The following is a 55,361-nucleotide window of genomic DNA, read 5'->3' on the forward strand; positions in this document are numbered from 1 at the left end:
TGGCGCGCCGTGTCCGACCTGCTCGCCTCCGATCCCTTCGCCCCCGAATTCGTCATCGAGGCCACCGACGCCGCCCATTATGCGCGCTTCGGCGACGGCTCGGCGGGGCGGCGGGCGACCGACGGCGCCGCGATGACCGCGCGCATCCGCCACGGCGGCGGCCGGCGCGGCAACATCGGGATCAACGCGATCGCGCATGTCGTCACCGACGACGGCGGCGCAATCGCGGGCGTTCGCAATCCCTTGGCGGGTATCGGCGGCCGCGACCGCGAACCCGCCGCCGCGATCCGCGTCGCCGCTCCGCAGCACTTTCGCAAACAACGCCGCGCCGTCACCCCCGCCGACTATGTCGCCGCCGCCGAGACGCACGCGCAAGTGCAGCGCGCCTATGGCGAACGGCGCTGGACCGGCAGCTGGAACACGATCTTCCTCGCGATCGACCGCCGCGGCGGCGGAGCGGTCGACGAGGCGTTCGAAGGCGCGCTGCGCGATCATCTCGCCAGCTATCGCCTCGCCGGGCACGACCTCGAAATCGTGCCGCCGCGCTTTGTGCCGCTCGATATCCGCCTGTTCGTCTGCGTCTGCTCGGACCATTATGCCGGCGACGTCGAGCGCGACCTGCTCGACATTTTTTCGGCACGGCTGATGCGCGACGGCCGGCCCGGCTTCTTCCATCCCGACAATTTCAGCTTCGGCGATAATATCCTGCTCTCGCCGATCATCGCGCGCGCGATGGGGGTGGCGGGGGTGCAATGGATCGGCACCCGCGACGGGGCAGGGGCGGTCAAGGGCCGCTTCGGGCGGCTCGACCAGCCGCTGATCGACCATGCCGACGACGGCGAAATCCCGATCGCGCCCAATGAAGTGGCGCGGCTCGACAATGATCCGACCTTTCCCGATTTCGGGCGCATCGCCTTTGTGATGGCGGGAGGCCGCTGATGACGCACAAGCCCCCCGCCAATATCTGCGGCGCGACCGATCGCGACGAAAAGCGCCCCGACAACCGCCCAGGGCTGGCCTCGATCGCCTATCGCATCGGCACCTATCCCGAATTCATCGATCGCATGTTGTGGCAATTGCCGCGACAGACCGTGATCGACCCCGACAGCAAGGCCGCGCTCCAGCCGCTGGCGGATTTGCGCACGCGCGATCCGGCCGACCCGACGTTCGCGCTGTTCGACGGTTTCGCGGCGACGCTTGACGTGCTCAGTTTCTACAGCGAGCGCGTCGCCAACGAAGCCTATGTCGGCACCGCGACGCAGCGCCGCTCGCTTGTCGAAATGGCGCGGATGATCGGCTACGAACCCGCGCCGGGCGTCGCGGCGTCGGTCGCCTTGTCCTTCACCGTCGAGGCGTCGGACGATCCTTATCGCGCCGTCGATATCCCCGTCGGGGTGCAGGCGATGTCGGTTCCGACGCGCAAGGGCGAATTGCCGCAGGTCTTCGAAACCGTCGCCCCGATCACCGCGCGCGCCGAATGGAATGCGATGCCGGCGCGCACGCTCTACCAGCAGCCGCTGGCGCTGTTCCACGATAGCGGCAATCCCGCTCATGCCGACAACGGCAATATCTTCCTCTTCGACCTCGACAATAGTTTCAAGCTGCCGGTGCCGGGCGAGCCGCTGGAACCCGGGCAGGTGGCACCGCGCCTGTTCAGCGACGTTGCGGAGCTGGCGCCCTATCATCCGATCGATGGCGACACCGACCTCGCCGGCGAACTCGCCGAACGGATCGCCGCCCATGCGCTGAATCCCGAGGTCGAGCCGGTGCTGCGCGCGCTGCCGGTCGACGAGATATATTTGCGCGGCACCGGGCTGGGGCTGCGGCCCGGACAGCGGATCGTCGTCGTCGGGGTCATCGTCGCCGCCGACGACACGCGGCAGGTCGCGGCCTCGACGCTGCGCGTGGTCAGCGCGGCCGACGATCGCGACTTTGGCGTCACCCGGCTCATCGCGACGCGCGGCGGCGAAACGCCCGACGCGGTGAAACGATCGCCCGCGCGCCGTTCGCCGCGCTTCAAACGGCTGGCGATGCCGACCGTGCGGCTCGCGTTCACCAGCGACACGGTGAAGACTGTCGTGCGCCAGGCGGTGTGGACCGGTCCCGCGCTCACCGCGCTGGTCAAGAGCCAGTCCTGGTCGCGCGTCAAGTTGATGCATCTCGTTCGCCGCCAGAAACAGGTCGACGCGCCGCAAACCTCCGAAGCGCGGCCGGGCCTCTATGTGCTGCGCGACGATTGCAGCTTCTTCGGTTCCGCTGCGCCCAAATATGCGTCGCTCCCCACTGGCCATGGCCATGGCGCCAGCTGGGATTCGGGCGACGTGGCGATCTGGACCGACAGCCAGGGCAACCTGCTGACCGGCGCGCATGTTTTCCTCGAGCGCGAGGTGAAGGAGATCGTCCCCGACGGCTGGGCGGCGATCGAGACGCCCGAGGGCGAGGCGATGGTGTTCCGCGTCGCGGCGGTGGCCACCCAATCGCGCGCCGACTTCGCGCTCACCGGCAAGAGCAGCGGGGTCAGCTTCCGCCAGCCCGACGGCAGTGCGCTTACGATCCCCGCGGCGGGCGACGCGTCGCCGCTCAACGATTTCCTGTTCCGCACCGCGCATCTCTTCGGCGCCAGCGCGCCGCTCGACCTCGCTGGCACCCCGATCCGCGACGACGTCGCCGCCGGGGCCGACGCGATCGACCTTGACGCTCTTTATCTGGACCTCGTCGACGGCCAGACGATCTCGATCGCCGGCGACCGCAGCGACGCCGACGGCCTCGCGGAAAGCGAGACGCTGACGGTCAGCGACGTCGTCCATATCGGCGGCTTCACCCGCCTTCTGCTCAAGAGCGGCCCCGAATACAGCTATCGCCGCCCGACCGTCACCGTGAACGCCAACATGGCCGCCGCGACCCACGGCGAGACCTATGAAGAGCAATTGGGCTCGGGCGATGCCGCGCAGATCTTCCAGCGCTTCAAGCTCACCAAGGCGCCGCTCACCTATGTCAGCGCCGAGACCCCGACGGGGCGCGCCTCGTCGCTCGCCATCCGCGTCGACGGGCTGCTCTGGCACGAGCTGCCGACGCTCTACGACGCCGGCCCCGAGGACCGCGTCTATGCGGTGCGCGGCGAGGATGACGGCAATACATGGGTCCAGTTCGGCGACGGCCTGCGCGGTAGCCGCCTGCCGACCGGCCAGCTCAACATCATCGCCACCTATCGCGCCGGCATCGGCCTCGCGGGCGAGGTCGCCGACGAGGCGATCATCCAGTTGAAGACCCGCCCGCTCGGCATCCGCTCGGTGGTCAACCCCAGCCGCGCGAGCGGCAGCGCCGCGCCCGAAAGCCTCGCCGACATCCGCCAGGGGGCTCCGCGTGACGTGAAGACGCTGGGGCGCATCGTTTCGCTGATCGATTATCGCGATTTCGCCGCGAACTTCGCCGGGGTCGGCAAGGCTTTGGCGGCGCAGCTCTGGTCGGGCAGCCGCCAGCTTGTCCTGCTGAGCATTACTGGCACCAGCGACGTCATTCTCGACGACGACGCGCCGGTCATCGCCAACCTCCAGGCCGCCGCCGACGCCGCGCGCGACCGGTCGCACCGGCTCGTCGTCATGCCCGCCGCGCGGCGCTTCTTCCAGCTGGCGGCGCGATTGTTCCACCACCCCGACCATCGCGCCGAGGATGTCGATCTCGCGGCGAGGGCGCTGCTGCTCGACACCTTCGGCTTCGCGCGCCGCAATATCGGACAGGTCGTCAGCGCCGCCGAAGTCATCGCGGCGCTGCAGGCGGTGCCCGGCGTCGTTGGGGTCGATCTCGACCAACTCGCGCTGATCGTCGATGGCGGTGCGCCGGTTGGCGCGGCGAGCCTCGCGACCGTGCTGCCGGCACAGGGCGCGCGGCTGCTGCCCGCGACCGAAAACGCGGATTTCGCTGCCGCCGAACTCGTTACCCTGCTCGAAGCCGGCATCACGCTGACCGTGGAGGCCGCCCGTGCATAATCGTCCGCCCGTGCCGCTGATCGAATATCTGCCACAGCATCTGCGCAACCGCGACGCGGGGGAGGGCCGGGCGCTCGAAGCGCTGATGGGGCTGCTCGCCGGCGAGCTCGCGGTGGTCGAGCGCGACCTGGACCAGCTCTACGACAATTGGTTCATCGAAAGCTGCGAACCCTGGGTCATTCCCTATCTCGGCGCGCTGATCGGCGCGCGGCCGATGCGCAGCTTCGGCGCCGGCGAGGTGGGCCTGCGCAGCTATATCGCCAACACGCTCGGCTATCGCCAGGCGAAGGGCACCGCCGCCGCGCTCGAACAGATCGCGCGCGACGTCACCGGCTGGCCGGTCGTCGCGGTCGAATTTTTCCAGAAGCTGATCTGGAGCCAGCACGTCAACCATGTCCGCCCCGGCGCGCTCGGCACCGCGTCGATCCGCGATGCCGAAGCGGCGCGGCTGAGCGAAAGCGCGTTCGGCACCACGTGCCACAGCGCCGCCGCCGGCCTCGCGGACAGCCTGTCGGGGCGCCATGCGATCCCGCACGTCGGGCTGTTCATCTGGCGGCTCGACGCCTTCCCGCTCGGCTTCCTCTCGAACGCGGCGGCGGGCTATGTCGGCGGGCTGATGCCGCGCGCTTCCGCGATCGGTCCCGGTTTCCGCCATTTCGACCCGCTCGGCGCCGACCGCGCTTTGTTCAACCGGCCCAAGGCCGACCGCTCGATCGCCGGGCGCGTCGATATGCGCATGGTCCCCGCGCCGCTCGACCGGCGGCTGCTCCACCGCGACCTCAATCGGCTCCGCGACGGCGGACAGAGCGGCTGGTTCGACGAGGCGCCGGTGCTGCGCATCCGGCTCGGCGGCGCCGAGGTGCCGCCCGAGCGGCTGCACAGCTGCAACCTCGAAACGCGTGACGATGGCGGCGGCAACCCGACCTGGCGGCGGCCCGAACAGGCGGGGCATGTCCTGTTCGACCCCGAACTCGGCCGCCTCGCGCTCCACGCCAGCGATCAGGGCAAAAGCGTCGAGACGAGCTGCGCCTTCGCCGCGCCGTTCCCGATCGGCGGCGGTCCCTACGACCGCAGCGCCAGCGTCGCCACCTGGCGTGAGGAACTCTTCGTCGAAGGCGCTACAGCGCCGTGGGTAATCGGCGTCTCGGCGCGCGCCGAAGACCAGACCGATAACCCGTTGCAGGGCGGAGTGGTGGTCGCGTCGCTCGCCGAAGCGATCACTCGCTGGAATGCGGCGTCCGGCGCGGGCACGCGCGGGCTGATCCTGATGCTCGACAATGCGAGCTATGCCGAGGATCTGAGCGATGCCGCGCATATCCTGAAGATTCCAGCGGGCGCGCGGCTGGCGATCGCGGCGATGGCCTGGCCGACCGTCGAACGGGCCGGGGGGGTGATCGAACGTGACCTCACGGCGCTCGCGCCGATGTATCGCCGCCCGCATATCCGCGGCGACCTGCGCGTGCGCGGCATCGCGCCGGGGGCGGGGCAGGAGGCCGGACGGCTCATTCTCGACGGTCTGCTGGTCGAGGGCGAGGTGGCGATCATGGCGGGCGCGCTCGGCTCGCTCGATCTGTGCCACTGCACCATCGGCGCCTCGGCGGCGGGCCTGACCAAGGGCCTGCGCATCATCTCTCAAAATGGCGAGCTGGCGGTCGCGGTTGACCACAGCATCATCGGCCCGCTCGCGCTCGGCCCGGCGGGCGGCGGACTTCGCATCGCCGACTCGATCATCGGAGAGGATCGTGACCTGCAGGCCGATCCCGACCTGCTCGCGCTTGTCATCGATGCACCCGCCGCGGACGCCGACATCGCACGCAGCACGATCTTCGGGCGGACCATAGTCCGCTCGATCGAGGCCGAGAACGGCCTGTTCCTCGGCACCGCGCGCGCCGCGCAGCGCCAGCGCGGCTGCGTGCGCTTCTGCTACGCGCCGCTCACCTCACGCGTCCCGCGTCGCTACCGCTGTCAGCCCGACATGGCGATCGCCGATGCCGAACAGGGCGCCCCGGCGCCCTTGTCCGAAGCCGAGAAGCGGCGCCTCGCGCGCAGCGTGACGCCGATCTTCACGGCCAGCGCTTATCCCGCCAGCGCTTTCGGACAGCTCGCGCTCGCCTGTCCCGATGCGGTCGCGGCCGGCGCCTTCGGCGGCGCCGAAATGGGCGCCGGTTTCGGCGCCGGCGTGCCGTTCCGGCGCGCCAATCTTGATGACATGCTCGACGAATATCTGCCGTTCGGACTGGTGGCGGCACCCCTGTTCCAGACCTGAGGACAAAGACGATGACTGGCGATTTCACCCGCGACACCTTCCGCCCCGCCAAGGGGTACAGCAGCGTGCGGATGCAGCAGGGGCGACTGTTCACCGACGCCGACTGGAATGAAGAGGGCGACATCCACCGCGCCGCGCTGCGCACCACCGGGCGCTCGGTGATCGGCGCCAGCGGTTTTCCCGAGGACGCGCCCGGCTTCGCTATCCTCGCCGGGGCGGGCGCGCAAACCCTGCTGATCGGTGGCGGACAGGCCTATGTCGACGGCATCGGCCTGTCGCACGCCGCGCCGGTTCGGCTGGCGCTGACGCGGCAGTCGGGGGCGGCCGCGGCGACGCGCTGGCGGATCGATGGCGGCGCGCGGGTGGCGGTCGGCGACTATCTGGTGCTCGCGGGCAGCACGCTCGCGCAGGCGGTGCGCGTCGCGACCCTGCTCGACGATGTCGACGGCCTCCAGACCTTCAACGCCGCGGCGGCGCTGTCGGCGGCGAACGGCATCGCCGCCGACCTGTATCGCAGCGCCGAAAGCCAGCCCTTCTGGCCCGTCAATGCGCTGCCTCAGGCGCAGGGCGACTATCTCGCCTATCTCGACGTCTGGGAACGGCCGGTCACCGCCGCCGACGATCCGCTGATCCGCGAAAGCGCCTTCGGCGGCCCCGATACCGCGATCCGCGACCAGATCGTCTGGCAGGTCAAATTCGCGAGCTTCGCCGATCTGATGGCGGCGAATGCGGCGACCGCGCCGATCAGTTGCACCAGCTTCGCCCCCGGCTGGTCGCCCTTCGGCCCCGCGGCGGCGGGGCGGATGGCGGCGCGCGCCCGCGCCGCGGCGGCGGTAGCCGATCCGTGCGCGCTCCCCGCGACCGGCGGGTATCGCAGCCTCGAAAACCATCTTTACCGCATCGAGGTTCACAATGGCGGCGCGGCGGGCGGGCGCTGGAAATGGTCGCGCGACAATGGCACGCGCGAGGCGCGCTATGCCGAAATCGACAATGGCGCGCTGATCCTCGACAGCCTCGGCCCCGACGAGCCGAGCGCTCTTAAGCGCGACGATTGGGTCGAGATCGTCGACGAGGCCCGGCTGCTCAGCGGCCAGCCGGGTTTCTTCGCGCGCCTTTCGGATATCAACGGCACCCGCGCCAGCCTGGGCGAAATACGCCACCCCGACACCCTCGTCACGCTCACCGACGGATCGGGCGCCCCCGACCTTGGCGGACTGCCGGGGCGCGGTATCGTCCGGCGCTGGGAGGGCGGCCTGCCGGTCGACATCGTGCCCGGCGGCTGGGTCGCGGTTGAGCAGGGGATCGAAGTCTTCTTCGCCGCCGGACGGCTCGCGACCGGAGACCATTGGCAGATCCCGGCGCGCTCGCTCGCCGCGACGATCGAATGGCCGACCGACGAGGCGACGGGGGCGGAGGCGCTGCTGCCGCCCAGGGGGATCGTCCACCATCATGCCGCGCTCGCGCTGGTCAACCGCACGGCGAACGGCACATGGTCGGTCGGCAGCGATTGCCGCAACATCTTCCCGCCGCTCACCGCGCTGCGCAGCTTCCTCTACCTCGGCGGCGACGGGCAGGAGGCGATGCCGAACCCGCTCGCGCCGGCGACGCGCCTGCCGCTCGCCGCACCGCTGCGCGTCGGGGTGATCCGGGGCAAGACGCCGTTGCCGGGGCTCGACGTCGAGTTCGAGATCACCGACGGCGATGGCCGCCTTGGCCCCGAGGCTGACAATCTGAAGGTCCGTAAAGCCACCACCGGTCCCGACGGGGTCGCGATGATCGACTGGTCGCTCGACGCCGCAATGCCGAACCAGCGCGTCATCGCGCGCCTGCTCGACGCCGCGGGTAATCCGACCCATCTGCCGATCCACTTCGACGCCAGTCTCAGCACCGCCGCGGCGACCTCGTTCGACCCCGTCAACACCCCGGCGCTGGCGGGCGAGAATACGGTGCAGAAGGCGATCGAGAAGCTCGCGACGCTGACGCAGGTCGGCTGCTCGACCTATGTCATCACCGAAGGCAGCGACTGGGTCGCGATACTGAACTCGATCAAGGATGAAGAGGACGCCGCCATCTGTTTCCAGCGCGGCACCTATGAAACCGACGCGCGGGTCGAACTGACGGGGAAGGGGCATCTCACCATCCATGGCGCCGGTGCGGGGACGCGGATCGTCGCGCGGCGCGCCGAATGCGCGCTCCATTTCGAAGGGTGCAAGAGCGTGATGCTGCGCGACCTCGATGTCGCGGCGCCCGACGGATCGGGCGCGATCGGCAAGATCCAGTTCCGCCAGGGTGTGGTGACGATCCTTGATACACCGACGGTCGAGGTGTCGGGGCTGGGGCTGCGTTGCGGCGGCGGGGCGGAGACCGAGCGCACCGGCCTCGCGATCCGCGGATCGGACGAAAAGCCGCTCGATTCGGTGCATGTGACCAACAACCGGCTCGCGATCGGGCTGGCGCAGGACGGCATTCTCGTCACCAATGCGGTCAGCACCGTCATCGCCGACAACGAGCTGGCGGTGGTCGCCGGCAAGGCGGGGCTGACACCCGGGCAGCAGCTCGAAAATGCGCGTTGGCGCAAGCATGTGATCAACCTGCTCGTCGCTAATGCCGCCGAGGTCGAGGCCGAGGGCCGCGGGGACAAGCGCTTTTTTCGCGTCGGGACGCTCGTCGCGGAATTCGAATCGCCGATGCCGCAGGCCGAATGGGAAGCGCTCTATACCGCCGAGCCGCCGCGCTCCGATGAAAGCCGGACGATCGCCGGGGTCCAGTCCTATATCAAGCGGCTCAGCGATGTCGTCATCGCCGACGCCGACCGGGCACCGACCTTTCGCCGTGCAATCCGCACGCTCGGGACACGCATCGGCGACACGCGCATGGCGGCCCTCGACAACGAGGTGAAGCGTTCGCTGGTGCTGATCGGCGAGCCAGCGGCGCGCACTGAACGCGCGCGCGGCGAGGCGGCGAGCGGGGGCAAGGTGACGGTGCAGGTCGGGTCGGTTGCGGTCAGCTTCGATTCGCCGATCAGCCAGGCCGACTGGAACAAGGCGCTGGATTTGCGGCCCCCGCCCGAAAATGTCGATACTGGCAGGGCGTTGATCCGCTATCTTCAGCGTCTCGCTTCGCTGATGGCGTCCAATGACCGCTTCCGCGAAACGCTGCCGACCGCGGTCGCATGGTTCGGCCGCTTCACCAGCGATATGCCCAGCTATGCGCGGCAGGCGATCACCTGCGGCGGCACGACGCTCACCACCGCGACGATTCGCGGCAACAAGGTTTTCGGTTTCCTGCGGGGTGTCCATGTCGGGGTCAGCCGGAACGATCCGAAGATGATCCGAGCCGGCACGGTCTCGATCGCCGACAATCACCTGTCGCTGCGCAAGCCGGGGGACGACGTCTATGTGTCGATGGGATTGTTCGTCGGCAATGTCGATACGCTGCGGATCCAGCGCAACACGCTCGATTGGGCGGGGCGTGGCGCCAGGACGCCAATCCAGCACGGCATCCGGGTGTGGGGCGACATCGGCACCTATCTCAAGATCGCCGACAATCGCATTTCGGTCGGCCGGATCGGCATCGCGGTGCAGCCGATTCTCGAATTCGAAAGTACCAGCCATTTCCTGTGGGTCGCGTCGGACAATCTGGTCGAGAATGTGTCCTCGAACAATGTGATCCGGGCGCCGGAGTTTCTGTTGCGCCGCGACAATCGGCCCTGAAATTCTCGCCGGATTTCACGAATTTTCTTGAAATTTCGGCGAGAATCGGCCATGTTACACTTGGCCTTGATTGATAAATCGGCAGTGTGATTTGGTGCCGTTAAGGGTTCGAGTCCCTTTTGGGGTCATGGGGCGAGTCCACAGGGGCTCGCCCTTACTCGTTGGGCCTCTTTCGCTCGCTATTCTGCCTTCTCGACCGACGGGGCGAGTCCGCGCGCGATCTTCGCCCAGGGATTGAGGTCGGGTTCGCCGATCTTGGACAGGTGATTCCGGTCGCGGTGGAGGAAGGGTTCGTCGCGACCCTTTACCAGCAGGGTCGTGTCGATGACATAGCTCCATGTTCCATCATCATGGAACTCCACGGAAATCTCATAGGATTCGGTGGTGAAGGCCAGGTCGAGGAAAGTCGTCGAGCAAATGCCATATTCGGTTTGCCCGCGGGTCGCCTTGAGGACCAGCTTCGTCGCATCGGGCGCCGCATGCCCCGCCGCGATCGCGATCTGCCCGCGCGGGATCGCCAGCGTCTGCAGGATCAGCCCGGTCGCCGGTTCGTACAGCCAGTAACCGACCTGGTCGTGAAAGCTGATATCCTCCTCGCGCGTGTTGACGTGGAGGTGATAGCGCAGGCCATAGAAAAGCTGCGGGCCGTTCGCCTGCGGGTCGATCGGCTGCATCTCGATCCGCTCATAATAGTCCCGTGTTTCAGGGCCATCCGCCTTGGGATTGATATCGACCCCGCGCTGGCCTTCCCAGATCCCGGCGAGCCGCGCGAGCGGCCCCAGATTGGCAAGCGTCTCGGGATCGACATCCTCGGGTTCGGTAAAGATGTCGTCGGGAATTTCCATGATTTCAGCGCCCCCTGCAGCCTGTTGTTCAGATATCTTCGACCAGCCGACCATAGAGATGTGGGCGACGATCGCGAAAGAACCCCATCCCCGCCCGATGCTTCGCCGCGCGGTCGAGGTCGATCGTCTCGATCAATACGCCGGTTTCACCAGCGCCAAATTCCTGCTTCAGATCGCCCCATTCGTCGCTGATGAAGCTGTGACCATAGAAGTTTGCCCCACCTTCGGTCCCGATGCGGTTCGCGGCGATCACCGGCATGCAGTTCGACACCGCATGGCCCTGCATCGCACGGCGCCACATGCGGCTGGTGTCGAGGTCGGCGTCATACGGCTCGCTGCCGATCGCGGTCGGATAGAACAGCAGTTCCGCGCCCATCAACGCCATCGCGCGCGCGCATTCGGGATACCATTGGTCCCAGCACACCCCGACGCCGATCCGCGCGCCGAACACGTCCCACACCTTGAACCCCGTGTTGCCGGGGCGGAAATAATATTTCTCTTCATAGCCCGGGCCGTCGGGGATGTGGCTCTTGCGATAGGTGCCCATGATCGCCCCATCGGGACCGATCATCGCGAGGGTGTTGTAATAATGATGACCGTCGCGCTCGAAAAAGCTCGTCGGGATCGCGACCTTCAGCTTCGCCGCGAGCGCCTGCATCGCCACGACGCTCGGATGCTCTGCGGTCGGGTGCGCGGAGGCGAACAGCGCCTCATCCTCGACCTGACAGAAATAAGGGCCTTCGAAGAGTTCGGGCGGCAAGATTACCTGCGCGCCCTTCGCGGCCGCTTCCTCAACGAGTGCGGTCACGGCGTCGATATTCGGCGCGACGGGGCCGGGCAGGGGCAACTGGAGGGCGGCGACGGTAAGGGAGCGGGTCATGGGGCAGGCGGCTCGCTATGGAATTGGAAACGGTGGTGCCGACATTGTCCAGTTAATAGACTGTATAACGACTGGCTGCGGCTTTCCATTGTCGTCCAAGTTAGACCGGAAACCGGCCTGCTGCATAAACCAGTCGCAAGTGGCCTTGTCGAGGTCGGACCGACCGGCAGATTGAATGATCTTGCAGGATTTTGGCGCTCCGTTCGAATCAATGGCGATTTCAACCTTGGAAACTCCCTCAGTGCCCGCATTGAGTGCCCCAGAGGGATATCGAAGCTCCGGATAATATCCAAGGATAGCCCCCGCAGGCGGAGAATAGTCAAGCCGCCACTGCAAGGTATCCGAGTAGACATATTCTTTGACGTTCGGATCGACGACCCATCGGGCGCGTTTCATCGCCTGCTTGCAGGTTTCCTTGTCCAACGAGGGATGGCCCGAAGAAGACGTGATTTTGCAGTTCTTGGGCTGCCCTTTTTTGTCCCCGCGTACCTCGAAGGATGAATCTCCTTCGACGCGATCGCGCAACGGCTCGAGTGGGTATGAGACGTAAAACGGCTCTTGCGATTTGTCGGACTGCCGCCGGACGGCATACACCGGCGACAACGCCAGTCCGCCGTTAAATAACAGCGGAATCGCAAGTAATGTGCTGATCATTGCGGCACCTGCTGGCTCGAGCAGTGGAAGCTGCCGCCGCCGGCGATGATGCCAAGCGCGGGCACCCCGACCGCGCGGCGATCGGGGAAGAGCGCGGCGAGCGCGTCGACCGCCGCCGCGTCGTTCGCGACGCCATAGGTCGGCACGACGACGACGCTGTTGCCGATGTAGAAGTTCATATAGCTCGCCGCCGCGATCTCGCCGTCCAATTCGACCCGGCCCGGCGAGGGGAGGTCGACGATCTCGATCCCGCCGAACGCCGCGGCGCGGGCGCGGGCGTCGGCGTAGATCGCCGCATTGGGGTCGTCATCGCCCGCCGCGACGGGCAGTGCCAGCCGCCCTTCGCCGACGAAACGCGCCAGATTATCGACATGCCCGTCGGTATGGTCGCCGATCAGCCCATCGCCGAGCCACAGCAGCCGCTCGATCCCGAGCGACTGGTGCAGCCGCACCGATATGTCTTCGCGGGTCAGCGACGGGTTGCGGTTGCTGTTGAGCAGGCATTCTTCGGTGGTGACGCACAGGCCCGCGCCGTCGACGTCGATGCCGCCGCCTTCGAGCACCCAGTCGAGGTGCTGCGTCGGCAGGTCCGCGTGCGCGGCCAGGATCGCACCGATCTCCCGGTCGCCGGGCATCACGAACTTGTTGCCCCACCAGTTGAAGTCGAAATTGCGTGCCTCGCGCCCCGTGCCGGTGCCGACGATTATGGGGCCTGTGTCGCGCAGCCAGATATCGCCGAAGGGTACGACGAACAACTGCACGCCCTCATCGACGAGCGCCTCGGCGATATCGGCATTGTCATGGTCGCGGACGAGAAGATGCACTTTTTCGCCGCGCCCGCCGTCATGGACGGCGTTGGCGAAAGCGGCGACATCACGCCGCGCCGCCTCGATCTGCCCCGCCCATTCCTCGGCCATATGGGGAAAGCCGATCCAGACGGCGTCGTGGGGCGCCCACTCGGCGGGCATGCGCAATGTCATCGCGTGAAGGTCCTCTGCCTCGATGCCGGCGGCATCGACCGTGTCATCCAGAACGCAGCAATCCAGAACGGCCTCTGCCATTCTGGATTGCCGGAACTTGAAGCCCCCCGCAACCGCGGAGGAGCGGTTGTCGTCGTTACTTGCCGGCGCGCGACTTGTCGCGGGCGGCGCGGAATTCGTCGCCCTCGACCCAGTTCGGCCAGGCGTCGGTCATCGCCAGCATCCGCCCTGCGGCATAATAGAGGCGCAGGTCCGACATCATGCCGTCCCAGTTGGTGATCGCCTCATATTCGTCGCCCGGCGCGTGATAGCGGTTCTTTTCATAGTCTTCGGAGGCCTTCTTGCCCGCCTCGACCCCGCCGACGACCAGGTCGTCGCCGCTGCCGAAGTTGAACATCGGGACGCCGAGCTTGGCGAAGCTGAAATGGTCCGACCGGTAATAGAAACCCTTTTCGGGGGTCGGTTCGGCCTTGATCACGCGGTTGCTCATTTTGGCGAGCTTTTCGACATAGGCGTCGAGTTCGGACTTGCCGCCGCCGACGACGACGATGTCCTTCGTCGGGCCGACCGCGTTGAGCGCGTCCATATTCACCCCGCCGACGGTCTGGGCGAGCGGGAAGATCGGGTTTTCGGCGTAGAATTTCGAGCCGAGCAGGCCCGATTCCTCGGCCGTGACCGCGAGGAACACGATGCTCCGGTCGGGCGCGCCGGCGGTCTTGAACGCCTGCGCCAGCGTCACCAGGCCGGCGATGCCGCTCGCATTGTCGACGGCGCCGTTGCAGATGTCGTCGCCCGCGACCGGGGTGCAGCGGCCCAGATGATCCCAATGGCCGGTGTAGAGCACATATTCGTCGGGACGTTTGGCGCCCGGCAGCACGCCGATGACGTTGCGCGACATCTTCTTGGCGATCTGGTTGTCGAAGGAGAAGTTCGCCTTCACGCCGGTCAGCGCGACGGACTTGAAGCCCTTGACCTTCGCCGCGTCGCGCAGCTTGTCGAAATCCAGGCCGGCGCTCGCAAAGAGTTCCTTGGCCTTGGCAAGCTGGATCCAGCCGTTGGCGACGGTCTGGCTGGCGCCGCCGTCCTTGCTCTCGGCGAGATATTGGGTGCCGGTGTTGCTCGATTCGACGACGTTCCAGCCATAGGCGGCGGGTTCGGTGTCGTGGACGATCAGCACCGCCGCGGCGCCCTGCCGTGCGGCTTCCTCATATTTATAGGACCAGCGGCCATAATAGGTCATCGCGCGGCCGTTGAATTCGCCCTTGGCTTCCTTGGTCTGCCAGTCGGGATCGTTGACGAGGACGACGACGGTCTTGCCCTTCACATCAAGCCCGGCATAGTCGTTCCAGCCCTTTTCGGGGGCGTTGATGCCGTAACCGACGAAGACGACATCGCTGTCCTTGATCGCGGTCTTGGGCGTCACGCGATAGCTGAACGCGACATAGTCCTTCGCATATTGCGCGGTCACCGGGGTCTTGCCGCCGGTGAAGGACAGCGGCGTCGCGTTCTGCGCGGTGATCTCGACCAGCGGCACGTCCTGCGTCCATTGGCCGTTGTTGCCGGGCTTCAGGCCCGCTTCCTCATATTTCTTGATGATATAGGCGACGGTCTTTTCCTCGCCCGGCGTCCCCGGCGCGCGACCTTCATAGGCGTCGGACGACAATTCCTTGGTCACGTCCTGAAGCGTCTTCAGCGACAGTTCGGGGATCTGGACGTCGGGGATGGCGGTGGCGGCGGTATCGGTTGCCGTCTTGTCGCCGCCGCCGCATGCGGCAAGCGACAGAAGGGCCGCGAAGGCCGCGGCGGATCGGGGGGAACGCAGCATGGAATGTCCTTGAATGGTTTCGTTTGCGACGACCGGGCTTGTGCCAGCCGGGGCAGGGGGATGCAAGGGCGGGGGGCTGCGAACCGTGCGTTGACATCGGATTGGCTGGCTTTCGGACAGCGTGTTTTGGATGCCAGATGGCGGTTATTCGACGAATGATTTGGATTGGTCGCTAAGAGAACGTCCGCTTCCACAGTCCGCATCGGGAAAGCGGACACCAATTTAGAAATCCAAGATCGCGGCTTCCGAGCATATGGGCGAGAATGTTTGCTCTTCTAGGCGAGCGGCGATGACAACGCGCCAACCTCAGCCGTTCGCCCCGGACGGAACTGACCGTTCTTGGTTTATTGCTCGGACAGACCTGTCCTTGAGCACCGTGCTAGTACATTCTTCCTACAAAACACAAAGCGGAAAATCGGTGTGCAAAGCCGTAGATTGGCGGTTTCACTGTCCAGTATCAACTCGAGCCGCAAGCGGACCGAGGCTAGTGATTCCATCGAGAACATCGGCTGGCGGATGGGATTCTGTCCACCAGAAATCGGCTATCTGACGGCGGTAACGCGCTTCAGTGACAAATGACACTGCGCTCAGATTAATTCAGGAGTTTCCCAATGACCGAACTGCTGCTGATTGTCGGATGTATCGCCATCCGGGAACTGATGCGCTCTCTGCCCGCCATCATCTGGTCTGTGCGATGCAAGCCCGACAGCACTCACTACAAGATGCCAGATCCCGGTATGCCGCGCCGACGGGCCTGAGCAAGGTATGGACGATGGGGATCCCCAGCGCCGCGAGACGTCGCAGCCCAGTCAGGCTGATGACTCGAGCACCATCCGAACCTTTCATCGCCGCAAACTAACAAAAGACCGATAGACCTTTACAAAGGACTCATGGACCTTTATTGGCGTGCCCGAGGCCATATGCAGTATCTCGAGATCGACTTTNGTGGTCTCTTGGTCCCTTCACGCGGCGGTGCCGGGAAAGGCCGCCATCGCAAGTTCGATATCTTCCAGGTAAATATCGCCGCGGTGCTGTTCGAGATGCGACGCTTCGGCGTGAACATCGCCGTTCTCCGCGAAATGGCGGCCCTTCTGCAACGCGGCACCGAGCTAGCGCTCGGAGCGGAATGCAACTTCCTAGGCCTGTACGATGCGCTCACTGTGCATTCCGACCTCCAGCACTACCGCGCCGGGCGAGAGGTCGAGGTGCGGACGCAGAGCTGGGACGAGCGTTTCGGTACGCGCGACGCCGTCAAAAAGCCGGACCGGCTCGCGATGTCGGAGCAGGACATCCTCGATTCCGCAGCCTTCGACATCCACAATTTTCATGATGAAGTCTCAAACATCACAGCGTTTGCCGCGCGTCTGAAAGAGGAGGACCGCCTCCCGCTCCAATTGTTCATCGACCTCAACCAGAGCGCATATCGATATGTCTACGACGGCCGCATCGGCACTTGGGGCAGTCAGGAATGGGTCGTGATTCCGCTCGAGGACGGTGGTCTCCGCTTTGTTTTCGTATCCGGCCAAGATGCCATCTTGGGCAAAAATGAGGACCGGATCCGAAGCGGCCTCTTCCTCGCGCCCGAGGCGATCTTCGCCCATGTCTGGGGCGAGAGTGTCCAGCCCATTCTCATTCACGAACTGCCGCCGTCGGATGTCCAGATCGCGCACCGAAAACGCTTGGAGCGCGTTCGTGAGTTGCAGGCCGGAGGCCATAGTGCTGCCGCCATCAGGCGTATCATCGAGGAGTCTGATTGATGGATCCCGCTGCCCAGATCATCCTCGCTATTGGCGCCACTCTCCTGCTCGCAATGATGGGCAGTTCGGCGGTGATCTGGTCGCTCCGGTGCGATCCAAAGCGTGCCCACTATCGCCTGCCGACCCTCCTTGCCTTGGCGCTGCCGGCGGCGTCAGTGATCCTTGCGAAGCTGGGATAAGGCCGGCAACCGCCACCGACTTATCCCTTAGGGCACTGTCCATTACCCGTACGTCGCCCTATCCAACTTCATGATGCCCTGGACTTAGCCTTCATCGCCGGAAGCAGACATAATAGTCATCAGAAACGCGGTAGCTTTGTAGCGATCAAATCCCCACACCGAAGTTTGATTGGAGGCGCAAAGCAGGCATTGGGGAAGATATCAGCTCAGAGGCGATGTTTGGAATCAATATAGGCTTCTGACTAACATCAACTCGAATATTCGGGGCTCGTCGCCCAACGGAAAAAGGGCGGCCCGCCTGCGGACCGCCCCTTTTGTATCCTGCGATGAACCGCCGGATCAGCGCGAATAGAATTCGACGACCAGATTCGGTTCCATTTTCACCGGATAAGGCACTTCGTCGAGCGTCGGAACGCGGACATAGGTCGCCTTGGTGCCGTCGATGGCGAGATATTCGGGCAGGTCGCGCTCGGGCAGGCTCTGCGCTTCGGCGACCAGCGCCATTTCCTGCGCCTTCTTGCCGAGGGTGATTTCGTCGCCCGGCTTCACGAGGCGGCTCGCGATGTTGCACTTCACGCCGTTCACATAGACGTGGCCGTGGCTGACGAGCTGGCGCGCCGAGAAGATCGTCGGGGTGAACTTCGAACGATAGACGACCGCGTCGAGGCGGCGCTCGAGCAGGCCGATCAGGTTCTGGCCGGTATCGCCCTTCATGCGCGACGCTTCGAAATAGTTCTTCTTGAACTGCTTCTCGGTGATGTCGCCGTAATAGCCCTTCAGCTTCTGCTTCGCGCGGAGCTGGATGCCGAAATCGGACACCTTGCCCTTGCGGCGCTGGCCGTGCTGGCCGGGGCCATATTCGCGGCGGTTGACCGGGCTCTTGGGGCGACCCCAGATGTTTTCGCCCATCCGGCGGTCGAGTTTATACTTGGCGCTCTGGCGCTTCGACATTTGTCGTCTCCAATATGCTGTGTGCCGAAGGATTTCGGCGGTTCCCGGGTCGCACCATATGGGCAGATGCCATATGCGACCGCCGCTTCACCGGGGTGCGGGGTCCATTGCGAAGGCGCGCGGTTAGACGGGGCAGTGGGGAAAGTCAAGCATTGCCGCGCCGGCTCGACAGGCGGGAAAAAGCCGCTAAAGCCAGCGCGCATGACCGCTGCCAAATCTCCCGAACAGTGCGAAACGATGATCGACGTCCGTGCCGGGGTCGACGAGGTCGACCGCGAACTCGTCGCGCTGCTGGTTCGCCGTTTCGGCTATATGGACGCCGCAGCGCGCATCAAGACCGACCGCAATGTCGTCCGCGACGAGCCGCGCAAGGCGCAGGTGCTCGACAATGTGGCGCGCGAAGCCGAAGCCGCCGGGCTGGAGCCCGCGCGGCTGCGTGCGGTGTGGGACGAACTGGTCGAACAGTCGATCGCGTATGAGATGGTCCGCTGGGACCGGATTCGTACCGATCCGGCCTGACCCGCCGCGATCAGTTGGTGCTGTTGCCCGCGGGCTTTTCCGGAACCGTGTTGGCGGCGTCGATTGCGGCCTTCGGCGCTTGCACGGTGCGGCAGACCTTCTTGGGCACGCTGCTGCCCGTCGACTCGATCCGTTCGCAGACCTTCTTGGGTTTCGCCGGCTTGGCAGCCTGTCCGCTCGCTGGGCGTTCGGCGGTATCCGGACCGGTCGTCCCGGCGGCGGCCAGGGCGAGAGAGAGCAGCAATGTCATCATGGGTAGTCAAACTCCTAGCGAATATGGCCGACAGGACCTCTCCATATGCCGGCCAATTCCCCGAGCCGATTCATGAGGTCGATGCTATCCGTGATGCGGACAGCTTGTCCAGTCGTGGAAGGGGGTATGAGTAAAGGCGGCCAAGCGAAACGCATGGACCGCCTTTTCAATCGATGGGTTTGCTGAGCGATGCGCTTAGTTGTTGCCGCCGCCGCCAAGCGGCGAATCGCCGACGCCGACATTCTGCTTATAGCCTTGGTTGATCGCATCGATGTTCGCGGACTGGCTGGCGTCCCACTGTTCCTGGGTCTTGCAGACGCGGCGGCCGATCGAGCTGCCGGTCATCTTGGTGGCCTTGCAGATCTTTTTCGGCTTTTCGGGCTTCGCGGGCTGGGCGGTCGTCGCTCCGTCGGCGGGCGGGGTTTCGGCGGCCGCGGCGGCGAGTGCAAGCGACAGGATGAGGGTCATCATGGGAAAGTAACTCCTGAAACGATTTGGCGCTCCTTAACGGTTTTTCGGCGTTCGGCCAAGAGCCGTTATGATGCCGTGCATCATCCTGATATCATTGTACGACCAGCCCGTCTTGGTGAGCGTGGTGCGTAATGTTCGGAGCGTCGCCGCGCGACGGTTTTCGGGAAAGAAATAGCCTGCTGCGTCGAGATCGCGCACGAAATGCTGGATCAGTTCTTCATATTCGGCATGCTCGGCGGTCGGCGCGAGTTCCGCGACGGGCGGCTGCGCCAGATCCTGACCCTTCGACCATTCATAGGCGAGCAGGATCACCGCCTGTGCCAGGTTGAGCGATCCGAATTCGGGATTGATCGGCACGGTGACGATGCTGTGCGCCAGCGCGACATCGTCGGTCTCCAGCCCCGACCGCTCGGCGCCGAAAACGAAGGCCGAGCGTCCGGCCGTCGCATGAACCTGCCGCGCCGCGGCTTCGGGGGTCAGCACGGGTTTGATCACGCCGCGCTTGCGGACGGTGGTCGCATAGATGTGCGTGCAGTCGGCGGTCGCCTCGGCGAGGCTGGCGAACACCTGCGCCTCGGCTAGCACGATATCGGCGCCCGACGCGGCGGGGCCGGCGTCGGGGTTGGGCCAGCCGTCGCGCGGGGTCACCAGCCGCAATTCGGTCAGCCCGAAATTGAGCATCGCGCGTGCCGCCTTGCCGATATTCTCGCCGAGCTGCGGGCGGACGAGGACGATGATGGGGAGCGGGGCGGCGTCGGGGGCGATTTCCTTGTTCACCCCTTGTGCGCCGCCTCGTTGATCGTCGAGGCGAACTCCTCGAAATCTTTGGCCTCGGTGAATTCGCGATAGACGCTGGCGAAGCGGATATAGGCCACGCTGTCGAAGCCCTTGAGCGCTTCCATCACCATGCCGCCGATCTGCGATGCCTTGACCTCGTTGTCGCCCGAGGTTTCGAGCTGGCGCTGGATACCCGACACCAGCCGCTCGATGCGCGCGGCGTCGATCGGGCGCTTGCGGCAGGCGATCTGGACGCTGCGCATCAATTTCTCGCGGTCGAACGGCTCGCGGCCGCCGTCGGCCTTGAGCACCGCGACTTCGCGCAACTGGATCCGCTCGAAGGTGGTGAAGCGGGCGCCGCAATCCTCGCATTGCCGCCGCCGCCGGATTGCCGCGCCGTCCTCGGTCGGACGGCTGTCCTTCACCTGGCTGTCTTCATGGCCGCAATAGGGACAACGCATCGGTCAGCGTTTCACCCGGCTGTAAAGCGCGATCGCGGCGCCCGCGAACAGGCCGACCGGCCAGCTGATGACGGGCAGCACGATCCCCGCGACGGCGCCGATCGCGCCGCCGGTCAGCACGGGCTTCGTCGAAGGATGCTGCATCCCCTGCTTGCCCATCGCCTTGACCTCTTCGATCGCGACTTCGACCAGCGTCGGCTCTTCGGGATTGGGACGTGCCATGGGTTCAGCCTTCGTAGATCGGGAAGCGTTCGCACAAAGCGCGGACGCGCTTGCGGACATCGGCCTCGACATCGGCGTCGCCATGCTCGCCCTTGTCGCGCAGCGCTTCGAGCACGTCGGCGACCATGTCGCCAATGTCCTCGAACTCGGCGATGCCGAAGCCGCGGGTGGTGCCGGCGGGCGAGCCGACGCGGATGCCGCTGGTCTTGACCGGGGGCAGCGGGTCGAAGGGCACGCCATTCTTGTTGCAGGTGATCGCCGAGCGCTCGAGCGCCTCGTCGGCGTCGCGGCCGGTGATGCCGAGCGGGCGCAGGTCGATCAGCGCGAGATGCGTGTCGGTGCCGCCCGCCACGACATCGGCGCCGCGCGCCTTCAGCCGGTTCGCGAGCGCCTGCGCATTGGCGATCGTCGCCTTGGCATAATCCCTGAATTCGGGGCGCAGCGCCTCGCCGAAGGCGACCGCCTTGGCGGCGATGACGTGCATCAGCGGGCCGCCCTGCAGGCCGGGGAAGACCGCCGAATTGATGCGCTTGGCGATCGCTTCGTCGTTGGTCAGGATCATGCCGCCGCGCGGGCCGCGCAGCGTCTTGTGCGTCGTCGTGGTGACGACATGCGCATGCTCCATCGGCGAGGGGTGGGCGCCGCCGGCGACGAGGCCGGCGAAATGCGCCATGTCGACCATCAGCAGCGCGCCGACGTCATCGGCGATGGCGCGGAAGCGCGCGAAGTCGAGCGTGCGCGGGTAGGCCGAGCCGCCCGCGATGATGAGGGCGGGGCGATGTTCCTTCGCCAGCGCCTCGACTTGGTCGAAGTCGACCAGATGGTCGTCGGGGCGCACGCCATATTGCACCGCGTTGAACCATTTGCCCGACATCGCGGGCGGGGCGCCGTGGGTCAGGTGACCGCCGGCGTCGAGGCTCATGCCGAGGATAGTCGCGCCGGGCTTGGTCAGCGCCAGCATCACCGCGCCATTCGCCTGCGCGCCCGAGTGCGGCTGGACGTTGGCGAAATTGCAGTCGAACAATTTCTTGGCGCGGTCGATCGCCAGCGTCTCGACCTCGTCCGACGGCGCGCAGCCCTGATAATAGCGGCGGCCCGGATAGCCCTCGGCATATTTGTTGGTGAACACCGACCCCTGCGCTTCGAGTACCGCCTTGGAGACGATGTTTTCCGAGGCGATCAGCTCGATCTGATATTGTTCGCGCTCCATTTCATGTTTCATCGCCGCTGCGACCGCAGGGTCGACCGTGTCGACGCCGTCGGTGAAATATCCGGCCGATTTGATGGGCTTGGCGAGCGTGTCTGTGGTCATCGGCTGGTCTCCAGTTGGGCCAAATTGAAGGGAGGCTTGGAAAGCTTGTCGACGCGGCGCGCGTGGCGGTCGCCGGCGAAATCGGTGGTCAGGAACGCGTCGAGACACGCCTTCGCCATGTCAACACCGGTCAGCCGTGCACCCATCGCGATGACGTTCGCGTCATTGTGCTGGCGCGACAGGCTGGCCGACAGCGGTTCGCTGACCAGCGCGCAGCGGCACGCCGGGTTGCGGTTGACCGAGATCGAGATGCCGATGCCCGAACCGCAGAGCGCGACGCCCTTTTCGACGCGGCCGCTCGCGACCGCATCGGCCAAGCGATAGCCGTAATCGGGATAATCGACGCTGTCGGGGCCGTTGGTGCCCAGGTCCTCGACCTCGTGGCCCTTCTCGCGCAGCCAGTCCGCAAGCTGGGCTTTCAGCTCATAAGCGGCGTGATCGGAGGCAATGGCGATGCGCATGATGCGGCTCCCGCAAGGCTGGAGGGAATCGATGAGCGGCCTTTAGGCGAAGGCGCTGCATATGGCCATAAGCGAGGTGGCAAATTTGTGACGCAGCCGATAAAGCCTCGCCATGTCCGACACGATCATGTCCGTGCTGATGCTCACCGGGGCCGTTTTGACCGGGGGCGCCATCTATATTTTCCGCAAGGGCGATCGGCGCCGTGCGCTGCTGATGCTCGTCGCGGCGCTCGTGATGTTCGCCAATGTCGCGGTCTGGCTGGTGCCGGTCAAGGAAACGTCAGCGAGCAGCGGCGCCGAATGAGCGACGACTGCGTCCACCGCGGCGATGGGCGCTTTTGTCCCGACTGCGGCAAGGATTTGCGCCCCGAACCGATCAACCGCCACACGGTCGTGAACGAGCTCGTCGAGATTTGGTGGGAAAAGGGCGTTTTGCACACGCTGATCGGGCTGTTTCGCCGGCCGGGCGTGTTGATCCGCCGTTATATCGAGAGCGACCGCGATATCCTCGTCAAGGCGGTGCCCTATATCGCGGTGGCGCTCACCCTGAACATCGCCCTGCGCGCGCGTTTCCTGCCGGGGAGCACCAAGACCGATCTCTCGGTGATCGAGATGCTGCAGAACGAACCGCTGATCATGCCGCTGCTATCGGCCTTGATTTCCGCGCTCGTGCTCCATTTCATATTTTATCGCGGCGCGTCCGCCGGACTGTTCGGCACGATGGTGATGCGGCTCTATGTCTTGGCGCAGGCAACCCTGCTGGTCGTGGCCGCCGACCTGACGATGCAATTGTTCCTCGCCGACCGCAGCATCGGGCGCAATCTGGTGCGTCTCACATTCGGCCTCGGTTTCACGATCTTTGCCGTGCGCCAATTTTACGCCGGCGAAGGGCGCGGCGGGTGGATTCGCGCGATCGCCGCCGTCATCTGCGGCGAACTCGCGCTGATCCTGCTCGTCTATATGCCCGCCGCGATGATCGAGCAGGCAGGCCTGCTCGATTGACGCCTCAGCGGATCGGCGAATCGGGAGCGAGCCGCATATCCAAATAGTTATCGAGCGACTTCATCAACTGGTCGAGCTCATGCTCGAAAAAGTGATTGGCGCGCGGGATCTCGTCGTGATGGATGGTGATGCCCTTTTGCGTGCGCAGCTTGTCGACCAGCTTCTGCACCGCGCTCGGCGGCACGATCTCGTCCTGGCCGCCCGCGACGATGATGCCGGAGGAGGGGCAGGGGGCGAGGAAGCTGAAGTCGTACATGTTCGCCGGCGGCGCCACCGACAGGAAGCCGCGGATTTCGGGGCGACGCATCAGCAATTGCATGCCGATCCACGCGCCGAAGCTGAAGCCCGCGATCCAGGTCGTCTGCGCCTCGGGGTGGATCGACTGCACCCAGTCGAGCGCCGACGCGGCATCGCTCAACTCGCCGATGCCGTTGTCGAACGTGCCCTGGCTGCGGCCGACGCCGCGGAAGTTGAAGCGCAGCACCGCGAAGCCGCGCGCAACGAAGCTCTTGTACATCGCCTGCGTGATGCGGTCGTTCATCGTGCCGCCGCCCTGCGGATGCGGGTGCAGGATCAGCGCGACCGGCGCGCGCGGGCGCGGCGGGGGCGAGAAACGGCCTTCGATACGGCCTTCGGGGCCGGGGAAAATCACGTCGGGCATGGGCGCACCTCTTATGTTTTGGGCTCGGAGCCGAATCGCCGGAGCGGCGGGGTGGCGGAGCGAAGGCGCGGCCTATATAGAAAATGAGTAGCAAGTTGCAACTTTTGCGAATCGCTCGCAATAAGGCTGCGCGCGCTTTCCATTTTCCGCCGCTCGACACGACCGGGATTAGAGGGCAGATGCCGCCCATGATCTACCTCGATTATCAGGCGACCACCCCGCTCGCTCCCGAGGCGCGCGAAGCGATGCTGCGCTGGCTGGCGGGTCCCGGCGACGGCGACGGTTTCGCCAATCCGTCGAGTTCGCACAAAGGCGGCCGCGCCGCCGCCGCCGCAGTCGAAGTCGCGCGCGATCAGGTCGCGGCGCTGCTGCCCAAAGACGGACGGGTCTTCTTCACCTCGGGCGCGACCGAGGCGCTCAACTGGGCGCTGCTGCGCGGCGCCGAGGTCATGCCCGACGGGGTTGCGGGGCTGAGCATCGAACATGCCGCGTCGCTGCAATGCCTCGAACGGTTGAACGCGACCATCCTGCCGGTCGATGGCGAGGGTGTCGCGCTGGCGCCCGACGCCGCGTTGATTCCCGAAAACGGCATCGTCGCGGCGATGCTGGTGAACAACGAAGTCGGCACCATCCAGCCGGTCGGTGATTTCGTCGCTGCGGCGCATGCGAAAAACAGCCTGCTGCTCTGCGACGCGGTGCAGGGCTATGGCCGCGTCGCCATTCCCGACGGCCCCGACCTGATCGCCATCTCGGCGCACAAAATCCACGGACCCAAGGGCATTGGCGCGCTGTGGATCAGGGACGGGGTCGACCTGCCACCGTTGATGTTCGGCGGCGCGCAGGAACAGGGCATGCGTTCGGGCACCGTCTCGCCCGCGCTCTGCGCCGGTTTTGGCGCCGCGGCGGCGCTTGCGGCCGAGCGGTTCGATGCAGACGCAGCGCATATCGAACACCTCTGGTCGATCGCGCGCGACATGCTGCCCGAATGGACGATCAACGGGTCGGCGGCGCATCGCTATCACGGCAATCTCAATGTCCGCCGCGAAGGCGTCAACGGTCTCCGCCTGATGTCCGACGCGCGCAATATTGCCTTCTCGCTTGGCAGCGCGTGCGGCAGCGGGTCGGGTAAGGTCAGCCATGTGCTGCGCGCGATGGGCGTGAGCGAAGCCGCCGCGCGCGCTTCGATCCGTCTCGGCTGGGGCCGTTACACGACCGAGGCTGAGTTGCGCGACGGACTCGACGCGATCAAACAGGCCGCACGACTGCAGGGGGGCAATTGATGCGCGTCACCTTCATCCACGCCGACGGCAAGGGACGGACCGAGGTCGAGGCCGCGCCGGGTTCGATCCTGCTCGACGTCGCGCAAGCGCATCTGATGCCGCTCGAAGGGACTTGCGAGGGTCAGATGGCCTGCTCGACCTGCCATGTCATCGTCGCGAAAGAGGATTTTGATCGCCTGCCGCTGGCAAGCGAGATGGAAGAGGATATGCTCGACCTCGCCGCCGGCGCGCGGCGCACCAGCCGCCTTGCGTGCCAGATATTGCTGACCGAGGCGATGGACGGGCTGACCGTCCATATCCCGTCCGAAAGCCGCAATATGCAGGGGCCGCGCTGATGCGAACGGACGTCGCGGGGGAATTCGGAGCGTCTTGATCGGGGAGATGAAGCGATGCGGGGATTGGCACTATCTGCTTTGGCGTTGTTGGCTGCATGCGGCGCGCCCGATGAAAAGCGCGAGCCACCTGTCGCCTTTGCAAAACTCTCGCCCGATCCCGTCAAGCATGGCGAGCGCCTGTCGATCATCCTCGGCTGTTCGGGCTGCCACGGCAAGGACCTAACCGGCGAGGACTGGAGTGAAGCCGGTTATGGCAGGCTTTGGACCGCCAATCTGACCGTGTCGGCCGCGAGCTATAATGATTCCGAACTGAAACGCGTCATTGCCGAAGGAAAGAAACCCGACGGTACGCCGCTCTGGGATATGCCGTCGCGCCTCTTCACCCAGATCGCCGACGCCGACATGAACGCGCTGGTCGCCTATATCCGTAGCCGTCCAAAACAGGGCGAGGCGCATCCGCTGCCGACCTTCGGGCCAATATTGAAGGCGGAAATGGCGAAGGGCGAATATTACTCCTCTGCCGTTGGTGTCGAGCGTGAAGGAAAGACATGGCCCCCCGACGCGGGGCCGGAGCATCGGCTCGCACGCTATATGGTTCGCGCAACTTGCGTCGAGTGCCACGAAATGGACCTGCGCGGCGGAAAGCAAGGCCTGGTCAAGGCAGAACGGCCCGATATCAGAATTGCCGGTTCTTATGAGCTGAAGGATTTCGTGCGCCTGCTTCGTACGGGTGTTCCGGCGGGCGGACGCAAGCTCGGGCTGATGGCGGAGGTCGCGCAAGGTCGGTACAGCCATTTCACCGATGCCGAAATCGCCGCGATCCACGCCTATCTGAAAGCCGTCGCCGAAGGCGGCCTCTGACGATGCTTGATTTTCGTCCCCGCGGCCGCCATATGCGCCGCGGGAGTCGGGCGGACGTGGTCTTCGCCAACCCGGTCAGGTCCGGAAGGAAGCAGCCGCAACGAATTCGCCGCGGGTCGTTCCGGCTCCCACCCATTTCCCCCTTCGACAAGCGCGCCCACCGTCCCTAATACGGATTGCATGAGCGATTCCGCCGACGATGAACCACCGATGCTGGGCATGGATTTGCCGACCACCGCGGCGCCCGCTTCGAGCGGCCCCTACCGCGTCCTCGCGCGTAAATATCGCCCGCAAACCTTTGCCGAACTGATCGGTCAGGACGCGATGGTGCGCACGCTCGGCAATGCGATCGCGCGCGACCGGCTGGCGCACGCCTTTCTGATGACCGGGGTGCGCGGGGTCGGCAAGACCTCGACCGCGCGGCTGATCGCCAAGGCGCTGAACTGCATCGGTCCCGACGGGCAGGGCGGGCCGACGATCGATCCCTGCGGCATCTGCGAACCATGCCGCGCGATCACCGAGGGCCGCCATATCGACGTGATCGAGATGGACGCCGCGTCGAACACCGGCGTCGACGACGTGCGCGAGATCATCGAAGCGGTGCGCTACGCAGCGGTGTCGGCGCGCTACAAGATCTACATTATCGACGAAGTGCACATGCTTTCGCGCAACGCGTTCAATGCGCTCTTGAAAACGCTCGAAGAACCGCCGCCGCACGTCAAATTCCTGTTCGCCACCACCGAAGTCAACAAGGTGCCGGTGACGGTGCTGTCGCGCTGCCAGCGCTTCGACCTGCGCCGCATCACCCCCGACATGCTGTTCAGCCATTTCAGCTCGATCCTGCAAAAAGAAGGCGTCGAGGCCGAAGCGCCCGCGATCTGGCTGATCGCCAACGCCGCCGAAGGCTCAGTGCGCGACGGTCTGTCGATCCTCGACCAGGCGATCGCGCACGCCGATCTGGATGGCGGCGGGATGATCGGCGCGGCGCAGGTGCGGGTCATGCTCGGCCTGTCGGACCGCTCGTCGATCGCGAATTTGATGGCGACGATCCTTGAGGGCGATTCCGGCGGGGCGATCGACCTCGCGCGCGGCCAATATGCGCTGGGCATCGAACCCGTCGCGATGGTGCGCGGGCTGATGGACCTGGCCCACGCGATCACGCTGGCCAAGGTGTCGCGCCACGACGATCCCGCGCTCGCCGAGGCCGACCGCGAACGGATCGGCGACTGGGCGCAGAAGCTGGGCTTCGCGCCGCTCAACCGGCTGTGGCAATTGCTGCTCAAAGGCCATGACGAGGTGCTGCGCGCCAACAATCCGCTCGAGCATCTGGAAATGCTGCTGCTGCGGGTGATCTATGCCGCCGCGATGCCCGATCCGGGCGAACTCGCGAAGCTGCTCGAAATCGGCCATTTCCCCGCGACGCCACTGCCTGCGCCCGCCGCGCCGGCGCAGGATGCGACCGCGCAGGCGCCCGAACCGGTCGCCGCTGAAACCGTGCCGCCCGCCGAGACACCCGCTTCGGCGCTCACCGTGGCGCAAATTCATCAATTGCTCGAAAGCACTGGCAATCATCGGCTCGCGGTCGACGTGCACGATCATCTGCGGATCATCACCCTCGAACCCGGCGCGATCGTCTTTGTCCCCGTCGCAGCGCTCGACGGCGGCTTCGCGCGCGACCTTGGGGACGCCTTGCTTTCGGCCACCGGCAGTCGCTGGCAGGTGCGGACCGGCGAGGGCGAGGGGCGGCCGAGCCTCGGGCAGGTGCGCGCCGCGACGCTCGCCGACAACGACCAGCGCATCCGCGAACTGCCCGTCGTCAAGGCCGCATTGGCGGCTTTTCCCGACGCGAGGCTTGTCGAGGGCGACGAGACGCGGCATAGGTCCGCTCCATGAAATCGATGGAAGAAATGCTCAAGGCGGCGCAGCAAGCCGCCGAAACCGTGCAGGCGCAGATGGCGGAGGCGCAGGCGAAGCTCGACAGCGTCGAGGTCGAAGGCATCTCGGGTGGCGGACTCGTCCGCATCACTGCGAGCGCCAAGGGCCGTATCAAGGCGATCTCGATCGACGACAGCCTGATGGTTCCTTCGGACAAACAGATGCTCGAAGACCTGCTCGCCGCCGCGTTCAACGACGCGCGCGAAAAGGCCGATCAGGCGAGCAATGCCGAAATGGGCAAGATGACGAGCGGCCTGCAACTGCCGCCGGGCTTCAAACTGCCTTTCTGAATGCGCGCGCTCCCGCGCCGTTCAGCGCAGCGACATTGAATGCGCGGCAAGTTACGCCATATTAGCGGTTGAAGACCCTATAAGAAGGACGGCGTGCCGGTCGCGGGCGCTTGTCCAGGAGCCATGATGAGCCAGACTTTTCCCCTGTTGCCGCTGCGCGACATTGTTGTTTTCCCGCATATGATCGTGCCGCTGTTCGTCGGCCGCGATCGCTCGGTCGCCGCGCTCGAAGTCGCGATGGAAGCCGATAAGGAAATTTTCCTCGTCGCCCAGCTCGATCCGGGCGAGGATGATCCGCAGCGCGACGACCTCTATGACGTCGGCGTCATCGCCACGGTGCTCCAGCTGCTGAAGCTGCCCGACGGCACCGTCCGCGTGCTCGTCGAGGGCAAGGAGCGCGCCAAGCTCGTCGCGCTCGAAAATGACGACAAGGCGGTGGTCGCGCGCGTGACGCCGATCGCCGATGCCGAGGACGACAGCGTCGATACGGCGGCGCTGATGCGCTCGGTCGTCGACCAGTTCGAAAATTACGCCAAGCTCAACAAGAAGATGCCCGCCGAAACCGCGGTGCAGCTGTCGCAGATCGAGGACGCCTCGCGCCTTGCCGACTCGGTCGCGGGCAATCTCAACATCAAGGTTTCCGACAAGCAGGCGCTGCTCGTCGAGGGCCAGCCCGCCAAGCGCCTCGAAATGGTCTTCGCCTTCATGGAGGGCGAGCTCGGCGTGCTGCAGGTCGAGAAAAAGATCCGCGGCCGCGTCAAGCGCCAGATGGAAAAGAGCCAGCGCGAATATTATCTCAACGAGCAGTTGAAGGCGATCCAGCGCGAACTCGGCAACGACAATGGCGAGGGCGGGGACGACCTCGCCGAACTGGCGGCCAAGATCGAGGGCATGAAAATGTCCAAGGAAGCCAAGGCCAAGGCGCAGGCCGAAATGAAGAAGCTGCGCGGCATGGCGCCGATGTCGGCCGAGGCGACCGTCGTGCGCAACTATCTCGACACGCTGATAGGCCTGCCGTGGGGCAAGAAGTCGAAGCTGAAAAAGGATATCGCGGCGGCGCAGGCGGTGCTCGACAACGACCATTATGCGCTCGAAAAGGTCAAGGACCGGATCGTCGAATATCTGGCGGTCCAGGCGCGCACCAACAAGCTGAAGGGGCCGATCCTCTGCCTCGTCGGCCCGCCGGGCGTCGGCAAGACCAGCCTCGGCAAGAGCATCGCGAAAGCGACCGGGCGTGAATTCATCCGCCAGTCGCTGGGCGGCGTGCGCGACGAGGCCGAAATCCGCGGCCACCGCCGCACCTATATCGGCTCGCTGCCGGGCAAGATCGTGACGAACCTCAAAAAGGCCGGCACGATGAACCCGCTGTTCCTGCTCGATGAGATCGACAAGCTGGGCCAGGATTTCCGCGGCGATCCGGCTTCGGCGCTGCTCGAAGTGCTCGACCCCGAACAGAATGGCAAGTTCCAGGACCATTATCTGGAGATCGACGTCGACCTGAGCGACATCATGTTCGTGACGACGGCGAACTCGCTCAACCTGCCGCAGGCGCTGCTCGACCGCATGGAGATCATCCGGCTCGAAGGCTATACCGAGGACGAGAAGGTCGAGATCGCCAAGCTCCATCTGATCGCCAAGCAGATCGAGGCGCATGGCCTGAAGGCCGGCGAATTCGAGCTGACCGACGAAGGCCTGCGCGACCTCATTCGCTATTACACCCGCGAAGCGGGCGTCCGCACCCTCGAACGCGAGATCGCCAAGCTCGCGCGCAAGGCGCTGCGCCGCATCCTCGAAGGCAAGATGGAGAGCGTCGTCGTGACGCCTGACAATCTCGCCGATTATTCGGGGGTGCGAAAATACAAGCATGGCATGGGCGACCTCGAGGACCAGATCGGCGCCGTCACCGGCCTCGCCTGGACGGAGGTCGGCGGCGAATTGCTGACGATCGAGGCGGTCACCGTGACCGGCAAGGGGCAGGTCCGCACCACCGGCAAGCTCGGCGAAGTGATGACCGAATCGGTGCAGGCGGCGCTGTCTTTCGTGAAGGCGCGCGCGCCGAGCTATGGCATCAAGCCGAGCCTGTTCGCGCGCAAGGACATCCACATCCACCTGCCCGAAGGCGCGGTGCCGAAGGATGGTCCGTCGGCGGGCGTCGGCATGGTCACCGCGATGGTCTCGACGCTGACCGGCATCGCGGTGCGCCGCGACGTCGCGATGACCGGCGAAGTCACGCTGCGCGGCCGCGTGCTGGCGATCGGCGGGCTCAAGGAAAAGCTGCTCGCGGCGCTTCGCGGCGGCATCACGACGGTGCTGATTCCCGAGGAAAATGAGAAGGATCTGGTCGAGATTCCCGCCAACATTACCGGCGGACTCAACATCATACCCGTCAGTCATGTCGACCAGGTGCTTGCCGAAGCGTTGGTCAGCCCGGTCGAACCGATCGAATGGACCGAGGCCGACGAACTGGCGACATCGCCCCCCGTCGCCACGGCAACCGACCCGGAGACAGCGATTCGCCATTGACCGCGGTTGAGCGCGACCGCTTTTCGTCGCAAAAACGTCATTTTGACGCGTTTTTGCCCCTTTTTTGCTTTGACAACGGGGGGGCAAAGCGCGTTAGTGACGCGCCATGGCACCGCCATGAATCATTCAACCAACAAATCACAGGGGTTCCTTAGGCATGAACAAACAAGACCTGATCGCCGCCGTCGCTGACTCGAGCGGCCTGACCAAGGGTGACGCGAGCAAGGCGGTCGAAGCTGTTTTCGACGCGATCACGGGTTCGCTGAAGAAGGGTGGCGAAGTCCGCCTCGTCGGTTTCGGCACGTTCGCCGTCAGCAAGCGCAAGGCCTCGACCGGCCGCAACCCGCGCACCGGCGAAACGATGACCATCGCGGCATCGAACCAGCCGAAGTTCAAGGCCGGCAAGGCCCTCAAGGATGCCGTCAACTGATCGGCAGCACCTTTTGCTGAAAACATTTCGGGTCGCGGCGAAAGCTGCGGCCCGTTTTGCATCGGCTCCGTTCTGCATCGGGCAGGCCAATGCTGTCGAAAGCCCGTTGCATTCACCGCCGCAGCGGCTATGGACGTCCGGCTTTCGGACGCGGCATCGCCGCTTCGGTCCGGAAGGGCGCGTAGCTCAGTGGTAGAGCACACCCTTCACACGGGTGGGGTCGCAAGTTCAATCCTTGCCGCGCCCACCATGACCCCGGAGGCGGACTCCTTGCTGACCGGGTCATTCATCGCCTATTCAATGCGTTCGCATTAGGAATCCGGCCATGTTCCGCACTCTCACATTTTCGCTGGCCTCGGCCGTTCTGCTTGCTTCCGCGGCGCCCGCCGTCGCGCGCGGCGATCGCGACCAGGATCAACTGCGCGACGCCGCGGCGCAGGGACAGGTGGTGCCGCTGGGCAAGCTGATCGCCGACGTCCGTTCGCGGCCGCCCTATCGCGACATGACCTATCTCGGCGGCCCGCAGTTCGACCAGCAGCGCATGATATATGCGCTCAAATTCATGGACGGCAGCCAGGTGGTCGTCGTCTATGTCGATGCCCGCACCGGCCGGATCGTCGGCCGCAAGCCCTGAAATCTTCCCGAACGACATTTGCGATGACCGCCGCGAGTGGTACACAGCAGCAAAGCGGCCGGGGATAACCGGCTCGCGCTAGGAAAGGCGTTTGAATGCGGATTTTGATTGTCGAAGACGAACCCACGCTCGGCCCGCAGTTGAAGGCGACGCTGGAGGGTGCGGGCTATGCCGTCGACCTCGCCACCGACGGCGAGGACGGCCATTTCCTCGGCTCGACCGAAAGCTATGACGCCGCGATCCTCGACCTTGGCTTGCCCGAAATCGACGGGCTCACCGTGCTCGACCGCTGGCGCAAGGAAAAGCGCAATTTTCCCGTGCTCGTGCTGACCGCGCGCGACAGCTGGTCGGACAAGGTCGCGGGCCTCGACGCCGGCGCCGACGATTATCTCGCCAAGCCGTTCCAGACCGAGGAACTGATCGCCCGCCTGCGCGCGTTGATCCGCCGCGCGGCCGGCAACGCGTCGAGCGAGCTGATCGCGGGCAAGGTGCGCCTCGATACGCGTTCGGGCCGCGTGACGCTCGACGGCGAGCCGGTCAAGCTGACCGCGCAGGAGTATAAGCTGCTGTCGTACCTGCTCCATCACAAGGGCAAGGTGGTGTCGCGTACCGAGTTGATCGAACATATCTATGATCAGGATTTCGATCGCGATTCGAACACGATCGAAGTGTTCGTGACGCGCATCCGCAAGAAGCTCGGCGCCGACATCATCACGACGATCCGCGGCCTGGGTTACCAGCTCGACGATCCGCAGGGCTAAGCCGTGGCCGAGGCCGATGTTCCGGCCATCGTAGCCGACACCGACGCCGCGAAGCCGCAGGCGCTGACGAGCCGGATCACCGGCTCGCTCGCGCGGCGCATGATCGCGATCGCCGCGATCTGGATTTCGGTGCTGTTGATCGGCGGCGGGTTCGCGCTCGACCGGGTGCTGACCGGTGCGATCACGCGCAACTTCGATTCGAACCTCGAATATGTGCTGCTCAGCATGATCCGCTCGTCGGAAATCGGCCCCGACGGTGAGGTCCGGATGATTGAGCCGCTCGGCGACCCGCGCTTCCTCGAACCCTATAGCGGCCTCTATTGGCAGATCAGCGGCGGGCGGCAGGAACCCTATCCGTCGCGCTCGTTGTGGGAACGACGGCTCGATACGTCGGACAAGCACGACGACCAGCAATTGCATGTCTATGACAGCAACCAGTTTCCCGACGAGGAATTGCGCGTCGCCGAGCGCGACGTCATGCTGCCCGGTAGCAAAACCAAATGGCGGTTCCAGATCGCCCAGTCGCGCGAGGTGCTGCAGGTGCAAACGCGGGCGGTGCGGGCGACGCTGATCCCGAGCCTCGGCCTGCTGGGGCTAGGGCTCATCATCCTCGCGGCGCTCCAGACCTTCTATGGCCTCTGGCCCCTGCGGCACATCCGCCGGGCGATCGCCGCGATGCGCGGCGGCCAGCAACGCCGCGTCGTGGCGCCGCTGCCGCTCGAGGTGCAACCGATCGTCGATGAATTGAACGCGCTGCTCGCGCATAACGAGAAACAGGCCGAAGAGGCGAGGCTCCACGCCGGCAACCTCGCCCATGCGCTGAAGACTCCGCTGACCGTGCTCGTCAACAGCGCGACCGGCAACAAATCGGATCTTGCCGATACGGTCCGGCGCGAGGCGGCGACGATGCAGCGCCAGGTCGAACACCACCTCGCGCGGGCACGCGCAGTCGGGCGGCGCGGTGCGGCGCAGGCGCGCGCCAACGTCCGTGACAGCGTCGACAGCGTGTCGCGCGCCGTGGCCTTGCTCTATCCCGACGCACGGCTCGACGCATCGGGCGACAAGGAACTGATCGCGCGGGTCGAGCGGCAGGATCTCGACGAACTGATCGGAAACCTGCTCGAAAATGCCGCAAAATACGGCGGCGGCAGCGTGTTCGTCACCGTCCAGCGCGAGGGTGGCATGGTGGAAATCCTTATCGAGGATGACGGTGCGGGCATCTCGCCCGCCGACCGCGACCGGGTCATCGACCGCGGCGTGCGGCTCGACAGCGGCAAGCCGGGAACGGGCCTCGGCCTCGCGATCGTGCGCGACGTGGCGGAGATTTACGGCGGCAGCATCGCGCTCGAAGAGAGCGAGGATTTAGGGGGACTGCTGGTACGGCTCAGGCTGCCGGCGGGGTAGGCAAGGGGCCGTTTGGGGTGGTCAGCGGCCGCCCGCTACCATCCGATTTCCTCGCTAGAAGCCAGCTGACCCGCTTCAATGTGCGGCACGCTCGACAGGTCCGTCGCTTCGGGGAGAGACATCATGTCTTCAATTGAGGACCAAAGAAAACGCTCGCTGGGACTATGGGTAGCGCGATCTTGTGCCAATGAGTCGCCCCAAGACTTCGCCGCGTCGGCGCAATCTGCGTCGATGAGGATACAGGCTACCCACTCCCTATCTTGGTCGTCCGGTAGCGCGGCATCATCAATGAACCACGCAGAATAGAGAAATTCCGCCATGCCTTTGTAAAGCAGGTGTCCGGAAGGTCTGCAATCGGTCGTTTCCTGCCCTCGGCGAAATAGGACCGGCAGCGGAAATTGCCGCTTTCCTAAATTATTTCACTGTGTCAGCCTTCGACCCGCTCTTTGACTTGTCGATCACAGCGCCCCGCTTCGCGATGCTCCTGGATACCAAGCCTTAAAGCGACAAAGGAGACAGTTTCCCCCTCAACGTCCGTCGCTTTTGTCGCTTTAAGCCGCCGTAACCTCCAACCCGCGCTGCACGCCCGGCCGCGCCAGTCCCGCATCGAGCCAGCGCTGCACATGCTCGAATCGCGCGAAGCCGACGATTTCGGCGGCGTCATAGAAGCCGATCAGATTTCGTACCCAGCCGAGCAGCGACATGTCAGCGATGCTGTAGCCTTCATCGATGATCCACTCGCGATCCGCGAGCCGGTCGTTGAGCACCCCGAGTAGCCGCGCCGATTCCGCCGCGTAGCGGTCGCGCGGGCGTTTGTCCTCATAGTCCTTGCCGGCGAATTTGTGGAAGAAGCCGAGCTGGCCGAAGATCGGTCCGGCGCCGCCCATCTGCCACATCAGCCACTGGATCGTTTCATAGCGCGTCGCCGGGTGGGGCGAGAGGAACTGGCCCGACTTGTCTGCCAGATAGATCAGGATCGCGCCCGATTCGAACAGCGCCAGCGGCTTGCCGCCGGGGCCGTCGGGATCGTAGATCGCGGGAATCTTGCCATTGGGATTGAGCGCGAGGAACGCCGGGTCGTGGCTTTCGTTCGCCATGATGTCGATGCGGTGCGGCTCATAGGGAAGGCCGCTTTCCTCGAGCATGATCCCGACCTTCACGCCATTCGGCGTCGGGGCGGAAAAAAGCTGGAGCCGGTCGGGATGCTGCGCGGGCCATTTGGCGAAGATCGGGTGCGTCACGCTCCTTGCTCCTGCTTGGCCTTCTGGTGATGGCGGATCACCTCCTCGATGATGAAGCGCAGGAATTTTTCGGTGAAATCGGGATCGAGATCGGCATCGCGCGCCAGTTCGCGCAGCCGGCCGATCTGGCGTTCCTCGCGCGCCGGGTCGGCGGGGGGCAGGCCGCCCTTCGCCTTGAGTTCGCCGACCGCCTTGGTCACCTTGAACCGCTCGGCAAGCATATAGACGAGCGCCGCGTCGATATTGTCGATGCTCTGGCGATAGCGGCTGAGTTGGTCGTCCATGCGCGGCTCCTCTGATGCCCGGCACGCTTGGCACCGCGCAGGGGCGCAAGGCAAGCCGAAAGTCGTTGCAAATTCACCCCCGCACGGCCAAGGCTCGCCGCGTCATGAGTGCTGAAATCCACCGTCTTCACGGCGAAAAGCCCCCCTCGCTCGACCCGATGATGGCGCTCGTCGCCGCCGACATGAACGAGGTCAATGCGGTCATTCTCGACCGCATGCAGTCCGAAGTGCCGCTGATCCCCGAACTCGCCGGCCATCTGATCGCCGGCGGCGGCAAACGCATGCGCCCGATGCTGACGCTCGCGTGCGGCAAGTTGCTCGACTATCCGGGCCGCCGCCACTGCAAGCTCGCCGCGGCGGTCGAATTCATCCACACCGCGACCTTGCTCCATGACGATGTCGTCGACGGATCGGACCTGCGCCGCGGCCGCAAGACCGCGAACCTGATCTGGGGCAACAGCGCGTCCGTCCTCGTCGGCGACTTCCTGTTCAGCCGCGCCTTCGAGGTGATGGTCGAGGACGGCTCGCTCAAGGTCCTCAAGATATTGTCGCGCGCTTCGGCGGTGATCGCCGAGGGCGAGGTCAACCAGCTCTCGGCGCAGCGCCGCATCGAAACGAGCGAGGACCAGTATCTCGCGATCATCAACGCCAAGACCGCCGAGTTGTTCGCGGCGGCGTGCAAGATCGCCGCGGTCGTCGCCGAACGCGACGATACGACCGAGGCGGCGCTCGACAGCTATGGCCGCAACCTCGGCGTCGCCTTCCAGCTCGTCGATGACGCGATCGACTATGTCTCCGACGCCGAGACGATGGGCAAGGGCGTCGGCGACGACTTTCGCGACGGCAAGGTGACGCTGCCGGTGATCCTTGCCTATGCGCGTGGCAATGCCGAAGAGCGCGACTTCTGGAAACAGGCGATCGTCGGCCACCGCAGCTCGGACGAGGACCTCGCTTATGCGACCTCGCTGCTCCACAAGCACGACACGATCGCCGACACGCTGGCGCGCGCGCGCCACTATGGCCAGCGCGCCGTCGATGCGATCGGCGGCTTCCGCGCCAGCCAGGCTAAGGCGGCGCTGACCGAGGCGGTCGCCTTTGCGGTCGCCCGCGCTTATTGAGGAGCGGTCATGGCGATGATGGGTCCCGCGGCCGAAAGCCCCGACGCCTATATCGCCGCCTTGTCGGGCTGGCAGCTCGAGCTTTGCACGATGCTCCGCGCCGCCGTGATGCGGGCTGCGGCTTTCGAAGAGACGATCAAATGGACCAATCTCGTCTTCCTGGCGAATGGTCCCTGCATCCTGATCCGTGCCGAGGAGAAACGCGTGCTGCTCGGCTTCTGGCGCGGCAAGAGGCTGCGCGAGATCGAGCCGCGCATCAAGGCGAGCGGCAAATATGAGCTTGGCAATCTCATCATGACCGAAGAGACGGTCATCGATGTCGCGGTCGTCGAACGGCTCGCGGCGGAGGCCTATCGGCTTAACTTCGATCTCGGCAATCCGTCGACAGGGACATGAGCCTGACCCTGCCGATCGACGCGGTGCTGCCCGACATCATGGCGGCGCTGACGCTCAAGCCCAATGCCGTCGTCGTCGCCCCGCCGGGCGCGGGCAAGACGACGCGCGTCGCGCCTGAAATCCTCAAACAGCCCTGGTGCAAGGGCGCCGTGTGGTTGCTCTCGCCCCGCCGCCTCGCCGCGCGCGCCGCCGCCGAGCGCATCGCCGAGGAGACGGGGACGAAGGTGGGCGGTCTTGTCGGCTATGCGACGCGTCTCGACAGCAAGCAGTCGAAGGACACGCGGCTGCTGGTGATGACGCCGGGGCTGTTCCGCAACCGCATCCTTGCCGACCCCGAGCTGACCGGGATCACCGCGGTGCTGTTCGACGAGGTCCATGAACGCAGCCTCGACGGCGATTTCGCGCTCGCGCTGGCGATCGACGCGCAACAGGGGCTGCGCGACGATTTGCGGCTCGTCGCGATGTCGGCGACGCTCGACGGTGCGCGTTTCGGCGCGCTGCTCGGCAATGCGCCGGTCGTGAAGAGCGAGGGCAAGATCTGGCCGCTCGATCTGCGCCACATCGGCCGCCGCGCCGAAGATCGACTGGAGGTCGGGATACTAGCGGCCGTGCGCCAGGCGCTGACCGACGAACCCGAGGGCGATATGCTGACTTTCCTGCCCGGTGCCGGCGACATCGAGCGCGCCGCGACCGCGGTCGAGGAAGCGCGGCTACCGCTCGTTGTCCACCGGCTGCACGGCCAGATCGACCCGGCGCTGCAACGCGCGGCGCTGGTTCGCGACGCGAACGGCAAGCGCAAGCTGATCCTCGCGACGAGCATCGCCGAGACCAGCCTGACCATCGAGGGCGTGCGCATCGTCATCGACGCCGGCCTGTCGCGGCGCCCGCGCTTCGACAAGGCGGCGGGCATCGCGCGGCTCGTCACCGAACGCGCCAGCCAGGCCTCGGCGACCCAGCGCGCGGGCCGCGCGGCACGGCAGGGGCCGGGGGTCGCTTATCGTCTGTGGGAAGCCGCGGCGACCGCGGGTATGCCGCCGTTCGACCCGCCAGAGATCCACGAGAACGACCTGATGCCCGTCGTGCTCGATTGCGCCAGCTGGGGCATCGTCGATCCGCGTCAGCTCGGTTGGCTCGACCCGCCGTCGCCAGCCGCCATTGCCGAAGCGAAGGCGCGGTTGCAGGCGATCGGCGCGCTCGCCGCCGACGGGCGGATTACCCCGCACGGCCATGCGCTCGCGGGGATCCCGCTGCCGGTGCCGCTCGCGCATATGATGCTCTACGCGGTAGCGGCGGGCGAGGCCGAACTCGCCGCGCGGCTCGCGGTACTGCTCACCGAACCGGGGCTCGGCGGGCGCGGCGTGGATGTCGAGGCGCGGCTCCAGCGCTGGAAAGGCGCAAAAGGCGACCGCGCCGAAGGGGCCTGGCGGCTGGGGCGCCGGCTCGCCGCGCTGGCGGAAAAACGCGTCGAGGACAGCGCGCCGCTGACCTCGCGCTCGGTCGGCGGCTGGATCGCGACCGCCTGGCCCGACCGCGTGGCGCGCCAGCGCGCCGGCCAGCGCGGCGAATATCTCAGCGTCGGTGGCCGCGCCTACAAGCTTGATCCGATCGATCCGCTCGCGGGTAGCGAATGGCTGGCGATCGCCGATGCGCAGGGCCATGCGGCGGGGGTGCGCATCCTCGCCGCCGCGCCGATCGCGCAGGTCGAGGTCGAGGCGATCTTCGCCGACCGCATCGTCGCGCATGCGGCGAGCAGCTACGACGTCGCGAACGACCGGGTCGATCATCGCCGTGAACGGCGGCTCGGCGCCATCGCGCTGGCCAGCGGCAAGGCCGGGCGCGACGAGGGCGCCGGGGACGACGCGGCGCTGCGCCTGACTGCGGTGCGCGACAAGGGGCTCGGGCTGATCGGCTGGGGTCCGGCATCGCAGGCGCTGCGGCTGCGCGCCTCCTTCGCGGGCATCGACGCGCTGTCGACCGCCGCCCTCGCCGACAGCGTCGACATCTGGCTCGCGCCGCTGCTGCCCGGATGCCGGGGCCTGCGCGATATCGGCGACCGAAGGCTGACCGACGCGCTGATGGCGTTGCTCGACTGGCCGGCGCGGCAATTGCTCGAAAAGCGCGCGCCCGACGACTATGTGACCCCAGCGGGCAGCCACCACAAGATCGACTATGGCGCCGACGGCGGGCCGCAGGTGTCGGTGCGGGTGCAGGAGATGTTCGGGCTGGCGCGCCACCCGACGGTCGGCGAACCGCCGGTGCCGCTCGTGCTCGCGCTGACCTCGCCCGCGCACCGCCCGATCCAGACCACCCGCGACATCGCGAGCTTCTGGAGTGGCAGCTGGCACGAGGTCGCGCGTGAGATGCGCGGCCGCTATCCCAAGCACAGCTGGCCCGACGCCCCGGCGACCGCGCGGCCGACCTTGCTGACCAAGGCGGCACAGGCGCGGCGCGACGGCGCGTGACGATGGGCCTTTTCGTCGGCGCACCGAGCCGCTAAGGCGGCGTCATCGCCACCAACGCAGGACGACCCGATGAAAGCGCGCATTTTCCAGAAGCCCAAGAACGCCATGCAGTCGGGCCGCGCGGGCACGCAGCGCTGGGTGCTGGAATTCGCCCCCGCCGAGGCGCGCAAGGCCGATCCGCTGATGGGGTGGGCGGGCAGCGGCGACACCCAACGCCAGCTCAAGCTGGGCTTTGCGAGCCGCGACGAGGCGGTGGCCTATGCGACGCGCGAAGGCATCGACGCGGAGGTCATCGCGACCCCGGCGCGCACGCTCAAGATCCAGGCCTACGCCGACAATTTCCGTTAAGTTTCAGGCAAAGGCCTCGTCATGGCGAGGAGCCGCAGGCGACGCGGCAATCCAGAGTCTGCGGTAACCGCCCTGGATTGCTTCCCCCGGCCTTCGCCGGGGTCGCAATGACCGGGATCGGTTACTCCGCCTCGGGCTGCAGCAGCTTGTGCAGGTGGACGACAACATATTTCATTTCGGCATCGTCGACGGTGCGCTGGGCGGCGCTGCGCCATGCCTTTTCGGCGGCCTTATAGTCGGGATACAGGCCGACAACGTCGAGATTGTGGAGGTCGACGAAGTCGAGGCCCTGCGGGTCGCTGACGCGGCCGCCGAAGACCAGGTGCAATTTGCTCATCTTGGTTTCCTAGCGCTGGTAGACTGGGGAGGGGATGCGGGCGCCCCTATTCCGCTACGCGCCAATAGGCAAGCAAGCTGTCCGCTTCCTGTCTTATGCGTCCTTGTCGCCGCCGCCGCTCTTGGGCAGCAGCGCGCCGAGCAGCGCACCGATCGCCACCGCGCCCGCGACGAGCGCGATCGGCTGCTTTTCGGCAACATCCTTGAGCTTCGAATTGGCGCGCTTCGCCTGCGCCTTGCCCTTGGCGAGCGCTTCGCCGGCGGCTTCGCGCGCGACGCCGGCCTGTTCGGCGCCCTTGGCGGCCAGCTCGTTCGTCGCGGCGCGGGCGCGGCCATAACCGTCCTGGATGCGCGCCTTCGCCGCCTCGGCGGTCAGCTTGGCGCTTTCGGCGGTCTTCTGCGCAACTTCACTCACTTTGGCGGTGGTTTCGCGGGCGGTTTCACTGAGCGGCTTCATTCTGGTCCTCCGTAATTTCACGATCTTCACCCACATCGCCTTGGTCGGGGCGTAGCTTGTCGAGGCCCGCTTCGGCGAGGTCGCGCAGGCGGCGACCGAGGCGCGGGGCATGCTCCCGGATCGGGTCGCGCAGCAGCCAGGCGATCCCCGCCGCCGCCGCAAGAGCGATCGGCAAGCGATTGTTCCTGAACTGTTTTTGTACCGCGTGCGCGGTGTCGTCGACCTTCGCGCCGAGGCGGTATTTGCCGCGGTTGTAGAGCGACTTCGGCTTGAAGGCCTCGCCCGCCGCCCCGAGCTTTCGCTGCAATTCGGCGCGCTGGATCATCGATCGGCGCGCGGCGTTGATCAGGCGGGTTCGCGATGGGCGCATCAATCATCTCCCCGCGCAAGAAAATCGTCGCGGAACGCGGCTTTGACATCGCCATAGCTGAGTTTCGCCCGCCAGCCCGCAAAGGCGGCGACGAGGAGCAGCGCCGAGACGACGATCAGCGTCGCGAGCAACGGCCCGACCTGGACGGCGAGCACGAGGATCGCGCCGAACGCCAGCGCGAGCATCGCGACGACGAGCGCGCTCCCCGCGACAAAACCCCAGGCCGAGGTCCAGCCGACGCCATGATAGGCGAGCGCGCCGCGCGCCTTGAGCAGCGCGACCTCGGCCTCCGCCGCCGCCTGCAGATTGTCGACGACGTCGCCGACGATCTTTTCCAGCGGCACCGGCGGCGGGGCGACCGGGCGCCCGTCGGGCGCATAGCCGTGGCTCACGCGGTTGAACGCGCCCTCTTCGGACGGGGCAGGGGTGTCAGGCTTTGGCGGTGACATTGCGAATGGCTGGGTTTCAGTCGCTGCTCGAACCCTTGAGCAGGCGTGCCAGCACGAAGCCGAGCACCGCTGCCGCACCGACCGACACCGCCGGGTTCTTCTTGACCAGATCCTTGGTCGCGGCGGCGAGTTCGTCGAGGTCCTTCTTGTCGAGCGAGGTGGCGAGGCCGGCGACGGTCGAGGCGGCCGAGCGGGCGTAGTCGCCATATTGCTTGCCGAATTTGCTGTCGACGGTGCCGGCGCTGTCCTCGAGCATCCGGGCGAGGCTGCCGACGGCTTCGGCGGCCTTGTCCTTGCCCTTGGTCGCCGCGTCGCGGGCCTTGGTCGAGGCCTGGCCAGCAAGCGCCGATGCCTCTTCCTTCAGCGAAGCGGCTTTTTTCGAGGCTTCGCTCTTGATCGTCGCGCCGGTGGCGGCGAGCTGGTCGCGGATCGGATGTTCGGCACTCTTGGCCGCCGCGGGCTTGCGCGCGGGCGCGGCCTTGGTTGCGGCGGGCTTGGCGGGCGCCTTGGCAGCGGGCTTCTTGGCGGCGGGAGTAGCGGCTTTGGCCATCGGTTCGTCCTCTTCTCTTATACGAAGCGCGGCTTTGCCCGCCGCGCCTGTCCCTGTCTCTGCGATAATATAGCAACAGGCGATGAATGGTTCCATAGCGCGGCAAAATTCCCCCAAAAATAGCGACGCGCACGGTTGCACTAAGGGCAGGGCGCCGATAACAGGCGGGCGCCTTTCCAACCGGCCCATTCAGTGCCGCCAGCAGGACGATCCTCCATGACCGCCATCATCGACATCCACGGCCGCGAAATCCTCGACAGCCGCGGCAACCCCACCGTCGAAGTCGATGTGCTGCTGGAGGATGGCAGCTTCGGCCGCGCCGCGGTGCCCTCGGGCGCCTCGACCGGCGCGCATGAAGCGGTCGAACTGCGCGACGGCGACAAGGGACGCTATCTCGGCAAGGGCGTGACCAAGGCGGTTGCCGCGGTGAACGGCGACATCGCCGACGCGCTCATCGGCCTCGATGCCGAGGACCAGCGCGAACTCGACCAGATGATGATCGACCTCGACGGCACGCCGAACAAGAGCCGCCTCGGCGCCAATGCGATCCTCGGGGTCAGCCTCGCCGCCGCCAAGGCCGCCGCCGACGCGCGCGGCCTGCCGCTCTACCGCTATGTCGGCGGCGTCTCGGCGCGCACGCTCCCCGTTCCGATGATGAACATCATCAACGGCGGCGAACATGCCGACAATCCGATCGACGTGCAGGAATTCATGATCATGCCCGTCGGCGCCGGCAGCATCGCCGAAGCCGTGCGCTGGGGCAGCGAGATTTTCCACACGCTGAAGAAGGGCCTGTCGGCCAAGGGCCTTGCGACCGCGGTCGGCGACGAGGGCGGCTTCGCCCCGAACCTCGCCTCGACCCGCGCCGCGCTCGATTTCATCGCGGCGTCGGTCGACGAAGCCGGGTTCAAGCTCGGCACCGACGTCGTGCTCGCGCTCGACTGCGCCGCGACCGAATTCTTCAAGAACGGCAAATATGAGATCAGCGGCGAAGGGCTGTCGCTCAGCCCCGAACAGATGGCGGAGTATCTCGCCGCGCTGGTCAAGGATTACCCGATCAAGTCGATCGAGGACGGGATGAGCGAAGACGACTTCACGGGCTGGAAGGCCTTGACCGACCTGATCGGCGACAAGTGCCAGCTGGTCGGCGACGATCTTTTCGTCACCAACCCGGTGCGGCTGGGGCAGGGCATCAAGACCGGCCTCGCCAACTCTTTGCTCGTCAAGGTCAACCAGATCGGCACGCTGTCCGAAACGCTCGACGCGGTCGATATGGCGCACCGCGCGCGCTACACCGCCGTCATGTCGCACCGCTCGGGCGAGACCGAGGATTCGACGATCGCCGACCTCGCGGTCGCGACCAACTGCGGCCAGATCAAGACGGGCAGCCTCGCCCGCTCGGACCGGCTCGCGAAATACAACCAGCTGATCCGTATCGAGGAAGAACTGGGCGACATGGCGCGTTATCCGGGGGCGTCGATTTTCGGGTGATGTCCGCCGGGCAGTGACAGATATGCGTTAACCTCGGCGCGCTAAACGCCGGCGGATTGGTCATGGACCAGATCGTTGGGGGAGCCGCGCGTGAACAACAAGAAGGCCATGGCAATTGGCGCTGCTGGACTGGCGATTGCCGTCGGCGGGATGGTTGTGGCGCAGGTTTCGCAGCAACGATCGGCCAACGGCATACCGGCGGCGCTGGTAAATGGCCTGAACCCGGGCATGCATATCGAGCAATATCTGGCGCAAATCGTCGGTCGGCTTCGTGCGGTCGATCGCAACGGCGATGGACTGGACAGGGCGGATATCGAATTCCAGGATTTACAGCGCACCACGCAGGAACGCGCGCAGAACATTCATCAAGTGCTGGTTTACGACTATGACGGCGACTTTCGCGTCACACGTGAGGAACTGGAGCGCGGTGCGCGGGGCGAGAATGACCGGCGAAGCGAGCAGGCCGATTCGACACTGAAAAATTTCGATGGCGATGGCGACGGTGTCGTCACCTTGCAGGAAGCGGCAAGCCGCGAGCGCAATCGTCAGCGTGAAACGTCGCTCGACGGACTTTTGGAACTGGACCCCAACGGCGATGGCAAGCTGACCGCCGCCGAGTTGATGGCGCGCGCCGAGCAGGCGTTCAAACAAGTTGACCGAGACGGTGACGGCACATTGTCCAAGGAGGAATATGCGGTGATCGCCGGTCGGGTCGAGGACATCCGGTTGAGCCGCAATGCCGAGACTTGCGACCTTCCTCCCGCGTCCAAGGATGCAAAGCTGGTCGTATTCGGCGCATATGATGCCGAGGCGATCTCGAGCGCTGTTGTCGGCGGCCAGGACAATGAAACGAACCTGATCGACGTGACGATCGAACCGGGATCAGGTCAACTTTACGTGGTTCTGACGTCGTATGAATCGATGATCTGGCGTTTGCGCGGAGCAACGGCGCGGGTCGATCGGGTCGTGGCGTCGTCGCTGAAGTCGGCGCCTGGCGGGGCGTCGGCATCAGGCGTGGTGGGCCTCCCCGCCGGCAAGGTTCACATCGCCCGGGCTGGTTGCCCGAATTATTTCGACAAGGCTGACGATTCCGGTGCGAAGCGCTCGCTGGCATCGATCCGGGCCTCGCTGCAGCGCGATCCGGATGCGGTCTTCGCCACCTATTCGCCGCGAAGCATTTCGCTGCCCTCCGGCGCTCTCACATCGGCCCGCGACACGCGCCCGGTGTTGCCCAAAGGCTTCGATGCCGGGATGTGGAACGAAGCCGCGCGCTACTGGCCTGCCGGACTCGCAGCGGTCGATCCGAAGCAGGTCGTGTCGAAGTCGAAGGTCGAGAAATATCTTGTGCTCCCAAGCCAGATGGGTCTGTCACAACTCATGGGTTCGGGCGCGGTAAAAAGGGAAGAAGGCGACACATTTCGCGTCCTTCGACCGATCGCTCATATGCCTCCGAGCATGGGCGGCGCGCACTCGATTACGCTGATTTTTCCGAAGGGTGTGCCGGTGGCACCAGGCGACGTTGGACACAGCTGCATCGTCGATGAGAATAAGCGCGAGTCCAAAGGTGCCAGGTGCCGGTCACCACGCTAGGCGGTCATCGGCACAGGGTCGGAACCTCACTCCCCCTTCAAATATTTATCGAACCACCCGATCGTCCGGCGCAGCGAGTCCAGCTGGTTTTCGCGCTTCTGGAAGCCATGGCCTTCGCCGGGGTAGAAGATCGTCTCGACGATATTGCCCTTGGCCTTGAGCAGGTCGTGGACCTCCTGCGCCTGACCGCGCGGCACGCGGATGTCATTCTCGCCCTGGATCGTCAGCAGCGGTGCCTTCGCCGCCTTCATATAGGTCAGCGGCGATGCGGCGTCATAGACCGCGCCGTCCTTTTCGGGGGTGCCGAGCAGGCTGCGCTGATAGGCTTTCAGGAACTCGTCCTGGTCGCGGTACATGGTGCGCCAGTTGATGATGCCGAACCATTGCACCGCCGCCGTGAATTCGTCCGGCGTGCGGCCGATCGCCATCAGCGTCATGAAGCCGCCGTAAGAACCCCCGAAGATGCCGACCTTCCTGTCGTTGACATAGCCCGACTGGACGAGGAAGTGCTTCGCCGCGACGGTGTCTTTGAGGTCGCCGCCGCCGAGGTCCTGGAAATTGGCCTCCTGGAATTTTTTGCCATAACCGGTCGAGCCGCGGAAATTGGGCTGGATCACGACATAGCCGCGCGTCGCGAAGGCGGTGGCGTAGCGCGAGAAGCCGTCCTGCGACTGGCCGGTCGGGCCGCCGTGCGGCATCACGATCGCGGGGTTGCTGCCATCGCGTTTCAGGTTGAACGGCATCGTCACGACCGCGCTGATCAGTGTGCCGTCGAAGCTTTTGTAGGTCACGATCTGCGACTTGGGCAGCGTCGCGGGGGCGAGGCTGGCCATCGCCAGCGGCACCACGGGCACCGCCTTGTTCGCGCCGAGGTCATAGGCATAGAGCATCGTCGGCGAATCCGCGCCGCTGCGCGTCACGAACATCTTCGACCCGTCGGGCGAGATCGCGGTGAGTCCGGGGATCGACGCGCGGCCGGGATCGAGCGCCAGCTCGGTCTTGGTCATGGTCATGGTCGAAAGGTCGACCCGCGACAAGGTCGAACGCCCGTCGTTGTTGGTGCGCACGAACATCGCCTTGCCGTCGGGGGTGACGATGTCGCTCGTTTCCTCCCACGGGGTCTTGGGCAGGCCCTGCCATTTTTTCGTCGCGACGGTGTAGGCCGTGGCATGCGGCTGGCCGGTGCCTTCGTCGGTGGTCACCGCCAGCACCGCGCCGTCGGGGGTCGCGCCGCTCGCGGCATAGATGGTCTTGGGCTTGCCGAGCAGCTGCGTCGCGGCACCGCTCGCAACGTCCACGCGCCAGATCTCGCTCGCCGACCCGTCGACGAGGCTGCGGTTGGCGATGATCGCCTTGCCGCCGTCGATCCACGCCGCCGGCGCCCAGCTATATTGCGGGTCGCTTTCGGCGGTCAGGTTGCGGATCTTGCCACCCGCATCCATCACCGCGAGATTGCTCTGCCCCTCGCTCTTGAGCTTGGTCGACAGCGCGACGAGGCCCCCGGTCGGGCCGACCAGCAGCCCGCTTTCGCTGCGGTCGGGCGTGCTGGTCAGATTTTCGACCGCGCCGCCGACGGTGGGCACGCGGTAGATGTCATAATATTCGTTCCCGCCGGCATCCTGCGTGAAATAGAGCCACTGGCCGTCGCGCGTCGTCGCCAGCCCCGATTGCGCGTCGTCGGACTGGGTGAGCTGCACCGGCCAGCTGCCGTTGGCATCCATGCGCCAGATGTTGACGCGGCCGGTCAGGTCGGTGGCGATGAAAATCTGTTTGCCGTCGGCGCTCCACACCGCATCGTACAGCGCGCGGGTGACGCCGATATCGTCGAGCGGCACCGGCTTCGCGTCGGGATTGGCGGGCGAGCCGATCGTCCGCGGATCGGTGACCGGACGGTCGGGGGTCGCAACCTGGGCGAAGACGGGCGCGGCGGTGGCGAGCAGTAGGACGGTGAGAATCGAGCGCATCGGTGAACTCCCTGTTATATGATGCGCAGACTATCGTGTGGAAAAGCAAAGTATAGCCGCTTGACCCGGCGAATCACTTGTGATTCAAGGGCCGGGATGACGCAGCGCCACAAAGTACGGAAATCGGTGAACCGGGCCATAGGTCCCACCGTCGCCGTGATCGCGGTGCTGGCGATGATCGGCTATGCGATCTTCGGTCCGACCGGGCTCTATGCCTGGGGCGATTATGGCCAGTCGGTCGAGAAGCAGCGCGTCGTCCTCGCCGAGCTGACCAAGAAGCAGAATGAGCTGAAGAACCGGGTCAATCTGCTCGACCGGCGCCGCGTCGATCCCGACCTGGCCGAGGAATATGTGCGCGAGAAACTCGGCGCCTATCACCCCGACGAGGTGATCATTCCGATGGACCCCGCCGAAAAGCCCTGAGGGGCTTTTGCTGCACCCTTGTTGCATAGCTATCCTTGGACCCCTTGGGGGCCAAGCGGGCGTTGCCAAGTGCGGCGCGGCTCTCCTATAGGGAAGCCCTGCCGTAACGGCTAACCGCAAAGGAACCCGCCTTGGCCAAAGCACCCGTGCGCAAGACTGCTGCGCCGAAAAAGCCCGCCCCAAATGCTGCCGCAACCCCCGCGCCCGCGACCAATCGCGACCGCCCGCAAGACCCCGCGCCCTATGACGCGACGCCGGCGGAGCTGGAGACATTCTACCGCGAAATGCTGCTGATCCGGCGCTTCGAGGAAAAGGCGGGGCAGTTGTACGGGCTCGGGCTGATCGGCGGTTTCTGCCACCTTTATATCGGCCAGGAAGCCGTCGCGGTCGGACTCCAGTCGGCGCTCGACGGCGACAAGGACAGCGTCATCACCGGCTATCGCGACCATGGCCATATGCTCGCTTACGGCATCGATCCCAAGGTCATCATGGCCGAACTCACCGGCCGCGCCGCGGGCATTTCGCGCGGCAAGGGCGGCTCGATGCACATGTTCAGCGTCGAGCATAAATTCTATGGCGGCCACGGCATCGTCGGGGCGCAGGTGTCGCTCGGCACCGGGCTGGCCTTCGCGCACAAATATCGCGGCGATGGCGGGGTCGCCATGGCCTATTTCGGCGACGGCGCGTCGAACCAGGGGCAGGTGTATGAAAGCTTCAACATGGCCGAGCTGTGGAAGCTGCCGATCATCTTCGTGATCGAGAACAACCAATATGCGATGGGCACCTCGGTCAACCGCTCGTCGGCCGAGGACCAGCTCTATCGCCGCGGCGAAAGCTTCCGCATCCCCGGCATGCAGGTCGACGGCATGGACGTGCTCGCGGTGCGCGGCGCCGCCGAGGCGGCGCTCGAATGGGTGCGCAGCGGCAAGGGTCCGGTGCTGATGGAACTCAAGACCTATCGTTATCGCGGCCACTCGATGTCCGACCCCGCCAAATATCGCAGCCGCGAGGAAGTGCAGGCGGTGCGCGACAAGAGCGATGCGATCGAGCATCTGAAAAAGCTGATGCTCGACGCCGGGATTAGCGAGGACAAGATCAAGGATATCGACAAGGAAATCCGGCAGGTCGTCGCGGACTCGGCGGACTTCGCCGAGAGCGCGCCCGAACCCGAACTGCATGAACTGTATACCGACGTGCTGGTGGAGCAATATTGAGATGGCCATCGAATTGAAAATGCCGGCGCTGTCGCCGACGATGGAAGAGGGCACGCTCGCCAAGTGGCTCGTCAAGGAAGGCGACACGGTGAAGTCGGGCGACATCCTCGCGGAGATCGAGACCGACAAGGCGACGATGGAATATGAAGCGATCGACGAAGGCACGATCGCGTCGATCCTGGTCGCCGAAGGCACCGACAATGTGAAGGTCGGTACGGTGATCGCGACGATTTCGGGCGAGGGCGAGGAAGCGGCGGCGCCTGCTGCGGCTGCCGCTCCGGCGCCTGCTCCGGTCGAAGAACACAAGGCCGCTGCGCCGGCCCCGGCACCCGCACCCGCGCCTGTGGCGGAAAAGCCCGCCGCGGTCGAGCGCGCCTCCGACCCCGCGATCCCCGAGGGCACCGCGATGGTCAAGACCACCGTCCGCGAAGCGCTGCGCGACGCGATGGCCGAGGAAATGCGCAAGGACGACCGCGTCTTCGTGATGGGCGAGGAAGTCGCCGAATATCAGGGCGCGTACAAGGTGACGCAGGGCCTGCTCGAGGAATTCGGCGCGCAGCGCGTCGTCGACACCCCGATCACCGAATATGGCTTCGCCGGCCTCGGTTCGGGCGCCGCGATGGGCGGGCTGAAGCCGGTCATCGAGTTCATGACCTTCAACTTCGCGATGCAGGCGATCGACCACATCATCAACTCGGCGGCCAAGACCAACTATATGTCGGGCGGCCAGATGCGCTGTCCGATCGTGTTCCGCGGCCCGAACGGCGCGGCATCGCGCGTCGCCGCGCAGCACAGCCAGAATTTCGCGCCCTGGTACGCCAGCGTCCCCGGCCTGATCGTGATCTCGCCCTATGACTCGGCCGATGCCAAGGGGCTGATGAAGGCGGCGATCCGCAGCGAGGACCCGGTGGTCTTCCTCGAGAATGAACTGCTCTACGGCCGCAGCTTCGACGTGCCGGCGGTCGACGATTTCGTCCTGCCGATCGGCAAGGCGCGGATCATGCGCGCGGGGACCGACGTCACCATCGTCAGCTACTCGATCGGCGTCGGGCTCGCGCTCGAAGCCGCCGACGCGCTCGCCGCCGAGGGCATCGACGCCGAGGTCATCGATCTGCGCACGCTGCGCCCGCTCGACACCGTCACCGTGCTCGCCAGCCTCAAGAAGACCAACCGGCTGGTCGTCGTCGAGGAAGGCTGGCCGACCTGCTCGATCGCCAGCGAACTCGCGATGGTCGCGATGGAACATGGCTTCGACGACCTCGACGCCCCAGTGGCGCGCGTGTGCAACGAGGATGTGCCGCTGCCCTATGCCGCGAACCTCGAAAAGCTCGCGCTCGTCGACATCCCGCGCGTCATCGCGGCGGTGAAGGCGGTTTGTAACCGTTGACCGCCTGAGTCCTCGTCATTGCGAGGACCCCGGACTTGATCCGGGGGAACGAAACAATCCAGAGCAGGCGTAAACCGCCCTGGATTGCTTCGCTGCGCTCGCAATGACGAAGCGGAAATGATAGCGCGCCGCACATGGACGACGACGCCGCTCCCGAATTTCTGCTCTACCCGGACATCCGCGATCCGCGCGCGATGGTCGCGGTGTCGCGCGACCGGCGTGCGGCGATGACGGCGCTGTGGGGATTGGCCGAACGGCTCACCAATTTGCTGATCGAAACGCGCGAGCCGCTGATCGGCCAGATCAAGCTCGCCTGGTGGCGCGACATGATGGTGATGCTGGCGAACGAACCCGCCGCGCTGCCGAAGGGCGAACCTTTGCTCGCCGAACTGCAGGCGACCTGGGCGGGGCAGGGCGGGCTCGATACGCTCGCCGACGCGGCCGAGGCGATGTTGCTTGCCGAGGATGAAGCATTGCGCGGCGCGGCGGCTATGGCGTTCGGCACGGCGCTGTTCACCTTGTCGGGCGGTGGCACCGGTACGCGCTGGGGCTTGCTGTGGGGGGCGGTGGTGCAGTCGGAGGAAGAGGACGCGCATTATCTCTTCGCCGCGGCGCGCGCGGCCCCCGTTCCGACGGGCGCCGCTTTCGTGGGCCGGCGCGCCCTGCTGATGCTCGACCGCTGGGCCGCCGCCATCGCCGCCGCGGACGGCGAACGGCGCTGGCGGAGCGAGGGACTGTTGCTGTTTCGCGTCGGGCTGATCGGTCGCTGACGAATAAAATGCGCCGGGGCTGGAAATGGCGCCGCCAAACATCTATCTTGTCCGGTACATAATAGGGTCGCAGGGGACGATTGATGTTCAACGGGCTGGTCGCCTATCTCGATTCGATCAAGGCGCGCGACCCCGCGCCGCGCTCGCGTTGGGAAATCCTGCTCTATCCGGGCCTGCTCGCGGTCGGCATGCACCGTATCGCGCACTGGCTGTTCGAGGCCGACCTGTTTTTCCTCGCGCGCTTCGTCAATCATTTCGCCCGCTTCCTGACCGCGATCGATATCCATCCGGGCGCGAAGATCGGGCAGCATCTGTTCATCGACCATGGTTTCGGCGTCGTGATCGGCGAAACCGCCGAGATCGGCGACAATGTCTCGATCTATCAGGGCGTGACGCTGGGCGGCACCGATCCCGCCAACGGCATCGGCGGCAAGCGTCACCCGACGCTGGCGAACGACGTCATCGTCGGCTCGGGCGCGCAGATATTGGGGCCCGTCATGGTCAACCCGCGCGCGCGCATCGGCGCCAATGCGGTGGTGACCAAGGATGTCCCCGAAGGCGCGGTGATGGTCGGCATCCCGGCACGCTCGACGCTGGTCGACGCCACCGAATATGCCCGCGAGTTCGTCCCCTATGGGACGTGCAACGAGACCTTCGATCCCGCGACGCAAAAGGTCGAACTGCTCCAGTGCCAGCTCGAACAGCTGCAGAAACAGCTCGCCGCGCTGGTCGCCGAACGGGACGTCGCCGCCGAGCCGGCTCCGCGCAAGGGACGTAGCCGCGCCTGATGGGGATCGTCACCCCCTGGCCCTATACCAGTTCCTTGCCGCAGCAGACGGCGTTCGACCGCCACGAACTGACCCGCATCCTCGATCTTTACGGCCGCATGGTCGCGGCGGGGAAGTGGCGCGACTATGCGATGGATTTCCAGCGCGACGTCGCGGTGTTTTCCTGCTTTCGCCGCGCCTCCGAGCGTCCCGAATATCGCATAGAAAAACGCCCCGCCTTGCGGAGCCGGCAAGGCATGTGGGCCTTGGTCTCCGAAGCCGGGGCGATTTTGAAGCGCGGGGACGAGCTTGCCAATGTGCTCGCCCCCGTCGAACGCAAGCTTATGAAGCTGGTATCGGACTGACCGGCCGGACCGTCGCGGGCAACTGGTCGGCGAGGCCCGTGGGCAGGAACCCGACCACCACGCTCCGCGCATTCTGCCAGAAGGCCGAGAGCAGGAGCAGCGCCGATCCGATGACGAAGGCGGTGAGCGCGACATTGAGTTCGACCGCGCCAAAGGTCTGGAACAGCTGGGTCAGCGCGAACAGCACATAGGCCAGCGCCGAGACGAGCAGCGCGCGGCGGTCGATCGCGAGCGCGATCAGGCCGAAGGCGATATAGATGGCGATCACCATCACCGCGGCGGCGCTGCCGATGTCGTTACCCTGCGTCACGCCGAGCAGGTGGAAGATCGGATGCGCGATCATCGGGGCGGCGAGCAGGTGGAGCCAGAAGGCGACGTCGCTGCGGCGCGTCTGGCGCACCCGGTCGCTGCGGTCCCACCACATGGCGAGCGCGAAGATGCCGAGCCCGGCGACGAGCACCAGCGTCATGAACAGGTTCACCGGGGGTTCGCTGCCGCCGACGACCGCGAGGACCAGCGCCACCGCGGTGCCGGCGAGCGCGGCGCTGCCCGCGGCGACGGTGATCGGCACCATGAAGCGTTTCCAGTGGAACCAAGTCGCGCCCGCGGTGACGAGCGCCATGCCTGCGGCGACGATCGCCATGGTCGCTTCAGCGGGATGGTTGCCGAAAATCGCTTCGCCATGCTTGACGAGGAAACCCACCATCGAGCCGAAGACGCCCGCCGCAAAGGCGAGGACGAGGACGATGCTGGGCAGCGCCATGCGGCGCTGGCGGGTGAAATATTCGGCAAGGCCCCAGGCGGTCGCGGCGACGCCGATGCCGGCGAGCGCCGGATGGATCGACTGGCCGATCCAGCCCACCGCGACGAGCAGGATCACCGCGGCGATGCTGACGAAGATGTCGTTGAAGCCGGTGATGAGGCGGAATGATTCCTCATCCGCTCCGGGGGCGGCGCGCACCGACGCAATATGGTTGCGGAAGGCCGCTACGGCCTCCGGCGTCATCACCTTTGCGTCGACCGCTGCTTGCAGGTCGCTTTCGCTATACATTGGGGTCGTCCTTCTGTCCGATCCCCTTGCCCCGCTGCGCTTATGGCACGACTGTGTTAGTGATGCAATACGATAAATCAGGTAAAGATGCCCGCCGCCGTCAGGCGGTCGCGCTGCGCCTCGGTAAGGCGCGCGACGAGACGCAGCGCGAACGGGTAAAGGGCCAGGTTGGTCGCCGAATTGACGATCGCGAGGATGATCGCCTCGTGCTTTTCGTCGGGGGTGACGGGGGAGGCGGCCGCCATGCCGAGCACCATCCCGACCGCGAGCGAAAGTGACCACAGGCCCCACCAGGCGATGAGCAGCGACTGGCCGTCGCGGATGCCGTCACGGTCGCCGCCGTGACTGAATGCCCAGATCTGGCGCATCGCCTGAAAGGGTTTGAAGAGATTGGCGATTGGCACGAAATGCCAGCCCACCGACCAGGCCGGGGTGAAGCCGAAGCCTGGGACTCGCGCCGCCTTGACGTTGGCGGCCGCCCGATAGGTCCACATGCAGAAGACGACGAAGGTGGTGAAGGCCAGCAGCCCGTCGCTGACCGACACGCCGAGATACAATGCGTTGAGCCCGACCACGGGCGCATCCTCGTCGAGCGAGACCCGCCCGTTCAGTTCGGCGATCTGGCCGACGCAGGCCAGGGCGAGGACGATCCAGCCGAAAGCGAGCAGGTTCCGCAGGAAGCGGCCGCGGCGCTGGAGGAGGGCGATGCCGTCGCCCAAGGTCATGTCCGTCATAGGCCCCTCGCGATCGGCGGCCCCGATGGGGCGCCGATGCGAAGAACGCCTATCAGGGTCAGCCCAGCGCTTGCAACGCCCGCATCACCGCCATCGACTGTTCGCTGCCCGACTGGGGCACGGTTTCGCCGTTGCGGTCGATGATCTTGTCCCACGCCGCGGCGACGCCCTCGGGGGTGCGTTCACCCTCGGGCAGCGCGATGCCGGGGGTCATGGTGACATAGGCGGCGTGGAACGCGCCGGCACCGGCGCCGATGATCATGTTCGTCGGGGCGTCCTCGCTGACCAGATAGAGCGCGGCGGGGACGACATTTTCGGGGGTGAATTTTTCGAACAATTCGGCGGGGAAGATGTCTTCGGTCATGCGCGTGCCGGCGACCGGGGCGATCGTGTTGCAGCGGATGTTGTACTTCGCGCCCTCGAGGTGGAGCGTCTTGGTCAGACCGGCGAGGCCGAGCTTCGCCGCGCCATAATTGGCCTGGCCGAAGTTGCCGTAAAGGCCGGTCGACGAGGCGGTCATCAGCAGGCGGCCATAAGCCTGTTCGCGCATCGTGTCCCACACCGCCTTGGTGACGTTGGCGCTGCCGCTGACATGCACCTTCAGCACCAGGTCGAAATCGGCGGGTTCCATCTTGGCGAAGCTCTTGTCGCGCAGGATGCCGGCGTTGTTGATGACGATATGGACGCCGCCCCAGGCTTCCTTGGCCTTGGCGACCATTTCGACCATCTGGTCATATTCGGTGACGCTGCCGCCGTTCGACATCGCGGTGCCGCCGAGCGCCTTGATTTCCTCGACCACCTGCAGCGCGGCGTCCGAATGGCCGGTGCCGTCGCGCGCGCCGCCGAGGTCGTTGACGACGACCTTCGCCCCGCGGCGCGCCAGTTCGAGCGCATAGGCGCGGCCGAGCCCGCCGCCGGCGCCGGTGACAATGGCAACGCGTCCGTCAAATTTGATCGTCATGATGG

General features: G+C 65.7%; 57 protein-coding genes, 1 tRNA gene and 1 other RNA gene. 33 read left to right on the top strand and 26 right to left on the bottom strand.

Annotated elements, in window-relative coordinates; genetic code table 11:
• Positions 1–132: 132 nt before the first annotated feature.
• Genes ASD67_RS24050 through ASD67_RS19310 form a run of 4 tightly spaced genes read left to right on the top strand, consistent with a single transcriptional unit; the run spans position 133 to position 9,965 of the window.
• Positions 133–939 carry a baseplate J/gp47 family protein gene (locus ASD67_RS24050; protein WP_443028065.1) on the top strand — a complete coding sequence of 269 codons (807 nt, stop codon included), beginning with the start codon at positions 133–135 and terminating at the stop codon, positions 937–939.
• Positions 939–3,986: a putative baseplate assembly protein gene (locus ASD67_RS19300; protein ID WP_056350636.1), complete on the top strand. Its 3,048-nt coding sequence runs from the start codon at positions 939–941 to the stop codon at positions 3,984–3,986. The genes ASD67_RS24050 and ASD67_RS19300 overlap by 1 nt, the downstream gene beginning before the upstream one ends.
• Positions 3,979–6,252, top strand: a complete 2,274-nt coding sequence (locus ASD67_RS19305) for a hypothetical protein (protein ID WP_156377792.1) — start codon at positions 3,979–3,981, stop codon at positions 6,250–6,252. The genes ASD67_RS19300 and ASD67_RS19305 overlap by 8 nt, the downstream gene beginning before the upstream one ends.
• A gap of 11 nt (positions 6,253–6,263) precedes the next feature.
• Positions 6,264–9,965, top strand: coding sequence for a DUF6519 domain-containing protein (locus tag ASD67_RS19310; RefSeq protein WP_056350639.1), 3,702 nt, complete (start codon positions 6,264–6,266; stop codon positions 9,963–9,965).
• 179 nt (positions 9,966–10,144) lie between these two features.
• Here the strand turns inward: ASD67_RS19310 and ASD67_RS19315 are convergent, their stop codons facing one another.
• The 5 genes from ASD67_RS19315 to ASD67_RS19330 form a co-directional block, all read right to left on the bottom strand.
• Complete coding sequence (locus tag ASD67_RS19315; RefSeq protein ID WP_056350641.1) at positions 10,145–10,810, bottom strand: FABP family protein; 666 nt, start codon at positions 10,808–10,810, stop codon at positions 10,145–10,147.
• A gap of 28 nt (positions 10,811–10,838) precedes the next feature.
• Complete coding sequence (gene aguB, locus ASD67_RS19320) at positions 10,839–11,690, bottom strand: N-carbamoylputrescine amidase (protein ID WP_056350643.1); 852 nt, start codon at positions 11,688–11,690, stop codon at positions 10,839–10,841.
• Positions 11,691–11,705: 15 nt separating this feature from the next.
• The gene (locus tag ASD67_RS22765; protein WP_082545190.1) at positions 11,706–12,344 is read right to left on the bottom strand and encodes an energy transducer TonB; all 639 of its coding nucleotides are present in this window, start codon (positions 12,342–12,344) and stop codon (positions 11,706–11,708) included.
• Positions 12,341–13,324 carry an agmatine deiminase family protein gene (locus tag ASD67_RS19325; protein ID WP_056352179.1) on the bottom strand — a complete coding sequence of 328 codons (984 nt, stop codon included), beginning with the start codon at positions 13,322–13,324 and terminating at the stop codon, positions 12,341–12,343. The genes ASD67_RS22765 and ASD67_RS19325 overlap by 4 nt, the downstream gene beginning before the upstream one ends.
• 136 nt (positions 13,325–13,460) lie before the next feature.
• The gene (locus ASD67_RS19330; protein WP_200938071.1) at positions 13,461–15,149 is read right to left on the bottom strand and encodes a M28 family metallopeptidase; all 1,689 of its coding nucleotides are present in this window, start codon (positions 15,147–15,149) and stop codon (positions 13,461–13,463) included.
• 611 nt (positions 15,150–15,760) lie between these two features.
• Between ASD67_RS19330 and ASD67_RS23220 the strand changes: the two genes are divergently transcribed.
• Entirely contained in the window at positions 15,761–15,907 is a 147-nt protein-coding gene (locus tag ASD67_RS23220; RefSeq protein ID WP_156377793.1) for a hypothetical protein, read from the top strand.
• Between the two features lie 998 nt (positions 15,908–16,905).
• Positions 16,906–17,085, top strand: coding sequence for a hypothetical protein (locus ASD67_RS19340; RefSeq protein WP_056350647.1), 180 nt, complete (start codon positions 16,906–16,908; stop codon positions 17,083–17,085).
• Positions 17,086–17,424: 339 nt separating this feature from the next.
• Here the strand turns inward: ASD67_RS19340 and rpsD are convergent, their stop codons facing one another.
• Entirely contained in the window at positions 17,425–18,036 is a 612-nt protein-coding gene (gene rpsD, locus ASD67_RS19345; protein WP_056350649.1) for a 30S ribosomal protein S4, read from the bottom strand.
• 201 nt (positions 18,037–18,237) lie between these two features.
• On the opposite strand from rpsD, the gene ASD67_RS19350 reads away from it, so the two are divergent.
• Positions 18,238–18,555 carry a chorismate mutase gene (locus ASD67_RS19350; RefSeq protein ID WP_056350652.1) on the top strand — a complete coding sequence of 106 codons (318 nt, stop codon included), beginning with the start codon at positions 18,238–18,240 and terminating at the stop codon, positions 18,553–18,555.
• 10 nt (positions 18,556–18,565) lie between these two features.
• Here the strand turns inward: ASD67_RS19350 and ASD67_RS19355 are convergent, their stop codons facing one another.
• The 7 genes from ASD67_RS19355 to rpiB all read right to left on the bottom strand — a co-directional run bounded on the left by ASD67_RS19355 (position 18,566) and on the right by rpiB (position 22,512).
• On the bottom strand, positions 18,566–18,808 hold the full coding sequence (locus tag ASD67_RS19355; RefSeq protein ID WP_056350653.1) for a hypothetical protein: 243 nt from the start codon (positions 18,806–18,808) through the stop codon (positions 18,566–18,568).
• 195 nt (positions 18,809–19,003) lie between these two features.
• Entirely contained in the window at positions 19,004–19,279 is a 276-nt protein-coding gene (locus ASD67_RS19360) for a hypothetical protein (protein WP_056350655.1), read from the bottom strand.
• 33 nt (positions 19,280–19,312) lie between these two features.
• Positions 19,313–20,056 (bottom strand): RNA methyltransferase, encoded by a 744-nt coding sequence (locus ASD67_RS19365; RefSeq protein ID WP_056350658.1) that lies wholly within the window; start codon positions 20,054–20,056, stop codon positions 19,313–19,315.
• Complete coding sequence (nrdR, locus tag ASD67_RS19370; protein ID WP_056350659.1) at positions 20,053–20,517, bottom strand: transcriptional regulator NrdR; 465 nt, start codon at positions 20,515–20,517, stop codon at positions 20,053–20,055. Before nrdR ends, ASD67_RS19365 begins: the two co-directional genes overlap by 4 nt.
• 3 nt (positions 20,518–20,520) lie before the next feature.
• Positions 20,521–20,739 carry a hypothetical protein gene (locus ASD67_RS19375; RefSeq protein WP_056350661.1) on the bottom strand — a complete coding sequence of 73 codons (219 nt, stop codon included), beginning with the start codon at positions 20,737–20,739 and terminating at the stop codon, positions 20,521–20,523.
• Positions 20,740–20,743: 4 nt separating this feature from the next.
• Positions 20,744–22,051, bottom strand: a complete 1,308-nt coding sequence (gene glyA / locus ASD67_RS19380; protein WP_056350663.1) for a serine hydroxymethyltransferase — start codon at positions 22,049–22,051, stop codon at positions 20,744–20,746.
• Positions 22,048–22,512: a ribose 5-phosphate isomerase B gene (gene rpiB, locus ASD67_RS19385; protein ID WP_056350665.1), complete on the bottom strand. Its 465-nt coding sequence runs from the start codon at positions 22,510–22,512 to the stop codon at positions 22,048–22,050. The genes glyA and rpiB overlap by 4 nt, the downstream gene beginning before the upstream one ends.
• A 112-nt stretch (positions 22,513–22,624) precedes the next feature.
• Here rpiB and ASD67_RS19390 point away from each other — a divergent pair, with 112 nt between their 5' ends.
• Both ASD67_RS19390 and ASD67_RS19395 read left to right on the top strand, forming a co-directional pair.
• The gene (locus tag ASD67_RS19390) at positions 22,625–22,816 is read left to right on the top strand and encodes a hypothetical protein (protein ID WP_056350667.1); all 192 of its coding nucleotides are present in this window, start codon (positions 22,625–22,627) and stop codon (positions 22,814–22,816) included.
• Positions 22,813–23,514 carry a DUF3667 domain-containing protein gene (locus ASD67_RS19395; protein WP_056350670.1) on the top strand — a complete coding sequence of 234 codons (702 nt, stop codon included), beginning with the start codon at positions 22,813–22,815 and terminating at the stop codon, positions 23,512–23,514. Before ASD67_RS19390 ends, ASD67_RS19395 begins: the two co-directional genes overlap by 4 nt.
• A 4-nt stretch (positions 23,515–23,518) precedes the next feature.
• Here the strand turns inward: ASD67_RS19395 and ASD67_RS19400 are convergent, their stop codons facing one another.
• Complete coding sequence (locus tag ASD67_RS19400; protein ID WP_037510410.1) at positions 23,519–24,175, bottom strand: alpha/beta hydrolase; 657 nt, start codon at positions 24,173–24,175, stop codon at positions 23,519–23,521.
• 188 nt (positions 24,176–24,363) lie between these two features.
• Between ASD67_RS19400 and ASD67_RS19405 the strand changes: the two genes are divergently transcribed.
• The 12 genes from ASD67_RS19405 (at position 24,364) to ASD67_RS19455 (ending at position 34,628) form a co-directional block, all read left to right on the top strand.
• On the top strand, positions 24,364–25,455 hold the full coding sequence (locus ASD67_RS19405; protein ID WP_056352186.1) for a cysteine desulfurase family protein: 1,092 nt from the start codon (positions 24,364–24,366) through the stop codon (positions 25,453–25,455).
• Positions 25,452–25,790 carry a 2Fe-2S iron-sulfur cluster-binding protein gene (locus ASD67_RS19410; RefSeq protein WP_056350671.1) on the top strand — a complete coding sequence of 113 codons (339 nt, stop codon included), beginning with the start codon at positions 25,452–25,454 and terminating at the stop codon, positions 25,788–25,790. The genes ASD67_RS19405 and ASD67_RS19410 overlap by 4 nt, the downstream gene beginning before the upstream one ends.
• A 54-nt stretch (positions 25,791–25,844) precedes the next feature.
• Positions 25,845–26,651: a c-type cytochrome gene (locus ASD67_RS19415; RefSeq protein ID WP_156377794.1), complete on the top strand. Its 807-nt coding sequence runs from the start codon at positions 25,845–25,847 to the stop codon at positions 26,649–26,651.
• Positions 26,652–26,689: 38 nt separating this feature from the next.
• Positions 26,690–26,787: signal recognition particle sRNA small type (gene ffs / locus ASD67_RS22770), an RNA gene on the top strand.
• Positions 26,788–26,831: 44 nt separating this feature from the next.
• Positions 26,832–28,544: a DNA polymerase III subunit gamma/tau gene (locus ASD67_RS19420; protein WP_082545192.1), complete on the top strand. Its 1,713-nt coding sequence runs from the start codon at positions 26,832–26,834 to the stop codon at positions 28,542–28,544.
• On the top strand, positions 28,541–28,876 hold the full coding sequence (locus ASD67_RS19425) for a YbaB/EbfC family nucleoid-associated protein (protein ID WP_056350676.1): 336 nt from the start codon (positions 28,541–28,543) through the stop codon (positions 28,874–28,876). The genes ASD67_RS19420 and ASD67_RS19425 overlap by 4 nt, the downstream gene beginning before the upstream one ends.
• A gap of 126 nt (positions 28,877–29,002) precedes the next feature.
• Positions 29,003–31,399, top strand: a complete 2,397-nt coding sequence (lon, locus tag ASD67_RS19430; protein ID WP_056352192.1) for an endopeptidase La — start codon at positions 29,003–29,005, stop codon at positions 31,397–31,399.
• 157 nt (positions 31,400–31,556) lie between these two features.
• Positions 31,557–31,829 carry an HU family DNA-binding protein gene (locus tag ASD67_RS19435; protein WP_037510426.1) on the top strand — a complete coding sequence of 91 codons (273 nt, stop codon included), beginning with the start codon at positions 31,557–31,559 and terminating at the stop codon, positions 31,827–31,829.
• A gap of 175 nt (positions 31,830–32,004) precedes the next feature.
• Positions 32,005–32,079 (top strand) — tRNA-Val (locus tag ASD67_RS19440).
• A 75-nt stretch (positions 32,080–32,154) separates the two neighbouring features.
• Positions 32,155–32,463, top strand: a complete 309-nt coding sequence (locus ASD67_RS19445; protein ID WP_056350678.1) for a hypothetical protein — start codon at positions 32,155–32,157, stop codon at positions 32,461–32,463.
• 95 nt (positions 32,464–32,558) lie between these two features.
• The gene (locus ASD67_RS19450) at positions 32,559–33,224 is read left to right on the top strand and encodes a response regulator transcription factor (protein WP_056350680.1); all 666 of its coding nucleotides are present in this window, start codon (positions 32,559–32,561) and stop codon (positions 33,222–33,224) included.
• 99 nt (positions 33,225–33,323) lie between these two features.
• A complete protein-coding gene (locus ASD67_RS19455; RefSeq protein WP_056352194.1) occupies positions 33,324–34,628 on the top strand; it encodes a sensor histidine kinase in 1,305 nt (434 codons plus the stop codon).
• A gap of 35 nt (positions 34,629–34,663) precedes the next feature.
• Here ASD67_RS19455 and ASD67_RS19460 read toward each other — a convergent pair whose 3' ends face one another.
• From ASD67_RS19460 to ASD67_RS19470, 3 genes are all read right to left on the bottom strand, one after another.
• Entirely contained in the window at positions 34,664–34,948 is a 285-nt protein-coding gene (locus ASD67_RS19460; RefSeq protein WP_056350682.1) for a hypothetical protein, read from the bottom strand.
• A 231-nt stretch (positions 34,949–35,179) separates the two neighbouring features.
• Positions 35,180–35,869, bottom strand: coding sequence for a glutathione S-transferase N-terminal domain-containing protein (locus ASD67_RS19465; RefSeq protein ID WP_056350684.1), 690 nt, complete (start codon positions 35,867–35,869; stop codon positions 35,180–35,182).
• Positions 35,866–36,153, bottom strand: coding sequence for a chorismate mutase (locus tag ASD67_RS19470; RefSeq protein WP_056350687.1), 288 nt, complete (start codon positions 36,151–36,153; stop codon positions 35,866–35,868). Before ASD67_RS19470 ends, ASD67_RS19465 begins: the two co-directional genes overlap by 4 nt.
• 104 nt (positions 36,154–36,257) lie before the next feature.
• Here ASD67_RS19470 and ASD67_RS19475 point away from each other — a divergent pair, with 104 nt between their 5' ends.
• The 4 genes from ASD67_RS19475 to ASD67_RS19490 all read left to right on the top strand — a co-directional run bounded on the left by ASD67_RS19475 (position 36,258) and on the right by ASD67_RS19490 (position 40,477).
• Positions 36,258–37,271, top strand: a complete 1,014-nt coding sequence (locus tag ASD67_RS19475; RefSeq protein WP_056350689.1) for a polyprenyl synthetase family protein — start codon at positions 36,258–36,260, stop codon at positions 37,269–37,271.
• A gap of 9 nt (positions 37,272–37,280) precedes the next feature.
• On the top strand, positions 37,281–37,667 hold the full coding sequence (locus tag ASD67_RS19480; protein ID WP_056350690.1) for a DUF1801 domain-containing protein: 387 nt from the start codon (positions 37,281–37,283) through the stop codon (positions 37,665–37,667).
• Entirely contained in the window at positions 37,664–40,129 is a 2,466-nt protein-coding gene (hrpB, locus tag ASD67_RS19485) for an ATP-dependent helicase HrpB (RefSeq protein WP_056350692.1), read from the top strand. Before ASD67_RS19480 ends, hrpB begins: the two co-directional genes overlap by 4 nt.
• A 69-nt stretch (positions 40,130–40,198) precedes the next feature.
• Positions 40,199–40,477: an ETC complex I subunit gene (locus ASD67_RS19490; RefSeq protein WP_056350694.1), complete on the top strand. Its 279-nt coding sequence runs from the start codon at positions 40,199–40,201 to the stop codon at positions 40,475–40,477.
• A 121-nt stretch (positions 40,478–40,598) separates the two neighbouring features.
• Here ASD67_RS19490 and ASD67_RS19495 read toward each other — a convergent pair whose 3' ends face one another.
• From ASD67_RS19495 to ASD67_RS19515, 5 genes are all read right to left on the bottom strand, one after another.
• Positions 40,599–40,814: a DUF4170 domain-containing protein gene (locus ASD67_RS19495; RefSeq protein ID WP_056350696.1), complete on the bottom strand. Its 216-nt coding sequence runs from the start codon at positions 40,812–40,814 to the stop codon at positions 40,599–40,601.
• Between the two features lie 93 nt (positions 40,815–40,907).
• Complete coding sequence (locus tag ASD67_RS19500; RefSeq protein WP_056350698.1) at positions 40,908–41,270, bottom strand: hypothetical protein; 363 nt, start codon at positions 41,268–41,270, stop codon at positions 40,908–40,910.
• Positions 41,254–41,640, bottom strand: coding sequence for a hypothetical protein (locus tag ASD67_RS19505; protein ID WP_056350699.1), 387 nt, complete (start codon positions 41,638–41,640; stop codon positions 41,254–41,256). The genes ASD67_RS19500 and ASD67_RS19505 overlap by 17 nt, the downstream gene beginning before the upstream one ends.
• Complete coding sequence (locus ASD67_RS19510) at positions 41,640–42,032, bottom strand: hypothetical protein (RefSeq protein WP_156377795.1); 393 nt, start codon at positions 42,030–42,032, stop codon at positions 41,640–41,642. Before ASD67_RS19510 ends, ASD67_RS19505 begins: the two co-directional genes overlap by 1 nt.
• Positions 42,033–42,105: 73 nt before the next feature.
• Entirely contained in the window at positions 42,106–42,639 is a 534-nt protein-coding gene (locus tag ASD67_RS19515) for a hypothetical protein (RefSeq protein WP_056350702.1), read from the bottom strand.
• A gap of 216 nt (positions 42,640–42,855) precedes the next feature.
• On the opposite strand from ASD67_RS19515, the gene eno reads away from it, so the two are divergent.
• Complete coding sequence (gene eno, locus ASD67_RS19520; protein ID WP_056350704.1) at positions 42,856–44,130, top strand: phosphopyruvate hydratase; 1,275 nt, start codon at positions 42,856–42,858, stop codon at positions 44,128–44,130.
• A gap of 90 nt (positions 44,131–44,220) precedes the next feature.
• On the top strand, positions 44,221–45,720 hold the full coding sequence (locus ASD67_RS19525) for an EF-hand domain-containing protein (RefSeq protein WP_056350706.1): 1,500 nt from the start codon (positions 44,221–44,223) through the stop codon (positions 45,718–45,720).
• A gap of 26 nt (positions 45,721–45,746) precedes the next feature.
• On the opposite strand, the gene ASD67_RS19530 is transcribed toward ASD67_RS19525, so the two are convergent.
• Positions 45,747–47,684 (bottom strand): S9 family peptidase, encoded by a 1,938-nt coding sequence (locus tag ASD67_RS19530; protein WP_056350708.1) that lies wholly within the window; start codon positions 47,682–47,684, stop codon positions 45,747–45,749.
• Positions 47,685–47,810: 126 nt separating this feature from the next.
• On the opposite strand from ASD67_RS19530, the gene ASD67_RS19535 reads away from it, so the two are divergent.
• The 6 genes from ASD67_RS19535 (at position 47,811) to ASD67_RS19560 (ending at position 52,610) form a co-directional block, all read left to right on the top strand.
• On the top strand, positions 47,811–48,107 hold the full coding sequence (locus ASD67_RS19535) for an FtsB family cell division protein (RefSeq protein WP_235535747.1): 297 nt from the start codon (positions 47,811–47,813) through the stop codon (positions 48,105–48,107).
• A 131-nt stretch (positions 48,108–48,238) separates the two neighbouring features.
• The gene (gene pdhA, locus ASD67_RS19540; RefSeq protein ID WP_056350712.1) at positions 48,239–49,321 is read left to right on the top strand and encodes a pyruvate dehydrogenase (acetyl-transferring) E1 component subunit alpha; all 1,083 of its coding nucleotides are present in this window, start codon (positions 48,239–48,241) and stop codon (positions 49,319–49,321) included.
• Between the two features lies 1 nt (position 49,322).
• Positions 49,323–50,708: a pyruvate dehydrogenase complex E1 component subunit beta gene (locus ASD67_RS19545; protein WP_056350713.1), complete on the top strand. Its 1,386-nt coding sequence runs from the start codon at positions 49,323–49,325 to the stop codon at positions 50,706–50,708.
• Positions 50,709–50,842: 134 nt separating this feature from the next.
• A complete protein-coding gene (locus ASD67_RS19550) occupies positions 50,843–51,478 on the top strand; it encodes a hypothetical protein (protein ID WP_056350715.1) in 636 nt (211 codons plus the stop codon).
• Positions 51,479–51,561: 83 nt separating this feature from the next.
• The gene (cysE, locus tag ASD67_RS19555) at positions 51,562–52,266 is read left to right on the top strand and encodes a serine O-acetyltransferase (protein ID WP_056350717.1); all 705 of its coding nucleotides are present in this window, start codon (positions 51,562–51,564) and stop codon (positions 52,264–52,266) included.
• Complete coding sequence (locus ASD67_RS19560) at positions 52,266–52,610, top strand: DUF2794 domain-containing protein (RefSeq protein ID WP_056350719.1); 345 nt, start codon at positions 52,266–52,268, stop codon at positions 52,608–52,610. The genes cysE and ASD67_RS19560 overlap by 1 nt, the downstream gene beginning before the upstream one ends.
• Here ASD67_RS19560 and ASD67_RS19565 read toward each other — a convergent pair.
• The 3 genes from ASD67_RS19565 to ASD67_RS19575 all read right to left on the bottom strand — a co-directional run bounded on the left by ASD67_RS19565 (position 52,588) and on the right by ASD67_RS19575 (position 55,356).
• Positions 52,588–53,661: a hypothetical protein gene (locus ASD67_RS19565; RefSeq protein WP_056350722.1), complete on the bottom strand. Its 1,074-nt coding sequence runs from the start codon at positions 53,659–53,661 to the stop codon at positions 52,588–52,590. The two genes, ASD67_RS19560 and ASD67_RS19565, sit on opposite strands and share 23 nt — an antisense overlap.
• A 77-nt stretch (positions 53,662–53,738) precedes the next feature.
• Positions 53,739–54,380 carry a DUF4328 domain-containing protein gene (locus ASD67_RS19570; protein ID WP_156377796.1) on the bottom strand — a complete coding sequence of 214 codons (642 nt, stop codon included), beginning with the start codon at positions 54,378–54,380 and terminating at the stop codon, positions 53,739–53,741.
• Between the two features lie 73 nt (positions 54,381–54,453).
• Complete coding sequence (locus ASD67_RS19575; protein ID WP_056350726.1) at positions 54,454–55,356, bottom strand: SDR family NAD(P)-dependent oxidoreductase; 903 nt, start codon at positions 55,354–55,356, stop codon at positions 54,454–54,456.
• Positions 55,357–55,361: the final 5 nt, after the last annotated feature.

It is taken from the genome of Sphingopyxis sp. Root1497 (genome assembly GCF_001427085.1).
GTDB lineage: Bacteria > Pseudomonadota > Alphaproteobacteria > Sphingomonadales > Sphingomonadaceae > Sphingopyxis.

What these genes read in the sequence shown, in the direction of transcription:
- ASD67_RS19575 (WP_056350726.1), bottom strand. Translation starts at nt 55,356, where the DNA reads ATGACGATCAAATTTGACGGACGCGTTGCCATTGTCACCGGCGCCGGC.
- ASD67_RS19490 (WP_056350694.1), top strand. Translation starts at nt 40,199, where the DNA reads ATGAAAGCGCGCATTTTCCAGAAGCCCAAGAACGCCATGCAGTCGGGC.
- ASD67_RS19415 (WP_156377794.1), top strand. Translation starts at nt 25,845, where the DNA reads ATGCGGGGATTGGCACTATCTGCTTTGGCGTTGTTGGCTGCATGCGGC.
- rpsD (WP_056350649.1), bottom strand. Translation starts at nt 18,036, where the DNA reads ATGTCGAAGCGCCAGAGCGCCAAGTATAAACTCGACCGCCGGATGGGC.
- glyA (WP_056350663.1), bottom strand. Translation starts at nt 22,051, where the DNA reads ATGACCACAGACACGCTCGCCAAGCCCATCAAATCGGCCGGATATTTC.
- ASD67_RS19515 (WP_056350702.1), bottom strand. Translation starts at nt 42,639, where the DNA reads ATGGCCAAAGCCGCTACTCCCGCCGCCAAGAAGCCCGCTGCCAAGGCG.
- lon (WP_056352192.1), top strand. Translation starts at nt 29,003, where the DNA reads ATGAGCCAGACTTTTCCCCTGTTGCCGCTGCGCGACATTGTTGTTTTC.
- ASD67_RS19315 (WP_056350641.1), bottom strand. Translation starts at nt 10,810, where the DNA reads ATGGAAATTCCCGACGACATCTTTACCGAACCCGAGGATGTCGATCCC.
- ASD67_RS19460 (WP_056350682.1), bottom strand. Translation starts at nt 34,948, where the DNA reads ATGGCGGAATTTCTCTATTCTGCGTGGTTCATTGATGATGCCGCGCTA.
- ASD67_RS19400 (WP_037510410.1), bottom strand. Translation starts at nt 24,175, where the DNA reads ATGCCCGACGTGATTTTCCCCGGCCCCGAAGGCCGTATCGAAGGCCGT.
- ASD67_RS19560 (WP_056350719.1), top strand. Translation starts at nt 52,266, where the DNA reads ATGGGGATCGTCACCCCCTGGCCCTATACCAGTTCCTTGCCGCAGCAG.
- ASD67_RS19405 (WP_056352186.1), top strand. Translation starts at nt 24,364, where the DNA reads ATGATCTACCTCGATTATCAGGCGACCACCCCGCTCGCTCCCGAGGCG.
- ASD67_RS19550 (WP_056350715.1), top strand. Translation starts at nt 50,843, where the DNA reads ATGGACGACGACGCCGCTCCCGAATTTCTGCTCTACCCGGACATCCGC.
- ASD67_RS19565 (WP_056350722.1), bottom strand. Translation starts at nt 53,661, where the DNA reads ATGTATAGCGAAAGCGACCTGCAAGCAGCGGTCGACGCAAAGGTGATG.
- ASD67_RS19475 (WP_056350689.1), top strand. Translation starts at nt 36,258, where the DNA reads ATGAGTGCTGAAATCCACCGTCTTCACGGCGAAAAGCCCCCCTCGCTC.
- ASD67_RS19360 (WP_056350655.1), bottom strand. Translation starts at nt 19,279, where the DNA reads ATGATGACCCTCATCCTGTCGCTTGCACTCGCCGCCGCGGCCGCCGAA.
- ASD67_RS24050 (WP_443028065.1), top strand. Translation starts at nt 133, where the DNA reads ATGACCGCGCGCATCCGCCACGGCGGCGGCCGGCGCGGCAACATCGGG.
- ASD67_RS19375 (WP_056350661.1), bottom strand. Translation starts at nt 20,739, where the DNA reads ATGGCACGTCCCAATCCCGAAGAGCCGACGCTGGTCGAAGTCGCGATC.
- ASD67_RS19470 (WP_056350687.1), bottom strand. Translation starts at nt 36,153, where the DNA reads ATGGACGACCAACTCAGCCGCTATCGCCAGAGCATCGACAATATCGAC.
- rpiB (WP_056350665.1), bottom strand. Translation starts at nt 22,512, where the DNA reads ATGCGCATCGCCATTGCCTCCGATCACGCCGCTTATGAGCTGAAAGCC.
- nrdR (WP_056350659.1), bottom strand. Translation starts at nt 20,517, where the DNA reads ATGCGTTGTCCCTATTGCGGCCATGAAGACAGCCAGGTGAAGGACAGC.
- ASD67_RS19480 (WP_056350690.1), top strand. Translation starts at nt 37,281, where the DNA reads ATGGCGATGATGGGTCCCGCGGCCGAAAGCCCCGACGCCTATATCGCC.
- ASD67_RS19425 (WP_056350676.1), top strand. Translation starts at nt 28,541, where the DNA reads ATGAAATCGATGGAAGAAATGCTCAAGGCGGCGCAGCAAGCCGCCGAA.
- ASD67_RS19435 (WP_037510426.1), top strand. Translation starts at nt 31,557, where the DNA reads ATGAACAAACAAGACCTGATCGCCGCCGTCGCTGACTCGAGCGGCCTG.
- ASD67_RS23220 (WP_156377793.1), top strand. Translation starts at nt 15,761, where the DNA reads ATGACCGAACTGCTGCTGATTGTCGGATGTATCGCCATCCGGGAACTG.
- ASD67_RS19395 (WP_056350670.1), top strand. Translation starts at nt 22,813, where the DNA reads ATGAGCGACGACTGCGTCCACCGCGGCGATGGGCGCTTTTGTCCCGAC.
- ASD67_RS19350 (WP_056350652.1), top strand. Translation starts at nt 18,238, where the DNA reads ATGACCGCTGCCAAATCTCCCGAACAGTGCGAAACGATGATCGACGTC.
- ASD67_RS19445 (WP_056350678.1), top strand. Translation starts at nt 32,155, where the DNA reads ATGTTCCGCACTCTCACATTTTCGCTGGCCTCGGCCGTTCTGCTTGCT.
- ASD67_RS19330 (WP_200938071.1), bottom strand. Translation starts at nt 15,149, where the DNA reads ATGCTGCGTTCCCCCCGATCCGCCGCGGCCTTCGCGGCCCTTCTGTCG.
- hrpB (WP_056350692.1), top strand. Translation starts at nt 37,664, where the DNA reads ATGAGCCTGACCCTGCCGATCGACGCGGTGCTGCCCGACATCATGGCG.
- ASD67_RS22765 (WP_082545190.1), bottom strand. Translation starts at nt 12,344, where the DNA reads ATGATCAGCACATTACTTGCGATTCCGCTGTTATTTAACGGCGGACTG.
- ASD67_RS19420 (WP_082545192.1), top strand. Translation starts at nt 26,832, where the DNA reads ATGAGCGATTCCGCCGACGATGAACCACCGATGCTGGGCATGGATTTG.
- ASD67_RS19310 (WP_056350639.1), top strand. Translation starts at nt 6,264, where the DNA reads ATGACTGGCGATTTCACCCGCGACACCTTCCGCCCCGCCAAGGGGTAC.
- ASD67_RS19455 (WP_056352194.1), top strand. Translation starts at nt 33,324, where the DNA reads ATGATCGCGATCGCCGCGATCTGGATTTCGGTGCTGTTGATCGGCGGC.
- cysE (WP_056350717.1), top strand. Translation starts at nt 51,562, where the DNA reads ATGTTCAACGGGCTGGTCGCCTATCTCGATTCGATCAAGGCGCGCGAC.
- aguB (WP_056350643.1), bottom strand. Translation starts at nt 11,690, where the DNA reads ATGACCCGCTCCCTTACCGTCGCCGCCCTCCAGTTGCCCCTGCCCGGC.
- ASD67_RS19450 (WP_056350680.1), top strand. Translation starts at nt 32,559, where the DNA reads ATGCGGATTTTGATTGTCGAAGACGAACCCACGCTCGGCCCGCAGTTG.
- ASD67_RS19545 (WP_056350713.1), top strand. Translation starts at nt 49,323, where the DNA reads ATGGCCATCGAATTGAAAATGCCGGCGCTGTCGCCGACGATGGAAGAG.
- ASD67_RS19500 (WP_056350698.1), bottom strand. Translation starts at nt 41,270, where the DNA reads ATGAAGCCGCTCAGTGAAACCGCCCGCGAAACCACCGCCAAAGTGAGT.
- ASD67_RS19355 (WP_056350653.1), bottom strand. Translation starts at nt 18,808, where the DNA reads ATGATGACATTGCTGCTCTCTCTCGCCCTGGCCGCCGCCGGGACGACC.
- ASD67_RS19300 (WP_056350636.1), top strand. Translation starts at nt 939, where the DNA reads ATGACGCACAAGCCCCCCGCCAATATCTGCGGCGCGACCGATCGCGAC.
- ASD67_RS19530 (WP_056350708.1), bottom strand. Translation starts at nt 47,684, where the DNA reads ATGCGCTCGATTCTCACCGTCCTACTGCTCGCCACCGCCGCGCCCGTC.
- eno (WP_056350704.1), top strand. Translation starts at nt 42,856, where the DNA reads ATGACCGCCATCATCGACATCCACGGCCGCGAAATCCTCGACAGCCGC.
- ASD67_RS19340 (WP_056350647.1), top strand. Translation starts at nt 16,906, where the DNA reads ATGGATCCCGCTGCCCAGATCATCCTCGCTATTGGCGCCACTCTCCTG.
- ASD67_RS19390 (WP_056350667.1), top strand. Translation starts at nt 22,625, where the DNA reads ATGTCCGACACGATCATGTCCGTGCTGATGCTCACCGGGGCCGTTTTG.
- ASD67_RS19505 (WP_056350699.1), bottom strand. Translation starts at nt 41,640, where the DNA reads ATGCGCCCATCGCGAACCCGCCTGATCAACGCCGCGCGCCGATCGATG.
- ASD67_RS19495 (WP_056350696.1), bottom strand. Translation starts at nt 40,814, where the DNA reads ATGAGCAAATTGCACCTGGTCTTCGGCGGCCGCGTCAGCGACCCGCAG.
- ASD67_RS19325 (WP_056352179.1), bottom strand. Translation starts at nt 13,324, where the DNA reads ATGACATTGCGCATGCCCGCCGAGTGGGCGCCCCACGACGCCGTCTGG.